Origin of the sequence: Flavobacterium sp. WC2416, from assembly GCF_041200095.1 — a bacterium.
In the GTDB taxonomy this organism is placed as follows: Bacteria; Bacteroidota; Bacteroidia; order Flavobacteriales; family Flavobacteriaceae; genus Flavobacterium.
Genome location: NZ_CP165626.1, coordinates 1,211,102 through 1,268,772, shown reverse-complemented (window position 1 = coordinate 1,268,772; position 57,671 = coordinate 1,211,102). Strand labels below are relative to the sequence as shown.

At 32.4% G+C, this 57,671-nt stretch carries 50 protein-coding genes and 2 tRNA genes (1 of these 52 cut by a window edge); 21 read left to right on the top strand and 31 right to left on the bottom strand.

What is annotated here, in order from left to right; genetic code table 11:
* The 12 genes from ftsA to AB3G39_RS05230 form a co-directional block, all read right to left on the bottom strand.
* On the bottom strand, window positions 1–1,304 hold the 5' portion of the coding sequence (gene ftsA, locus AB3G39_RS05285; protein ID WP_367755049.1) for a cell division protein FtsA. Its footprint begins 76 nt before the window's first position; only the first 1,304 of its 1,380 coding nucleotides appear in the window; it begins with the start codon at window positions 1,302–1,304; the stop codon falls past the left edge of the window.
* Between the two features lie 7 nt (window positions 1,305–1,311).
* Entirely contained in the window at window positions 1,312–2,034 is a 723-nt protein-coding gene (locus AB3G39_RS05280) for a cell division protein FtsQ/DivIB (protein WP_369766178.1), read from the bottom strand.
* The gene (gene murC / locus AB3G39_RS05275; protein ID WP_369766177.1) at window positions 2,021–3,370 is read right to left on the bottom strand and encodes a UDP-N-acetylmuramate--L-alanine ligase; all 1,350 of its coding nucleotides are present in this window, start codon (window positions 3,368–3,370) and stop codon (window positions 2,021–2,023) included. The genes AB3G39_RS05280 and murC overlap by 14 nt, the downstream gene beginning before the upstream one ends.
* Window positions 3,371–3,409: 39 nt before the next feature.
* On the bottom strand, window positions 3,410–4,501 hold the full coding sequence (gene murG, locus AB3G39_RS05270) for an undecaprenyldiphospho-muramoylpentapeptide beta-N-acetylglucosaminyltransferase (RefSeq protein WP_369766176.1): 1,092 nt from the start codon (window positions 4,499–4,501) through the stop codon (window positions 3,410–3,412).
* 40 nt (window positions 4,502–4,541) lie between these two features.
* Window positions 4,542–5,831, bottom strand: a complete 1,290-nt coding sequence (locus AB3G39_RS05265; RefSeq protein WP_367771940.1) for an FtsW/RodA/SpoVE family cell cycle protein — start codon at window positions 5,829–5,831, stop codon at window positions 4,542–4,544.
* A gap of 76 nt (window positions 5,832–5,907) precedes the next feature.
* Complete coding sequence (murD, locus tag AB3G39_RS05260) at window positions 5,908–7,239, bottom strand: UDP-N-acetylmuramoyl-L-alanine--D-glutamate ligase (protein ID WP_367771942.1); 1,332 nt, start codon at window positions 7,237–7,239, stop codon at window positions 5,908–5,910.
* Window position 7,240: 1 nt separating this feature from the next.
* Window positions 7,241–8,470, bottom strand: a complete 1,230-nt coding sequence (gene mraY, locus AB3G39_RS05255) for a phospho-N-acetylmuramoyl-pentapeptide-transferase (RefSeq protein WP_367755060.1) — start codon at window positions 8,468–8,470, stop codon at window positions 7,241–7,243.
* Window positions 8,471–8,476: 6 nt separating this feature from the next.
* Window positions 8,477–9,940 carry a UDP-N-acetylmuramoyl-L-alanyl-D-glutamate--2,6-diaminopimelate ligase gene (locus AB3G39_RS05250; RefSeq protein ID WP_367771944.1) on the bottom strand — a complete coding sequence of 488 codons (1,464 nt, stop codon included), beginning with the start codon at window positions 9,938–9,940 and terminating at the stop codon, window positions 8,477–8,479.
* Window positions 9,937–11,940 carry a penicillin-binding protein gene (locus AB3G39_RS05245; protein ID WP_367771946.1) on the bottom strand — a complete coding sequence of 668 codons (2,004 nt, stop codon included), beginning with the start codon at window positions 11,938–11,940 and terminating at the stop codon, window positions 9,937–9,939. The genes AB3G39_RS05250 and AB3G39_RS05245 overlap by 4 nt, the downstream gene beginning before the upstream one ends.
* On the bottom strand, window positions 11,931–12,278 hold the full coding sequence (locus AB3G39_RS05240; RefSeq protein WP_367771948.1) for an FtsL-like putative cell division protein: 348 nt from the start codon (window positions 12,276–12,278) through the stop codon (window positions 11,931–11,933). The genes AB3G39_RS05245 and AB3G39_RS05240 overlap by 10 nt, the downstream gene beginning before the upstream one ends.
* A 9-nt stretch (window positions 12,279–12,287) precedes the next feature.
* Window positions 12,288–13,196, bottom strand: coding sequence for a 16S rRNA (cytosine(1402)-N(4))-methyltransferase RsmH (rsmH, locus tag AB3G39_RS05235; protein ID WP_369752517.1), 909 nt, complete (start codon window positions 13,194–13,196; stop codon window positions 12,288–12,290).
* Entirely contained in the window at window positions 13,171–13,644 is a 474-nt protein-coding gene (locus tag AB3G39_RS05230) for a division/cell wall cluster transcriptional repressor MraZ (protein WP_369752518.1), read from the bottom strand. The genes rsmH and AB3G39_RS05230 overlap by 26 nt, the downstream gene beginning before the upstream one ends.
* A gap of 387 nt (window positions 13,645–14,031) precedes the next feature.
* Here AB3G39_RS05230 and AB3G39_RS05225 point away from each other — a divergent pair, with 387 nt between their 5' ends.
* Window positions 14,032–14,805 (top strand): alpha/beta fold hydrolase, encoded by a 774-nt coding sequence (locus tag AB3G39_RS05225; protein ID WP_367755072.1) that lies wholly within the window; start codon window positions 14,032–14,034, stop codon window positions 14,803–14,805.
* Window positions 14,806–14,836: 31 nt separating this feature from the next.
* The gene (gene yihA / locus AB3G39_RS05220; protein ID WP_367755074.1) at window positions 14,837–15,457 is read left to right on the top strand and encodes a ribosome biogenesis GTP-binding protein YihA/YsxC; all 621 of its coding nucleotides are present in this window, start codon (window positions 14,837–14,839) and stop codon (window positions 15,455–15,457) included.
* A gap of 97 nt (window positions 15,458–15,554) precedes the next feature.
* On the opposite strand, the gene AB3G39_RS05215 is transcribed toward yihA, so the two are convergent.
* The 3 genes from AB3G39_RS05215 to gldB form a co-directional block, all read right to left on the bottom strand.
* Entirely contained in the window at window positions 15,555–16,244 is a 690-nt protein-coding gene (locus AB3G39_RS05215; RefSeq protein WP_369752519.1) for a hypothetical protein, read from the bottom strand.
* A 199-nt stretch (window positions 16,245–16,443) separates the two neighbouring features.
* On the bottom strand, window positions 16,444–16,779 hold the full coding sequence (gene gldC / locus AB3G39_RS05210) for a gliding motility protein GldC (protein WP_367755078.1): 336 nt from the start codon (window positions 16,777–16,779) through the stop codon (window positions 16,444–16,446).
* Complete coding sequence (gene gldB, locus AB3G39_RS05205; RefSeq protein WP_369766173.1) at window positions 16,779–17,735, bottom strand: gliding motility lipoprotein GldB; 957 nt, start codon at window positions 17,733–17,735, stop codon at window positions 16,779–16,781. Before gldB ends, gldC begins: the two co-directional genes overlap by 1 nt.
* Before the next feature lie 98 nt (window positions 17,736–17,833).
* On the opposite strand from gldB, the gene nadE reads away from it, so the two are divergent.
* The gene (gene nadE, locus AB3G39_RS05200) at window positions 17,834–18,634 is read left to right on the top strand and encodes an NAD(+) synthase (protein ID WP_367771956.1); all 801 of its coding nucleotides are present in this window, start codon (window positions 17,834–17,836) and stop codon (window positions 18,632–18,634) included.
* A gap of 92 nt (window positions 18,635–18,726) precedes the next feature.
* Entirely contained in the window at window positions 18,727–19,356 is a 630-nt protein-coding gene (locus tag AB3G39_RS05195) for a LuxR C-terminal-related transcriptional regulator (RefSeq protein WP_367755084.1), read from the top strand.
* Here AB3G39_RS05195 and dnaG read toward each other — a convergent pair.
* The 5 genes from dnaG to AB3G39_RS05170 all read right to left on the bottom strand — a co-directional run bounded on the left by dnaG (window position 19,353) and on the right by AB3G39_RS05170 (window position 24,881).
* Window positions 19,353–21,329 (bottom strand): DNA primase, encoded by a 1,977-nt coding sequence (gene dnaG, locus AB3G39_RS05190; RefSeq protein ID WP_369766171.1) that lies wholly within the window; start codon window positions 21,327–21,329, stop codon window positions 19,353–19,355. The genes AB3G39_RS05195 and dnaG overlap by 4 nt on opposite strands.
* Window positions 21,330–21,439: 110 nt before the next feature.
* Window positions 21,440–22,504: a hypothetical protein gene (locus tag AB3G39_RS05185; RefSeq protein WP_367755088.1), complete on the bottom strand. Its 1,065-nt coding sequence runs from the start codon at window positions 22,502–22,504 to the stop codon at window positions 21,440–21,442.
* Between the two features lie 34 nt (window positions 22,505–22,538).
* On the bottom strand, window positions 22,539–23,231 hold the full coding sequence (locus AB3G39_RS05180) for a hypothetical protein (protein WP_369766170.1): 693 nt from the start codon (window positions 23,229–23,231) through the stop codon (window positions 22,539–22,541).
* Window positions 23,218–23,778: an RNA polymerase sigma factor gene (locus AB3G39_RS05175; RefSeq protein WP_367771964.1), complete on the bottom strand. Its 561-nt coding sequence runs from the start codon at window positions 23,776–23,778 to the stop codon at window positions 23,218–23,220. The genes AB3G39_RS05180 and AB3G39_RS05175 overlap by 14 nt, the downstream gene beginning before the upstream one ends.
* A gap of 125 nt (window positions 23,779–23,903) precedes the next feature.
* The gene (locus AB3G39_RS05170; protein ID WP_367771966.1) at window positions 23,904–24,881 is read right to left on the bottom strand and encodes a polyprenyl synthetase family protein; all 978 of its coding nucleotides are present in this window, start codon (window positions 24,879–24,881) and stop codon (window positions 23,904–23,906) included.
* Between the two features lie 196 nt (window positions 24,882–25,077).
* Between AB3G39_RS05170 and AB3G39_RS05165 the strand changes: the two genes are divergently transcribed.
* From AB3G39_RS05165 to AB3G39_RS05155, 3 genes are read left to right on the top strand one after another with little or no spacing between them, the layout of a single operon-like run.
* Window positions 25,078–28,167 (top strand): SusC/RagA family TonB-linked outer membrane protein, encoded by a 3,090-nt coding sequence (locus AB3G39_RS05165; RefSeq protein ID WP_369769731.1) that lies wholly within the window; start codon window positions 25,078–25,080, stop codon window positions 28,165–28,167.
* 10 nt (window positions 28,168–28,177) lie between these two features.
* Window positions 28,178–29,584 carry a SusD/RagB family nutrient-binding outer membrane lipoprotein gene (locus AB3G39_RS05160; RefSeq protein ID WP_369769730.1) on the top strand — a complete coding sequence of 469 codons (1,407 nt, stop codon included), beginning with the start codon at window positions 28,178–28,180 and terminating at the stop codon, window positions 29,582–29,584.
* Between the two features lie 18 nt (window positions 29,585–29,602).
* The gene (locus tag AB3G39_RS05155; RefSeq protein ID WP_369769729.1) at window positions 29,603–30,685 is read left to right on the top strand and encodes an alkaline phosphatase family protein; all 1,083 of its coding nucleotides are present in this window, start codon (window positions 29,603–29,605) and stop codon (window positions 30,683–30,685) included.
* A gap of 87 nt (window positions 30,686–30,772) precedes the next feature.
* Here the strand turns inward: AB3G39_RS05155 and rlmN are convergent, their stop codons facing one another.
* Window positions 30,773–31,816, bottom strand: coding sequence for a 23S rRNA (adenine(2503)-C(2))-methyltransferase RlmN (rlmN, locus tag AB3G39_RS05150; protein ID WP_369769728.1), 1,044 nt, complete (start codon window positions 31,814–31,816; stop codon window positions 30,773–30,775).
* A 265-nt stretch (window positions 31,817–32,081) separates the two neighbouring features.
* Between rlmN and AB3G39_RS05145 the strand changes: the two genes are divergently transcribed.
* The 4 genes from AB3G39_RS05145 (at window position 32,082) to AB3G39_RS05130 (ending at window position 35,307) form a co-directional block, all read left to right on the top strand.
* Window positions 32,082–32,648, top strand: coding sequence for a YceI family protein (locus tag AB3G39_RS05145; RefSeq protein WP_369769727.1), 567 nt, complete (start codon window positions 32,082–32,084; stop codon window positions 32,646–32,648).
* A 7-nt stretch (window positions 32,649–32,655) separates the two neighbouring features.
* Window positions 32,656–34,014, top strand: coding sequence for a hypothetical protein (locus AB3G39_RS05140; RefSeq protein WP_369766166.1), 1,359 nt, complete (start codon window positions 32,656–32,658; stop codon window positions 34,012–34,014).
* 4 nt (window positions 34,015–34,018) lie between these two features.
* The gene (locus tag AB3G39_RS05135; protein WP_369752532.1) at window positions 34,019–34,570 is read left to right on the top strand and encodes a YceI family protein; all 552 of its coding nucleotides are present in this window, start codon (window positions 34,019–34,021) and stop codon (window positions 34,568–34,570) included.
* Between the two features lie 95 nt (window positions 34,571–34,665).
* Window positions 34,666–35,307 (top strand): O-methyltransferase, encoded by a 642-nt coding sequence (locus AB3G39_RS05130; protein ID WP_369769726.1) that lies wholly within the window; start codon window positions 34,666–34,668, stop codon window positions 35,305–35,307.
* Window positions 35,308–35,481: 174 nt separating this feature from the next.
* On the opposite strand, the gene AB3G39_RS05125 is transcribed toward AB3G39_RS05130, so the two are convergent.
* The 7 genes from AB3G39_RS05125 to AB3G39_RS05095 all read right to left on the bottom strand — a co-directional run bounded on the left by AB3G39_RS05125 (window position 35,482) and on the right by AB3G39_RS05095 (window position 41,531).
* A complete protein-coding gene (locus AB3G39_RS05125) occupies window positions 35,482–36,045 on the bottom strand; it encodes a phosphatase PAP2 family protein (protein WP_369769725.1) in 564 nt (187 codons plus the stop codon).
* Window positions 36,045–36,416: a twin-arginine translocase TatA/TatE family subunit gene (locus AB3G39_RS05120; protein ID WP_367771984.1), complete on the bottom strand. Its 372-nt coding sequence runs from the start codon at window positions 36,414–36,416 to the stop codon at window positions 36,045–36,047. The genes AB3G39_RS05125 and AB3G39_RS05120 overlap by 1 nt, the downstream gene beginning before the upstream one ends.
* A gap of 112 nt (window positions 36,417–36,528) precedes the next feature.
* Window positions 36,529–38,769 (bottom strand): M1 family metallopeptidase, encoded by a 2,241-nt coding sequence (locus AB3G39_RS05115; protein ID WP_369769724.1) that lies wholly within the window; start codon window positions 38,767–38,769, stop codon window positions 36,529–36,531.
* Window positions 38,770–38,833: 64 nt separating this feature from the next.
* Window positions 38,834–39,340 carry a DUF6702 family protein gene (locus AB3G39_RS05110; protein ID WP_369752535.1) on the bottom strand — a complete coding sequence of 169 codons (507 nt, stop codon included), beginning with the start codon at window positions 39,338–39,340 and terminating at the stop codon, window positions 38,834–38,836.
* Window positions 39,337–40,092 (bottom strand): hypothetical protein, encoded by a 756-nt coding sequence (locus AB3G39_RS05105; RefSeq protein WP_369752536.1) that lies wholly within the window; start codon window positions 40,090–40,092, stop codon window positions 39,337–39,339. Before AB3G39_RS05105 ends, AB3G39_RS05110 begins: the two co-directional genes overlap by 4 nt.
* The gene (locus AB3G39_RS05100) at window positions 40,082–40,807 is read right to left on the bottom strand and encodes a hypothetical protein (RefSeq protein ID WP_369769723.1); all 726 of its coding nucleotides are present in this window, start codon (window positions 40,805–40,807) and stop codon (window positions 40,082–40,084) included. Before AB3G39_RS05100 ends, AB3G39_RS05105 begins: the two co-directional genes overlap by 11 nt.
* Complete coding sequence (locus AB3G39_RS05095) at window positions 40,794–41,531, bottom strand: hypothetical protein (RefSeq protein WP_369769722.1); 738 nt, start codon at window positions 41,529–41,531, stop codon at window positions 40,794–40,796. The genes AB3G39_RS05100 and AB3G39_RS05095 overlap by 14 nt, the downstream gene beginning before the upstream one ends.
* A gap of 155 nt (window positions 41,532–41,686) precedes the next feature.
* Between AB3G39_RS05095 and pepE the strand changes: the two genes are divergently transcribed.
* Window positions 41,687–42,394, top strand: coding sequence for a dipeptidase PepE (pepE, locus tag AB3G39_RS05090; RefSeq protein ID WP_367771996.1), 708 nt, complete (start codon window positions 41,687–41,689; stop codon window positions 42,392–42,394).
* Between the two features lie 34 nt (window positions 42,395–42,428).
* Here pepE and AB3G39_RS05085 read toward each other — a convergent pair.
* The 3 genes from AB3G39_RS05085 to AB3G39_RS05075 all read right to left on the bottom strand — a co-directional run bounded on the left by AB3G39_RS05085 (window position 42,429) and on the right by AB3G39_RS05075 (window position 43,809).
* A tRNA-Gly gene (locus AB3G39_RS05085) sits at window positions 42,429–42,501 on the bottom strand.
* A 150-nt stretch (window positions 42,502–42,651) separates the two neighbouring features.
* Window positions 42,652–42,724 (bottom strand) — tRNA-Gly (locus AB3G39_RS05080).
* Window positions 42,725–43,086: 362 nt separating this feature from the next.
* Complete coding sequence (locus AB3G39_RS05075) at window positions 43,087–43,809, bottom strand: murein L,D-transpeptidase catalytic domain family protein (protein ID WP_369769721.1); 723 nt, start codon at window positions 43,807–43,809, stop codon at window positions 43,087–43,089.
* Window positions 43,810–43,988: 179 nt separating this feature from the next.
* Between AB3G39_RS05075 and AB3G39_RS05070 the strand changes: the two genes are divergently transcribed.
* From AB3G39_RS05070 to AB3G39_RS05030, 9 genes are all read left to right on the top strand, one after another.
* Window positions 43,989–46,385, top strand: coding sequence for a DUF5916 domain-containing protein (locus AB3G39_RS05070; protein ID WP_369769720.1), 2,397 nt, complete (start codon window positions 43,989–43,991; stop codon window positions 46,383–46,385).
* A gap of 126 nt (window positions 46,386–46,511) precedes the next feature.
* Entirely contained in the window at window positions 46,512–48,932 is a 2,421-nt protein-coding gene (locus AB3G39_RS05065; RefSeq protein ID WP_369769719.1) for a DUF5916 domain-containing protein, read from the top strand.
* A 143-nt stretch (window positions 48,933–49,075) separates the two neighbouring features.
* Window positions 49,076–50,593 (top strand): 2,3-bisphosphoglycerate-independent phosphoglycerate mutase, encoded by a 1,518-nt coding sequence (gene gpmI, locus AB3G39_RS05060; protein WP_367755136.1) that lies wholly within the window; start codon window positions 49,076–49,078, stop codon window positions 50,591–50,593.
* Window positions 50,594–50,708: 115 nt separating this feature from the next.
* A complete protein-coding gene (locus tag AB3G39_RS05055; RefSeq protein ID WP_367772003.1) occupies window positions 50,709–51,383 on the top strand; it encodes a TetR/AcrR family transcriptional regulator in 675 nt (224 codons plus the stop codon).
* Between the two features lie 7 nt (window positions 51,384–51,390).
* On the top strand, window positions 51,391–53,055 hold the full coding sequence (locus AB3G39_RS05050; protein WP_367772005.1) for a peptidase domain-containing ABC transporter: 1,665 nt from the start codon (window positions 51,391–51,393) through the stop codon (window positions 53,053–53,055).
* Window positions 53,056–53,058: 3 nt separating this feature from the next.
* Entirely contained in the window at window positions 53,059–54,408 is a 1,350-nt protein-coding gene (locus tag AB3G39_RS05045; protein ID WP_367755142.1) for an HlyD family secretion protein, read from the top strand.
* Complete coding sequence (locus AB3G39_RS05040) at window positions 54,408–55,805, top strand: TolC family protein (protein ID WP_369766157.1); 1,398 nt, start codon at window positions 54,408–54,410, stop codon at window positions 55,803–55,805. The genes AB3G39_RS05045 and AB3G39_RS05040 overlap by 1 nt, the downstream gene beginning before the upstream one ends.
* Before the next feature lie 43 nt (window positions 55,806–55,848).
* Window positions 55,849–56,667 (top strand): type I methionyl aminopeptidase, encoded by an 819-nt coding sequence (map, locus tag AB3G39_RS05035; protein WP_367755146.1) that lies wholly within the window; start codon window positions 55,849–55,851, stop codon window positions 56,665–56,667.
* A 137-nt stretch (window positions 56,668–56,804) separates the two neighbouring features.
* A complete protein-coding gene (locus tag AB3G39_RS05030; RefSeq protein ID WP_367772008.1) occupies window positions 56,805–57,638 on the top strand; it encodes a class I SAM-dependent methyltransferase in 834 nt (277 codons plus the stop codon).
* Window positions 57,639–57,671 lie beyond the last annotated feature (33 nt).

Here is a 57,671-nt window from a genome sequence, read left to right as displayed (position 1 = left end):
GTAGACTCTTCCTTCTTGGCATGATTAATCCTTTTTTCTTCTTCATTTTCTTCAGGAATATCTTGATAACTTTCGGCAATTGGAGCGCGATAAACTGGAGCTTTTGGTTGTGGCACCTCTTCCTTTCTAATAGCGCTTTGCGTTTTATTTTCAATGCTATTCATTACTAATCCTACAGCCGTAGCATATAATGGGCTTGAAAACTCTTCATCAGAATCACCTGCTAAATGCTCATTAGGATATCCAATTCTAGTATCCATTCCAGTAATATATTCCACTAACTGCTTAATATGCTTTAATTGTGCTCCACCACCAGTAAGTACTATTCCTGCAATTAGTTTTTTACGAGGATCTTCATGACCATACGCTTTAATTTCAGTAAAAACTTGCTCCACAATTTCAACAACGCGTGCGTGGATTATTTTTGACAAATTCTTTAAAGAAATTTCTTTAGGTTCTCTCCCTCTTAATCCAGGTATAGAAACAATTTCATTGTCTTTATTTTCACCTGGCCAAGCTGAACCAAACTTTACTTTTAATAATTCTGCTTGTTTTTCAATAATAGAACACCCTTCTTTTATATCATCAGAAATTACATTTCCACCAAAAGGAATTACTGCTGTATGACGAATAATCCCGTCTTTAAAAATAGCTAAATCTGTTGTTCCTCCACCTATATCAATCAAAGCTACACCCGCTTCTTTTTCTTCTTGACTTAGGACTGCATCTGAAGATGCTAATGGTTCTAATGTCAATCCAGATAATTCAATCCCCGAACTCTGAATACAACGACCCACATTTCTTATAGAGGACGCTTGACCAACAACAACATGAAAACTAGATTCTAGTCTGCCACCATACATCCCTATTGGCTCTTTAATTTCAGACTGCCCATCAATTTTAAATTCTTGTGGTAAAACATGGATTATTTCTTCTCCAGGTAACATGGCCAACTTATTTACTTGATCAATTAGCAATTGAATATCATCACCACCTATCACTTCTTCTGGATTACTTCTGCTGATATAATCAGTATGCTGAATACTTCGGATGTGCTGTCCAGCAATTCCTACAACTACATCTTTTATTTTATACCCTGAATTATTTTCTGCTTCATGTATTGCTTGCTGAATGGACTGAATTGTTTGAGTAATATTATTTACAACACCTCTTGCAACACCCAAACTTTTAGATTTACCTACGCCTAAAATTTCAAGTTTACCATATTCGTTTTTTTTGCCAATCATGGCAACAATCTTGGTAGTCCCAATATCTAGACCCACTGCAATATTCTCTTTTTCCATTATCTATTTATTTTGTACAAACTACTTGTTTAGTAAATCTCAGGTCAATCTTTTTATATTTATATAAAGAACTATCTAAAACTGCTTTTTGAAAAAAGGCCTTGTAATCTTTGAATTTTTGTTCCACATTTACCAATCTTCCAAAATCAATTTGATAATTAAAATTTCTATTGAACATTTTTAAGCTACCATTAGGCATAATTTGAATCGCAATGATGTTTTTTTTCAAAAAATCATCGTCATAAATTACATGAAATAATTGAGCTAAATCTTCGCTATTTTTTTTATTTATCTCCCCCGAAACAAGTAGAACTCTAGCTGTAAAATTATCTGATAATGGCATCCTACCCCCTTCATAGTCAACATAAAACGAGTGTTCACCTTCGAAAACCCTTGCTATAGGAGTCTTTTGTTTTACTACTGCTTTTAGAACACCATCAATACTTACAAACACATCTGATTTCTCAATCATAGCATTTGAATCCAGTATCCTTTCCAGCTTATTCAAATCTAATTTATCTTTTTCAATGCTTGAAGCATTCTCTTTATTTTCTATTAACAATTTATTAACCGTTTCTCTTTTCACAAAAAGAGCGTTATCTCCTACAAAAACAACTACGGATTTCTTTAATTTTCTATGTTCATTTCGATTTGACGTAAATGAAAACAGGAAAATTACTAATCCTAACATAAGAAATAATCTAATATTTGTCCAGTTAAATATTCTCATTTAGCGCTTGTTTTATTGACACTACCATTTCCCCAATATCACCTGCTCCAATAGTAACAATTATTTGAGCATTACTTTCCAAAATAGTCTTTATTAATTCTTCTTTTTGAACTAATTTTTTATGCTGATTATCAATTTTAGACAACAACCAATCCGAAGTAATTCCCTCAATTGGCAATTCACGGGCCGGATAAATATCCATTAAAATAACTTCGTCAAAATTAGACAAACTTTTGGCAAAATCATCAGCAAAATCCCTTGTTCTACTAAATAAATGAGGCTGAAATACAGCCAAAACTTTTTTATCAGGATACAATTCTCTTACTGCCTGATGCACAGCATCAATCTCAGTAGGGTGATGCGCATAGTCATCAATGTAAACTAAGTTTTTTGTTTTAATTTGATACGAAAACCTTCTCTTAACTCCTTTAAATGATGCTAAGGCTACTGCAATGGCCTCGGTTGGGGTGCCGAATATTTCAGCCATTGCAATAGCCATTAAAGCATTCATCAAATTGTGTCTTCCTGGTAAACCAAAACGAAAATCTTTTAAAATCCCTTTTGGAGTATTTATATCAAAAACATAACTCCCATTTTCAATTCGCACATTAAAGACATTGTAAACAGCATCTTCATTTACCGCAACTGTCACCCCTTTTAAAGGCAAATCTTTAGTGATAAATAATTTATTTTTATCCTCAATTTTATTTGCAAATTCTACAAACGATTCTTCTATAGCATCACTTGTCCCATAAATATCTAAATGATCTGCATCCATAGATGTGATACAAGCAATATTAGGATGCAAATGCAAAAAAGAACGATCGAATTCATCCGCTTCAACTACCGTAACTGTTTTACCACTACCTATTAAATTTGAATTATAATTTTCTACAATTCCTCCAATAAAAGCTGTTACATCAACCCCACTTTCATATAAAATGTGCCCTAGAATACTTGATGTTGTTGTTTTTCCATGTGTACCTGCCACAGCAAAGCAAAAAGTGTCTTTTGTTATTATACCTAAAACTTCCGCTCTCTTTTTTACTTGATATTCTCTTTCCAAAAAATAATTCCATTCAGAATGCATTTTTGGTACAGCTGGCGTAATAATCACCAAAGTATTTTCTACATAAAAATTTTTCGGAATTAAATCAATATTATCTTCAAAATGAATTTCAATTCCACTTTCAATCAATTCTCTCGTCAGCATCGTTGGCGTTTTATCATAACCCGAAACTTGCTTCCCGATATTCTTAAAATACCGTGCCAAGGCACTCATTCCGATGCCACCAATTCCGATGAAATAGACGTTATGTATTTGATTTAAATTCATTGTTTTTAATATCTTAAAGTCCGTTGAACTTACTGTTTGTTATTTTTTAATTAATTTCACAATTTCATCAGCAATTTGCTTTGTTGCTTCTGGCATTGCTAGTTGTTTTATATTTTCGCTTAGCTGCTTTTGCTTTCCTTCATCTTTTAAAAGGGCCTCAAAAACAAGACTGAATTGAGAATCCAAATCTGATTCTTTTAAAAGCAATGCTCCTTTTTTGTCAACAATTGCTTTTGCATTTTTTGTCTGATGGTCTTCTGCCACATTCGGTGATGGAATAAACAGCACCGGTTTTCCAACAATACATAATTCTGATACGGATGAAGCACCAGCACGTGAAATAATAATATCTGCTGCTGCATAAACAAAATCCATTCTTTCGATAAAAGAAACAACCTGAACATTCTCCGTATTGTATTTTTTATAATCTTCGTAATATAATTTTCCGCATTGCCAGATAATCTGAACATTTTGAGAAACAATCTTATCTAATTCTTTTTCAATTAATTGATTCATTCTTCTAGCACCCAGACTTCCTCCAAGAACAAGCAACGTCTTTTTATTAGGATCTAAATTAAAATATTCAATTGCGTCCCCTCTCTTACTTTCGATATCAATCAAATCCTGACGAACTGGGTTACCCGTAAAAACCATTTTTTCTTTTGGAAAAAAACGCTCTAAATTTTCATAGGCAACACAAATAGCACTTGCTTTTTTGCTCAATAACTTATTTGTAATTCCAGGATAAGAATTTTGTTCTTGAATTACAGTAGGTATGCCCATTGTATTAGCTACTTGTAATAATGGTCCACTAGCAAAACCGCCTGTACCAATAACTACATCTGGTTTAAAATCCTTAAGTATCATTCCGGATTTCCATAAACTATCAACTAATTTAAAGGGAAACATCGCGTTTTTTAAATTAATCTGACGTTGTAAACCAGCAATCCACAATCCTTTTATATTGTAACCCGCTTGAGGAACTTTTTGCATTTCCATTTTATCTTTGGCTCCTACAAAAAGGAATTCAGCATTAGGGAAACGCATTTTTAATTCATTAGCAATAGCAATTGCAGGATATATATGTCCTCCCGTTCCTCCACCACTTAATATGAATTTATATTGTTTCATTTAATTTAAAATTACTGTTATGAAATACTTCAATTAAATATTATTTATTCATCACCGCATCCATAGGATTTCCAGCTTTATCTTCAATAGAATAATCCGAATTAATTTCTTCTTCAGAAGCTAGCTCAGCATCAATTAATTTTTGAAGCGCTTCTTCTCTTTTAGCTGCTACTTTTAATTCTTCCTCTATTTCTTCGTCTTTTTTAGTCACGCTTATAATGATACCGAGTGCAAAGCACGTCATCCAAATGGAACTTCCTCCGCTACTGATCAAGGGTAACGTTTGCCCTGTAACCGGCAGTAACTCTACAGCTACGGCCATATTTATCATGGCTTGAAATATCATTGGAAAACCGAGCCCTATGACGACTAATTTTCCAAATAAGGTATTTGCTTTATGCGAAGCAATGACAAAACGGAATAAAAGCAGAAGGTATAAGGTAAGAACACCAAGCCCTCCAATTAAACCGTATTCTTCGACTATGATAGCATAAATAAAATCAGAAGAAGATTGTGGTAAAAAATTCTTCTGAACACTTTTCCCCGGTCCTAATCCATAAATTTTACCTGAAGCAATAGCAATTTTGGCTTTCTCAATTTGGTAATCATCTTCGTCTGGTTTGTCGGTTGTAAAATTTTCAATTCGACTACTCCACGTACTTACCCTACTAAAAAATCTAGAATCAGGAAACGCTTTGGAAACAAGCACAAAAAAGGCAAGAAAAACAATACCTGAACCAATTATAAAACCAATATATTTTATTGGGTATTTACCAATAAAAACAAGCATAATTACCATTGAAAATATCAAGGCTGTTGTAGAAAAATTGGCAGGTAAAATAAACATTAAAGTTATAAATACGGGAATCCAAAGTTCTTTTAAAGATTCTTTAAAATCAATTGGTTCTTCTCGAGTTTTAGATAAATACCTAGCAACATAAATGAACAACACTAAGGATGCTAATGTTGATGTTTGAAATGTAATGCCCACAAACGGAATTTGAATCCATCGACTTGCATTAGCACCTGCAATTACCGTTCCTTTGATTAAGGTATAAGCCAATAATATCCAAACAACAGGTAATCCCACTTTAGAGATGGCTCTAAAATAATGATATGGCACTTTATGAACAAAATAAATAATAGTAAATCCAATACAAATATGAGCTAAATGTTTTACCAAATAACCCAATGTATTACCCGTCCCATGTCCTAAATAGGCTAAATTACTACTGGCACTAAAAACAGGCATAAACGAAAACAGCGCTAATAAAGCCACGAATGACCATATTACTTTATCTCCTTTTAAATTACCTATTAATTGCTTCATTTCAAAATTTGTTTAAAGTTTCACTTGTTTAAAGTTTAAAAATGTTCAACCTTACTCTTTATAATTTACCTTCTTTCTATAAGTTTTGTACCGCTTGTTTAAATTGTTTTCCTCTATCCTCATAGTTTTCAAACAAATCAAAACTTGCACATGCAGGCGATAACAATACAGTATCCCCTTTTTCGGTCAAACGTTGCGCCATTCTTACGGCATCATTCATATTGGTAACTTCAACCATAATATCAACTACATTACCAAATGCATCAATTATTTTTTTATTATCGACTCCTAAACAAATTATTGCTTTTACTTTTTCACGAACTAATGACATCAATTCATTATAATCATTCCCTTTATCGACACCACCTACAATCCACACTGTTGGTGTGTTCATACTGTCTAAAGCAAAGAAAGTAGCATTTACATTTGTCGCTTTTGAATCATTGATATATTGAACATTTTGAATTTTCAATACTTTCTCCAAACGGTGCTCTACTCCTTGGAAATTAGATAAACTTTCACGAATTGTTGCTTTTCTAATTTGCATCAATTTAGCCACAGAGGTTGCTGCCATTGCATTTTTCATATTATGTTTTCCTTCCAAAGCAATTGACTCCGTGTCCATTTTAAATTCCTCTTGATTAATTGATACTTCCATTATGTTGTTTTTGATAAATGCTCCTTCACTAAAAGTTTTTGTTAATGAAAAAGGGATTAGTTTTGCTTTTGTTTTATTTTTATTTAGCCATTCATTAATAGCCTCGTCATCTGCGTCATATATGAGGTAATCATCCTCTGTTTGATTCATTGTTATTCTAAATTTTGAATCAATATAATTTTCGTATTTGTAATCGTATCGATCTAAATGATCCGGACTAATATTGGTAATAATTGCTATATGAGGTTTGTAATCTTTAATGCCATCCAATTGAAAACTACTTAATTCTAACACATAGGAATCAAATGTGTCATCAGCTACTTGCCAGGCAAAACTCTTTCCAATATTACCCCCCAAACCGACATTCAATCCAGCCGATTTTAACAAATGATAGGCTAACATTGTTGTCGTAGTCTTCCCATTACTTCCAGTTATCCCAATAGTTATTGCTTTTGTAAAAGGAGCCGCAAATTCTATTTCTGATATCACAGGGATCCCTTTTTCGATTAGTTTTTTAACAATTGGAGCTTTTTCTGGAATACCAGGGCTTTTCATAACCACGTCAGCATTCAAAATCAAATCCTCAGTATGTTGTTCGTCTTCGAAATCAATACCATTACTTACAAGAACTTCTTTATAGTTTTCTTTTATCTTTCCAAAATCAGACACAAAAACATCATATCCTTTTTTCTTACCTAGGATTGCTGTTCCTACTCCGCTTTCTCCGCCGCCTAATACAACTAGTCTCATGTTATCTTAATTTTAAAGTAACAATTGAAAGTATCGCTAACATGATAGCTACAATCCAAAAACGAGTTACAATTTTACTTTCATGATAGCCCTTCTTTTGATAGTGATGATGTAAAGGAGCCATTAGAAATATTCTTCGTCCTTCACCAAAACGTTTCTTGGTATATTTAAAATAGGTCACTTGCAATACCACCGAAAAATTCTCAACTAAAAACACTCCGCAAAATAATGGAATCAACATTTCTTTTCGAACTGCAATCGCTAAGACGGCAATAATCCCACCGATCGTCAAACTTCCAGTATCTCCCATAAATACAGATGCTGGATACGAATTATACCATAGAAATCCAATTAGTGCCCCTGTAAAAGAGGCGATAAAAACCGTCATCTCGCCCGAATTAGGGATGTACATAATATTCAAGTAATTGGAGAAAATAATATTTCCTGAAACGAAAGTAAAAATACCTAATGCCAGTACGGATATTGCCGAAGTTCCCGCGGCGAGTCCATCTATACCGTCAGTTAAATTAGCCCCATTAGAAACTGCTGTTATAATAAAAATCACAATAGGAATAAAGATTACCCAAGCCCATTTTTCATATCCTTCTCCAGTCCAAGCTAATAATTCAGCATAATCAAATTCATTGTTTTTGAAAAATGGAATTGTAGTCGCTGTCGACTTTTCTTCCAAAGGAGCTTCATAAATAACATTCTCAGTGGTCATCTTAAAAACATCACTTTTACCCGTATCAGTACGTACTGTTACACTTGGATTAAAATATAGAACTGTCCCAACAATTAAACCTAACCCCACTTGTCCAAAAACTTTAAAAATCCCTTTTAGTCCTTGCTTGTCTTTTTTGAAAATTTTTATATAGTCATCTACAAAACCAATTGTTCCCATCCATAAAGTCGTAACAATCAACAAGACAATATAAATATTATGCAATTTTGCGAATAACATAACTGGTAACAATGTGGCAAATATGATGATTAACCCCCCCATTGTAGGAGTACCTGCTTTTTCGTTTTGCCCAGCCAAACCTAGTTCTCTAACTGTTTCACCTACTTGCTGATTGCGTAAAAAATTGATAATTCTTTTACCATAAACAGTAGATAATAATAGTGATAATAAGAAAGCCAATGCCGATCTAAAAGTGATGTATTGAAAAACACCAGTTCCAGAAACATTCATCGTTTTATCTAAATATTCAAATAAGTAATACAGCATATTTTACTATTTATGAAGTTGTTCTAATATTTCTTTTACAATTTTCATATCATCAAAATCATGGCGAATTCCCATAATTTCTTGATATGTTTCGTGTCCTTTTCCTGCTATTAAAATAATATCATTGGGTTGAGCCAATTGACAAGCTGTTTTTATAGCTTGTTTTCTATCAGTAATTGTCAAGATCTTTTTATAGTTTTGAGGAGCAACACCCGTTTCCATCTCAGTTAGAATAGTATCTGGATCTTCATTTCTAGGGTTATCGGATGTAAGAATTGCTTTGTCACTCAAATCAGAAGCAATCCCAGCCATAATAGGACGTTTTGTTTTATCTCTATTACCTCCACAACCTACAACTGTAATCAATTGTTCGTTTTTGGTTCGAATATCATTGATCGTTTTCAAAACATTTTCTAATGCATCCGGAGTATGTGCATAATCCACAATAGCAGTAATATTTGACTCAGAAACGATATATTGAAATCTTCCTGAAACACTTTCCAATTCAGATAACAATCTTAAAGTTTCTAAACTATCTAAACCTAATTCAATAGCGGTTCCGTAAATAGCCAAAACATTATAAGCATTAAAAGTTCCAATTAATTTTACCCATACTTCATTTCCATCAATTTTCAATAACAATCCTGACAATTGATTTTCTAGGATTTGGGTTTTATAATCAGCATACGATTTTAATGCATAGGTGCGCTTTTTGGCCGCTGTGTTTTGCAACATAATTGCCCCATTTTTATCATCAGTATTTGATAATGCAAATGCCGTTTTTGGAAGATGATCAAAAAAAGATTTTTTCACATCTCTATATTCAGCAAAAGTGGGATGGTAATCCAAGTGATCGTGTGATAAATTGGTAAAAACTCCACCCGCAAAAAATAATGCCTCCGTTCTTTTCTGATGAATTCCATGTGAACTCACTTCCATAAAACAATAATCAACATTGGCTGCTTTCATTTCTGCCAAGTAATAGTTGATTGTTATAGAATCTGGTGTTGTATGAGTTGCTTTATATTCAACATCATCAACCATTATTTTAACGGTAGACAATAACCCAACTTTAAACCCTGCTTTTTTAAACAATTGATACAATAAAGAAGCAATTGTAGTTTTTCCATTGGTTCCTGTAATCCCTACTAATTTTAAACTTTCCGAAGGATTTCCAAAATAATTAGCCGCCATATAAGCCAAAGCCTTGTTTGTATCCAATACTTGTACATACGTAACTCCTTTTACTAAAACTTTAGGAAAGGCATCGCAAACAATTGCTTTAGCACCTAAATTAATTGCTTTTTGAATAAAATCATGACCGTCCGAAATAGCCCCACGAATAGCTATAAAAATATCATTTTGCTCTATTTTCCTAGAATCAAAATCTATTTTGTTAATAGCAATATCCGTTGAACCGTTTATAGACTCAATAGCTACTTTATATAATATGTCTTTTAGTATAATCACAATAATTCTAATGTTATAGTTGTGTTTTTTATTATATTCTGACCCGCTTGAAGCGATTGCGTTTTTACTTTCCCCATTCCTACCGCTTTTACCTTAATGCCTAGATTTTCTAATAAAGCAACTGCATCCATTCCCGGCATCCCTTTAACATCAGGAACCAGTTCTTGTTGTTTTTGTACTTTAGCAAAGTAATTGTTATAGCTATCTTCTTGTTTTGGGACTTTCTTATTTAATTTTTTAATTTCATTAGTCGAAGGCACATCTGTAAATATTTTTTGTGCAATTCGCTTAAAAACTGGTCCAGCAACATCGGCACCATAATAATTATTGTTCACTGTACTCGGCTTATGCACGACTACAATACACGAATATTTAGGATGATCTGCAGGGAAGTACCCTACAAATGAAGAGGCATAGTATTTTCCTGCTCCTCCATCTTTGGCATAATTAACGGCAGCAGTTCCCGTTTTTCCAGCCATTGAAAATTCTTTGGAAAACAATTTAGAAGCCGTTCCTTTTTTAACCACATTAGCCAAGACTGCTTTTACTTTCAATAGAGTTTCCTTAGAACATATCTTAGGATTAATTACTTCTTTTTCGACCTTTACAATCGTTTTATTCCATTCTTTAATTTCAGAAACAAATTGTGGTTTCACCATTTCACCATTATTTGCTACAGCATTATAAAAGGCCAACGTTTGCATTGGCGTAACCGAAACACCATACCCAAAAGCCATCCAAGGAAGTGAAATATTAGACCAATTCTTGTCAGAAGGTTGCGGTATAAACGGCCTACCTTCTCCTTCAAAATCCATATTCAATTTTTTATTCAATCCATACGAATTAACGTGGTTTACAAACTTGGTAGGATTATTTTTATAATTATCATAAACCGCTTGAACCATTACCGTATTTGAAGACAACTCAAAACCTCTAGCCAATGAGATCTTACCATATCCTCCTGTATGAGAATCCCTTACCGATTTTCCGGAATATTTAACTACCCCACCATGTGTATCATAAACAGTACTTGTATCCGCCACTTTATCTTCAAGAATAGCCATTAAATCAGCCAATTTGAACGTTGATCCCGGCTCATGCGATTCAGCTACAGCATAATTTGTAGTTTCATAATAAGTACCATCGTTAGCTCTTCCTAAATTAGCTATCGCTTTTACCTTACCAGTTTGAGTTTCCATCACGACAACACAACCATGATCCGCTTGGTAATCTTCCAATTGCTTCAATAAAGCATGATGTGCAATATCTTGAATATAAACGTCAATAGTCGAAATTACATCGTAACCATCCTGAGGATCTACTTCATTTATATCACGTATGGGTTTCCATTGCCCTTTCGCAATTTTTTGTTTTAAGATTTTACCGTCTTTACCGTTAAGATATTTTCTATATGCCCATTCAATTCCTTTACCATCAGAAGTTCCATTGGAATTTCGACGCTCATAGCCAATCGTTCTTTCGGCAATTTTACCTATCGGATGCTCCCTAACGGTCTTTTGCTCAACAATAATTCCTCCTTTGTAAGCTCCTAATTTGAATAAGGGAAATCCTTTTATTTTAATATAATCGGTATAACTTAAATCACGAGAAATCAAATAATATCTATTATTATTTGCTCTAGCTCTTCTTAATTCATTTTGATAAAAACTACTCGGTTTATCTAGAACTGTAGCTAAAGAATCTGATAATGCTTGAACATTTTTTTCGAATACTTCTGCTTTTGGTGCCAAAGCATCAAAACGTATTTCATAATTAGGAATCGAAGTAGCCAATAAACTCCCATCAGATGAATAAATATTTCCTTTATTAGAAGGAATTACAAAATTCTTAACCGTTCTTTCTTTGGCTAATTTTCTATAATAATCCCCTTCAACCCATTGAATATTTGTCAATTTCACGGCAATCGCAATCGCTATCAAAAAAATAGCAAATGCAACCAGATAGATTCGGTACGATATGTATTTATCTTCTACTGCCATAATTTTTTAAGAAAACTTTTCTCTTCTTCTTTTTTTACTTTTATCTTAATTGGAGGAACTGTTGATGGAAAAATTTCTTTCTCAATCATTTTTTCAGAAACTGTCGACTCCATTTTTAACTTCATTAACTGTGAACGTCTGTCCACAAATTCGGATCGCAATTCTTTGACCTCAGTTGTTAACTGAGCTATTTGAAAAACTTTTTGTTCAAAACGTTGTGTATTTGCAATCATAACTATAGCCAGTAATATTAAAAAAACTATAAAACGCCAATTTTTTACCGCGTCATCATCGATAAGAAACTTAGCTTTCAATATACCGTAAATGCCTTTTTTCATTACCTTAAATTATTTCTTTTCGGCTATCCTTAGTTTTGCACTTCTCGCTCTATTATTAACTTTAATTTCCTCATTTCCAGGAATAATTAATTTACCTATCGTTTTAAAAGGAACAGAAAAATTACCAAAAAAATCACGCTCAGGCTCTCCATCAAACATTCCGTTTTTCATGAATCGCTTCACTAATCTATCTTCTAAAGAATGATATGAAATAACACTCAACCTTCCACCTGGATTTAAAATTTCTAATGATTGCTCCAAAAATTCCTTTAAAACATCCATCTCTTGATTCACTTCAATTCGAATAGCTTGGTAGATTTGAGCTAAAATTTTATTCCTAACTCTTTCCGGTAAATATTTTGCCAAAACTTCTTTTAGCGCATCGGTTGTTTTTATTGGATGCACTTCTCTTGCTTCCACAATTGTTCTTGCCAAAACAGGCGCGTTTTTCAACTCACCATAATCTAAAAAAACTCTTTTCAAATCTGCTTCGTCATACTCATTCACCACTCTGTATGCATTCAAATCGTTTTTTTGACTCATCCTCATATCCAATTCCGCATCAAATCGAGTTGAAAACCCTCTCTCCGCAACATCAAATTGATGTGAAGAAACGCCTAAATCACCCAAAATTCCATCTACACTTTTCACTCCGTAAAAACGTAAAAACCGCTTAATAAATCTGAAATTTTCATTAATCAACACAAAACGATCATCATGCAAGGTATTCTCTAAAGCATCTTCATCTTGATCAAATGCAAAAAGCTTTCCTTCAGGCCCTAACCTACTCAAAATCTCCTTAGAATGCCCTCCTCCACCGAAGGTCACATCTACATATATACCGTCAGGCTTTATATTTAAACCATCTACAGATTCCTTTAGTAAAACCGGATTATGATATTCCATTGTCGTCGTCATTTATATTTCCCATTACATCTTCTGCCAAATCAGCAAAATCAACATCTTCTCCGCTTATTGATTTTTCATATAAATCTTTATCCCAGATTTCAACAATATTTACTGCTGATGAAAAAACAACATCTTTTGTAATATTTGCAAAAACAACCAAATCTTTAGGAACTAATAATCTTCCCAAAGAATCAATCTCAACAATTTTAACTCCCGCAGTGAACCTGCGTATAAAATCATTGTTCTTTTTAACAAATCGATTTAACTTATTAATTTTCAACATCATCAAATCCCATTCTTCCATGGGATACAGCTCAAGACACGGTTGAAAAACAGAACGCTTCAAAACAAAACCGTTTTGAAGAGATGGCGCCAATTGCTTTTTCAAAGGAGCTGGTAACAGCACCCTTCCTTTAGCATCGACCTTACATTCATATGTTCCAACAATTGTATTCAAACAAATAGCTTTTAAATGATATAGAGCAAAAATATGAAAAATATTACCACTATTTACCACTATATCCCACTTTGTTGATAAGTTTACCCGCTTTTAGAGAAAACACCTTAATTTTTGGACTGTCAGACTGTTAGCATCTTAATAATTTAAGTGTAAGAATATTCAGGCTATCGAAAAAGTGAGCAAATTATAATCAATAATTTAACGTTAAGACGATACTATTTATATTACAAAAAGTCTTGCGAAAATTGAAATCCAAAGGATTTAGAAGCAATCCATCTATTAAAAAATAAATGATTAATTATATACTCAAAAATCGCATTCAAAAATTCTTTTTAATTTATTAAATCATATATTTGTGAAAATTGAAAAATCGCATTCATAAACATGGAAAAAAACTATAAGAAAGAAGGCAGATACAGTTATTATGAAGCTGGAGAAGGAACGCCTATCGTAATTTTACACGGGCTAATGGGTGGACTAAGCAATTTTGATGCAGTTGCTGAACACTTTTCTGATAAAGGATATAAAATAGTTATTCCAGACTTACCATTATATACTCAAAATATTTTAAAAACTAATGTTAAAAATTTCGCTAAATACGTTAAAGACTTTATTACTTTCAAAGGTTTTGACAGAGTAATTCTTTTAGGAAACTCATTAGGGGGACATATCGCATTGTACCATACAAAAATGTATCCCGAAAAAGTAGCGGGACTTGTAATTACAGGAAGTTCTGGGCTTTACGAAAGTGCAATGGGAGACAGCTACCCAAAAAGAGGTGATTATGAATACATTAAGAAAAAAGCCGAAGATGTATTTTACGATCCTAAAGTAGCAACCCCTGAACTTATTGACGAAGTATATGCCTCCGTTAATGACCGAATAAAATTAATAAAAACGCTAACGATAGCTAAAAGTGCGATTAGACACAATATGGCAAAAGATTTACCTAAGATGCATGTACAAACGTGTATTATCTGGGGTAAGAATGACAAAGTAACCCCTCCTGATGTTGCAGAAGAGTTTAACAAATTGTTACCTAACTCAACTCTATATTGGATTGACAAATGTGGCCACGCAGCAATGATGGAACAACCGGAAGAGTTCAATCGTTTGCTAGAAGACTGGTTAACACATACCCATTTATCAGTTCATTAAATTTATAAAGGAGAATTTATACCTAAAAAAAATGAAAATTAATACAGCCGAATTTGTAATTAGCAATTCAGATGTCTCAAAATGTCCTAAGGACTTTTTACCTGAATATGCTTTTATTGGCCGATCAAACGTAGGAAAGTCATCATTGATAAACATGTTGACCAACCAAAAAAAACTAGCTAAGACTTCTGGGCGACCTGGAAAAACACAACTGATAAACCACTTTTTAATAAACAACAATTGGTTCTTAGTTGATTTACCAGGATATGGATATGCTAAAGTTTCTAAAAAAACAAAATCAGTTTTTCAGCAATTTATTACGGATTATTTTGAAACAAGAGAGCAATTAGTTTGCGCCTTTGTTTTAATTGACATCCGACATGAAGCTCAAGCCATAGATGTTGAATTTATGTCTTATATGGGTGAAAGTGAAATTCCTTTTTGTATTGTTTTTACAAAAGCAGACAAAATTAGCAAAGTAAAAATTGACTCTCATATCGCAGCGTATAAAAAGAATATGTTTGCCAATAACTGGGCAGAAATGCCTCATTATTTCGTAACATCAGCTACTGAAAATATTGGAAAAGAAGAACTACTTTCCTATATAGACGAAGTAAATCAGGAAGTTTTCAAAAACAATGGACAGTTTTAAATTACTGTTCATTATCCACTTCAAAAAGAAGATTTTTATACCAAAAAAAGTACAGCTAGCGCTGTACTTTTTTTTTACTTTATATTTTAAAAAGAAACTATTTTGATTCCAACAAATGAATATTCTTTTTTGTACTTTCATCAATATCATCTTTTATTTCAAGATTTAGGACTTTCCATTCTTTATATATTAAATACTGATATAAAATATAGAACAAGGAATTAAAAAACCAAAAATCCAATAAGAATGGCTTAGTGAAAATCACTGAATCACTATTTCCACTTAAAAAGATACTAGCACTACTAGCCAAATAAAGTATTAAGCCGTTACAAAAATAAAAATAATCGCTTTTATCCTTTTTAATATTAAACACTAAAAACAAAATTCCATAACTAATTAACAATAGTGATGTAATACCAATTTCAAGCATATTAAATTGCCAATAAATAGATGGATCTATTGAATATTGAATTCCTAAAAAAAGAAGAACTGCTATTAATAAAAATGCAACAATTTTTTTTAAAAATCCAATTGAGAATATATTATAAAAAAACAGACTCATTGCAACAAATTGAAAAACAAAATAATAATGAGACAAATAAAAATTTTCTCCTGGCCTTAAAAAACCTATTAGATTGCAACAAAATTCAATAATAAACAACAAAATTAAATAAACAGTAATTATACGATACAAAACATCCTTGTTTTTTCTTGCCAAGTAAAATCGTATCCCGTTAATAAGTAAAAAAAACAAACCTACTAAACTAACAATAAATGGAAATAACATATCATCAAGATTTAATTGCAGACTAATTTAAAAATCAAATTTCCAATTGCACAACATCCCATTATACAATGTACTACATAACAAATATAACTAACTCATAAAAAAAACTAGCGCTAAAAATAAAATTTTCTGTTTTTTGACATAAAAAAAGGATAGTTTAAAAAAACTACCCTTAAAATATTTCACTGTTTTATTGCCACTACTTTGTCAACTCTAATTTTTCTGCAAAATAATCACAAAAATCTTTCATTGTATCGGCCATTTTTTCATCACCTGTAGCACGATGAAAAGTATCTGACATAGCAACTAAGGTTTGATGAAAGAAAATTTTCATCTCATCGACTGGCATTTCTTTTGTCCATAAGTCAATACGCATACTTTCTTTAGTTTTACTGTCCCACACAGACAACATAATCGCTTTCGCTTCCTCTAATTCCACCCCACCATCTTTGGCAGACCAAAGTAATTTTTCTGGAACACGGTTTTCATCTAATTCTACTAGAAATTTAATTTCTGATCTATTTATATCTGACATTACTTCTTTGGTTTATATTTTGATTTTTCAAATATTTCTTTAGCATTTGCTTTTAATAATCCTTGCAAAGATACTTCATTGTTATTCATATATGAACGAACAATTTGCCATCCAATCCAAGAACCAACTCTTCCCGGAGACTCATTATCAATTTCCAAATAAAATTTAGAAAATGGTGCTAGGTTTATAAATCGAGGAATCAGTTTTTGATCATCACTATATAGCATTTCTTTTTCTATAAAATAACGCCATATATAACTTTCATTTTCCTCACACCATTTAATTTGCTCAGGCGTATATCCCATTTTATCCGCATCGCTATAATCAGGCAAAAACATATCTTTTAAATACAATTCTTTCCCAGCATAAACCATATCAGACAATAAACTCTTTTCTTGATTAGGTGCCGTTATATATTTAAAAAAACCAGAAACTACATCAGGCATAATTTGTTCTTGTTCAAAATTTTGCTTGATATAATTAGGAAACTGATAAAACTTATGTTCTTTACCTAAATACATCTCAAGAGAAATGACTACGAGACTATCCGCATAAATTGCTTTGTTATTGTAATCCATTTCAGATATAACGGTAATTATTTTTGGAGTTTTCGTTTTAGGAAAATAATACTTTATATGTTGAAAAAGCGAAGTTAATTCTAATTTTGTTGGTTCAAAATCAGCATATTTTTTTTGCACTTCACTATATAATTCACGCCACTGAGGGTTTTGCATTTTTTCCACCCAAACTTCGTCATCATTACCTAATGGAAAGAAAAAAGGAAACTCTTTTTTAAGTTTATTTAAATCTTTGGGTTGTGATTCAAAAAAAAGCTTGTCAAAACGAACTACTTTTAATTCAACAGGAACTTCAGCTACTGCTTTTTCAATTTTATTTTTTTGACCACAGGATAAAAAAAACAGAGATAGAACAAAAGGAATTATATATATTTTCATTTTTTTAATTAAATTTGCATACGAAAAATAAGGCAAAAGTACATACTGCCAAATGACTTTGCAAATATACATTCCTCCTACCTAAAAGTTAAACTATTATGACAAAAAAAAATACTATTCAAGTTGAAAAAGTCAATACTCATATTGTAAACTGGTTAAAAACATATGCCGAAAATTCAAAAGTAAACGGGTTTGTTATTGGAATTTCTGGTGGGGTGGACTCTGCTGTTACCTCCACTTTATGTGCCCAAACCGGATTACAGGTATTATGTGTCGAAATGCCAATTCATCAACACGAAAGCCATGTAAGTCGTGGACGAGAGCATATTAAACAACTAAAGGAAAGATTCCCAAATGTTTCTAATGTTGAAACAGATTTAACCTTGCTTTTTGAAACTTTCAAAAAAACGATGCCTACAAATGTCGAAGATTGTAAACTCCCTATCACACTAGCTAACACTAGAGCACGTTTACGAATGACAACTTTATATTATTTCGCAGGAATTCACGGTTTGTTAGTTGCTGGGACAGGGAATAAAGTAGAAGATTTTGGCGTTGGTTTTTATACAAAATATGGTGACGGAGGAGTTGATCTCAGTCCAATTGCAGATTTAATGAAATCAGACGTTTTTGCGTTGGCAGCATATTTAAAGGTACCCAATTCCATTTTAGAAGCCACACCATCAGACGGCCTATTTGGAGACGAAAAAACGGATGAAGAACAACTAGGTGCAAGTTATGACGAATTAGAATGGGCAATGCTTGTAGACGAACAAGATAAATCTCAAGAAAATTTTACCGAAAGAGAAAAAATAGTTTACGAAATTTACAAAAGGTTAAACAAAATCAATCAGCATAAAATGAATCCTATACCAGTTTGTTTACTTAATCGGGATTAATAGCATTTTATCAGAAATAAATAGTGATTATCTATTTTTTTAACTAACTTTAATGACATCGTTCAGTAAAAAACTCTTAAAAAAACAATATTATGATAAAAGTTTGTTTAGCAGATAACTATCCGGTAGTGCATTTTGGAGTAAAGTCTTACTTCAAAGACCATAGTGAAATTTCAATTACCGCAAATGTGGGAAGTTTTTTAATGATTAGAGATATTCTACTCACTAAGGATATTGATGTTTTAATTTTAGACTTAGAATTGGAAGGCCTTTCAAGTATTTTTGAAGTAAAATCAATTTTGAAAAATTTTCCAAAAACAAAAATTATAATCTTCAGTGGACTATCTGAACAAATATATGCGCCAAATGCAATTAAGGCGGGTGTATCTGGATTTGTTCATAAAAAAGAAAAATTAGAAACACTTGGTCTATCCATTATAAAAGTCTACCAAGGTAAGATTATAATGAATGAGACCGTTAAGAAAAACCTTGCTTTAATTGCCAAACAAAGTAAAAGTGAACGACTGTATAGAAAACTATCCAATCGCGAAGTAGAAGTGCTACGTTATTTAAGTGGCGGGAAAAAGAACCATGAAATTGCAGAAATCCTAAATCTTAACGAAAAAACAATCAGTACCTATAAATTACGATTGTTAACCAAATTAAACGTAACCAATCTAGTAGATTTAGTTGATAAAGCAAAAAAGCTAGAAATCGTTTAATTAAATCTTGACATAACTCGTCCTAATTTTTTTGAAAAAGCATGAGTTAAGCCATTATAATCTTGAATCATTGTCATAGGTTCTGTATTATCTGCATCAGCTGATATTGAACCTTTTAATTCCTCAATAATCCTGCCTACTAGATACCAACGCAATGTCAAAATAGTTTCAGAAACATTTTGAGCAATGGTGTCATTTTTTGATTTGGGAAAAATATTTTGCCCCTCCCAATTGTGCATAACAAGCCTTTCCTCTTCCATCAAGATGTCTGTAACTTCTTGTGCAAATTCTGGCTGCAAATGCATTAAATATTGTTCTAAACTAAAAGAATCATTTTGGAGGTAATAATTTGTCAAGTCATTAAATATTTCTCTAAATAAAGGATTTGCTAATTGCACCTCATCTTCTTGTAGACTCAAATAAATTCTTTGAAAAACTTTAAATTCTCTTTTTTCAACAACCATGACAATCTCTCCTTCTTCATTAGTTTTCATGAATGTATCCTCAAACTCTTCTGTCTTATTGCCATACAAAAGTAATATTTCGATTATTTTTCGCTCCAAACGATAGAGAATATCGACTTTTTCAGCTTCAACTGGATTCTCATTTTTTATTACTTCAAAGGATTTTTTTCCTTGCTCCTGTTTTTGTTTTTTCCCAACCTCAACAACATCTTTTTGAACTAATTGAGCCAAAGTACTCACTAATACTTGTTCAGAAATATCCATTATTCTAGAACATTCCTGAATATAAATTTCTCTTTGAATTCTATCTGGTATTTTTGAAATACTCAATACCATATCCCGAATTAAATCGGCTTTCTTTATAGGGTCGTTCTTCGCTTCATTCATCAACATTGAAGCTTTGAATTGTATAAAATCCTTCGCATTGTTTTCTAAATAAGCTACTAAATCATCATAAGAAGTTTTTTTGGCAAAACTATCTGGATCTTCTCCATCAGGAAAAGCACATACTTTTACATTCATCCCTTCTTCAAGAATCAAATCAATTCCACGAATAGCAGCACGAAGTCCAGCTGCATCACCATCAAAAAGTACTGTTATATTTTTTGTCAATCGATTCACCAAACGAATTTGATCTGGGGTCAATGCTGTACCAGATGAGGAAACAACATTTTCAATACCTGCTTGATTGAATTGAATCACATCTGTATATCCTTCTACTAAATAACAGTTGTTCAATTTAGCTATGGATTGTTTGGCTTGAAAAATACCATACAAAACTTTACTCTTATGGTAAATGTCGCTTTCAGGCGAATTTAAGTATTTTGCCGCTTTTTTATCATTGGTCAAAATACGTCCTCCAAAACCTAAAATCCGACCAGACATGCTTTCTATAGGGAACATTACTCTCCCTTTGAAGCGATCAAAAGGCCTGTCTTCTCTAGCAATAGTTAAACCTGTACTTTCTAAAAATTCTAATTTATACCCTTTACCTAATGCTTCTTTAGTAAATGCATCCCAACTTTCAGGAGAATAACCTAGACTAAATTTCTTAATAGTTTCATTTGTAAACCCTCTTTCTTTAAAATACGAATAGCCAATAGCTTTACCTTCCTCAGAGTTTAAAAGGGTCTTATGAAAATAGTCTTTGGCAAATTCAGAAACTAGATACATGCTCTCTCGAACATCAGTAATGGCTTTTTCCTCATCTGTTTGCTCAGTTTCTTCAATTTCGATATTGTATTTATTAGCCAAATATCGAATCGCTTCTGGATAAGTAAAATGAGAGTGCTCCATCAGGAAAGCAACAGAGTTTCCTCCTTTTCCCGAACTAAAATCCTTCCAAATACCTTTGGCAGGCGACACCATAAAGGAAGGGGAACGCTCGTCAGAAAAAGGACTCAATCCTTTAAAATTACTTCCTGCTCTTTTTAACTGAACAAAATCGCCAATAACCTCCTCTACTCGAGCAGTTTCGAAAACAGTATCTATAGTCGCTTTTGAAATCAATTTAATTTGGGGTCAAAGTTATAAAAGGTCAAAGTTACAAAGTTTTTAAATAGTAAAACCCTTTCGAGATTCAATATCTGAAAGGGTTTATTAACTAACTCAAAACTATTCTAATTGAAATCAAAACGTAATCCTAGAGAAACATTATTTTGTTTTAGTACGTTTTCTTTAAATATGGGATTTAAATCATATTTAAGATACAAACTAGTTGCCTTGTACCCCACATATGTACTCAAACCGTAAATAAAATCATTGGTGTTAAAACCTCCTTTTAATTTATCAGTGACATCGTGATTATCGACTTGGTATTTTAAAATTTGTTTTGTTTTTAATCTTGTTCCTATATATCCTCCTAAACCAATTCTCCAAGATTGATGTGTTCTAAAATACGTTTGATCCTCTTTTGTCTTTTTTTCTGAAAAATCAAATTCGAAATGCAAAGGCAATACTAAATAAACATTTTTGAAACGAGCTTCCTCTATTTTTATACTATTACCCGCTGGATCATTAGAATTTGCCTGCAAAACAGTTTGTTTACCGTTAACTTCAAAAAAACGATTATCAGTAGGTCGTAAATTGTTATACATCACTGAAAATCCATATTTTAAGTGCAACAGATTATTTTCTTTAAAAAGTCTTGTATTAGAGGTAAAACCCCATTCGTAAAAGTGAGATGCTAGATATCTAAAATCAGAATCTTTAACTTCACCTTCAGTTGCAACATTATTTAATCCCAATGCAAAAACAAATTGAGAAGTAGTTCTTTTTTCATTTCTATTATTATTCTCATACCCTTTATCTCCTTTTTCCCATTTCAATATTAATTTATACGGTTTTTTTAATGTATCTGATTCTGATATTTGGCCGTCTACTTTTTCTTGAACCAAATTTTTCAAAGCTTCTTGTTCTAGTGCTACTCTATTTTCGATATTAGTTGCCCTTACTTCTGCCAGCTTTCTCTTTCTTAGCTCTGCTTCTTCTTTCGTAATGTTTCCATTAATTAATTCATCATTGACCAAATCTACTTCTAATTTCAAAGCTGATTTCTCTTCATTGGTAATCATTTCGATCGTATTGGCAATTGATTTTGCCCTTTTTTCGAATGAATCTTGTGCCATCATTTTACTTGCTAAAAGGCATGTCAGAAGTACTAAGTAAATTGTAAAATTTCTCATGATAATTTGATTTTAATAATGATTGATGATTTGTTTATTCTAAATTTCTATTCGCCAACGCTACTTTTACAGTTTGGTAATTTTTGTTAATTTTTACAATTACTTTTTCTCTAAAAGAAGGCTCTAGTTCGTTATCTACTTGTGAAAGTAAGTTATTCGCATTAACAGAAACTGATTGTTTTTGCCCTATTTGGTTCTCTTTAACCATTTTTGACTCAATAGATCCTAAAAGAGTATTGATTGTATTATTACTCGCTTTCTCAGCAACTAAAGGAACAGGGACATTATTTTGATTGTTTTCTGATTTGTTTTGATTGATGACTGAAACCTCCTTGTTTTTATTCAATAATTGCGTTGGCTTTCTGTTTAGATTATTATTCTCGGCCACCACTTCTTTCCTCCTAATCAAACTTTTAGTACTTATAGAAGTTGTAGTATCTTTACTATTTACTTTTTGTTCTTCAGTAGTATTCCGATCTAATTTTTGTTCCAATACAACTGGAGTAGTAGTACTTATTTTTTTAGCTCCAAAACCATTAAAAAAAATAGTCCCAACAATTAGGAAACCTATAAAGCTAGCTGCAATATACATCCAAGTAAAAGACCTTTTCGGTTTCTCAGTAGCAGTCAACATCGCATCCAATCGATCCCATGCTTGAGCAGAAGGCTGAATTTTTCTTGCCTCCAATTTCTCCTTTATTATGCTATCCAATTTATTCGGTTCCATAATCGTATTTTTTTGTTGCGTTAATTTGCTTCTGCAAAATTTTTCTTGCATGTGACAATTGTGACTTAGATGTTCCTTCATTGATCCCAAGCATAATGGCTATTTCCTTATGTTTAAAACCTTCAATAGCATATAAATTGAAAACCATTTTATAGCCATCAGGTAAATTATCTATCATACACTGAATGTCATCTGTTGAAAATTCGCATTCTTCAGCTTCGTCACTTTCCTCTACATGAACTACATCTTCAATAAAGCTTACTTTCTTATGCACTCGCAAAAAAGAGATACATTCATTAACCATGATTCGCCTAATCCAACCTTCAAAACTCCCGTTGTGTTGAAAATTTTTAAGACCAGTAAATACTTTCATGAAGGAAGTAATCATCACATCTTCGGCTTGTTGTACGTCTTTTACATAAAGCCGGCAGATACTTAACATTTTTGGTGAAAACCGAGAATAAATTTGCTGCTGTGCCTGACGATTATTCTCGACAGCTAGCTGGATCATTTCTTTTTCCTCTTGATGTAAGTTGATTACTTTCAAAGTCTTTATAAAGGGTTTCTATTAATATAGACGATTGACAATGCAAAAAGGTTGCATAGCAGTTAAAAAAAAATGGGTTTAAAAAATAAAACAATAACTGCCAGCGAGTTATAATTTTAAAAAAACTATTTCTTTCTTTCAATAACGTAATTAACCATTAAGATTAAAGCATCTTTAAAGGCCGAGTTGGGATAATTATCCAATAGCAAAAGTGCTTCTTGTTGAAATTCGACCATTTTGTTTTCGGCGTACCCTAAACCATTATTATCTTTTACAAACTCAATCACTTCTTTTACCCTTTTTTTGTCTTTGTTGTGGTTTTTTATGGAATTGATTAACCATGATTTCTCTTTTGAAGTACAGGTATTCAAAACATGAATTAAAGGAAGAGTCATTTTTTGTTCCTTAATATCAATACCTGTTGGTTTCCCAATAGCATCATCAGTATAATCAAATAAATCATCTTTGATTTGGAAAGCCATTCCAATAAGCTCACCAAATTTTCGCATATTCTCAACTTGTACCTCATCATCAATAACTGATTTTGCGCCAAGAGCACAACAAGCTGCTATAAGTGTAGCAGTCTTTTTACGGATAATTTCGTAATAAATATCTTCGGTAATATCGAGTCTTCGCGCTTTTTCTATTTGAAGTAATTCTCCTTCACTCATTTCGCGAACAGCGACAGAAATAATTTTAAGTAAATCAAAATCACCATTATCAATTGAAAGCAGCAATCCTTTTGAGAGCAAATAATCTCCCACAAGTACAGCGATTTTATTTTTCCACAATGCATTAATGGAGAAAAAACCCCTGCGACGATTACTATCATCCACCACATCATCATGCACTAATGTTGCAGTATGAATCAATTCAATCACACAAGCCCCGCGGTAGGTTCTTTCGTTTATTGTTCCTCCAGAAACCATCTTAGCAGTTAGGAAAACGAACATCGGTCGCATTTGTTTCCCTTTTCTATTTACGATATAATAAGTGATTCTATTGAGTAATGCCACTTGTGAAGTCATCGATTCATAGAACTTTTTTTCAAAAAGTTCCATTTCTTTAAAGATGGGCTGTTTTATTTGAGAAGTGACATTCATTTAGCATTCAAAGTTACATCTTTTGATAAATATATTCAGCCTTAAATTCAATTTTAGTCATTCATTTAAAAAAAACCTTCTCCTTAACATTGCTAACCCATTCTTAATTTCATATGTCTTTTTGTTAAAGTTGTCTTAATCTGATGTAGAAATCCTACCTATAAGTTTGCACAACGAAAACAAACAACAAAAAAAAATGAAAATTTCAAGAAAAAATCTACTATTTCTTTTACTTGTGTTTTGTGTGCATTTAGTGAATGCACAAACAAAATCAATCTCTGGAAAAGTCACCGATTCGTCTGGTTTCCCACTTACCGGAACAACAGTTTTAGTTAAAGGATCTAAAAATGTAACTATTGCTGATAGCAATGGAAACTATACTATTAATGTCGAAAAAGGAAAAACAATAGTATTTACTTTTATGGGATTCACAACCAAAGAAGTTTTAATTAGTAATCAAGAAAATCAAAATGTAATACTACAAGATGATTCCATATCACTGGGCGAAGTGGTTGTTACTGCATTAGGAATTAAAAGAGACAAACGTGCACTAGGATATGCTTCACAAGAATTAAAATCGGATGATATTAACAAAGTAAACTCATCTAATTTTGTTTCGAACTTAACAGGGAAAATATCTGGGGTACAAATCACTGGTTCTGGTAACGGAATTACAAGTTCTTCAAGAATAACAATCCGTGGTGATAAATCTTTGAATATTAATAATAACGGGCCTTTATTTATTGTAGATGGTATACCTATCAATAATAATGTATATGGCGTGGGTGGATCTGCAACGACCCAAACTGATTTACCAACTGATTATGGAAATGGTGCTTCGGAAATTAATCAAGAAAATATTGAGAGTGTAAACGTATTAAAAGGAGCAGCTGCATCGGCACTTTATGGTTCCAGAGCCGCAAATGGAGTTATTGTTATCACAACTAAATCCGGTAAGAAAGGAAAAGGACTTGGAGTTTCCATCTCTTCTTCTTTTATGACAAGTGAAGCCTTAAGACTACCTGAAATTCAAGGTGTTTATGGCGCTGGTTCAAAACAAACATATGATCCAGGTGCTGATACTAACTTAGGTCCTCGATTTGACTCTGGTATTTCTCTATTACAAAACGGAAGTCCTGGCTATTCAATAGGACAAGGGCAAGTATTACCGTTTGAATTTAGATACAACCTAAACGACTTTTTTAGAAAAGGAAGTTCTATTTCGAATACTGTATCTATTTCTGGTTCAGATGAAAAAACAAATTTCAGACTGAGCTATGGTAAAACAAATAGCGAAGATATTGTTCCTAATTCTAATTTGAAAAGAGAAAATATAAGCTTAAACCTTAATTATTCTATTTCGGACAAATGGAAATTAAGTACGGTAGCCACTTATACAAAAAGTTCAAGTGATAACACGCCTGTTACGGGTTACGGAAGCCAAGGTATTATGTATAATTTACTTTGGAATCATACTAATGTTGACTTAGACTGGCTTAAAGACTATTGGATTACAAAGGATGTGAAACAAAATAGCATGTTTGGTTGGGGAGATAACCCATTCAAGATTGCTTACGAGAACATCAATGCTTTCAAAAAAGGACGCCTTTTTGGTAATATTTCTTCTACTTATGAAATCAACAATGACTTTTCATTCATGGCTCGTATTGGGATGGATAATTCAAATGATTTTAGATGGTCCAGAAGACCTATTGGTTCTTCAAGATATACTAACGGAATGTATCGCGAACAAACCATTGGGTTTACAGAGTATAATGCCGATATGTTATTGAGTTACGAGCATAGTTTTGGTGATTTTTCCGTTAAAATATCTTACGGTGCGAATAGCATGAATCAATACACATCCGAAAGTAAGATTGAAGGGCAAGGGATCAGTATTCCAGGTATCTACAATTTACAGAACATCAATGTGATGCCGATTCAATCGAGAAACATTTACAAAAAGCGTATTAATAGTATGTATAGTTTGGCCAATATTGCATATAAAGATTATCTGTATTTAGACCTTACCGCAAGAAATGACTGGTCATCTACATTACCTGCAAACAACAACTCGTATTTCTATCCATCGGCATCATTGAGTTTTATTCCAACCTCATTATTTGAAATGAATGAAAATATTGATTTCTTAAAACTAAGAGTGAACGCTGCATCTGTAGGAAATGATACTGATCCTTATCGATTAGTAAAAACCTATGACAATGGAGCTTTGGCTGGGACTTTAACCAATCCTAATTCTATTTTAAACAGTAATTTAAAACCCGAAATTGCAACTTCTTATGAGGTGGGTGTTGAAGCTCAGTTTTTCAAAAAAAGAATTACACTTGATGCGAGTTATTATATTACCAACTCTAAGAATCAAATTGTAGGTTTGGATATTTCACAATCAACTGGTTTTAATTCGAATGTAATTAATGCGGGTAAAATTCAAAATAAAGGAATTGAATTAGGTCTAGGAATTACACCTGTTAGAACAAAGGTTTTTGAATGGTCGCTTAACGCCAATTTTACTCAAAATCGAGGTACCGTAAAAGAATTGACAGATGGAATTAACAATTATATCATTGCTCAAGGTCCTAATGGTGGTACCATTGAAGCACGTGTAGGTGAACGAATGGGAGATTTATACGGTCGTGGTTATTTAAGAAGTCCTGACAACCAAATTGTATATGACAATACTGGTTCTCCAATTTTAGATACTAAAATTAAAAAAATAGGAAACTACAATCCAGATTGGATGTTGGGTCTAACTACTAATTTAAAATACAAAAACATCAGTCTTAATGCTTTATTTGATGTAAGACATGGTGGAAAAATCTATTCGATGACCAATGCTATAGGAATGGAAAGTGGCATACTAGCGGTTTCATTACCTGGTAGAGAAACTGGAATCGTTGGAAAAGGAGTGGTACAAAACACAGATGGAACTTACAGCCCAAATACTACTTCAATAAGTGCCGAAAACTGGTATTACTCTAATGCCTTTCGTAGAGATAATATTGAAGCCAATTCATTTGATGCGTCTTATGTAAAACTAAGAGAAGTAAGTTTAAATTATAGATTTTCTGACAAATGGATTAAAGCGGTAAAAATGCAAAACTTAAGCATTGGTTTAGTTGGAAATAATTTAGCACTTTGGACAAAAGTTCCAAACATCGATCCAGAAACTCAAGCGATAAGCGGCGGTACATTATTACCAGGATTTGAAGTTCTACAACTGCCTTCTTCTAGAAACTATGGAATCAAATTAAATGCTTCATTCTAAAAAAATTATCATGAAAAAAATCATATTATTTATACTATTACTAAGTGTCAGTATTTCTTGTAACGATGGATTTGAAGAAATCAACACTAATAAAAACCAACCAACTGTCTCACAACCGAAGCAATTACTTCCCAACGTTATTTTCAATTTAGCAAATAATAATGTTTCAAACTCATTCAACTTTGGAGATATCGTGGCTCAATATGGCGGTAACTACGAGTACAATGAATTAGACATTTACAACTGGGGTGCCGACAACCGTTTTTGGGGAATGTACAAATGGCTTAATGACATCTACGACATTAAAAAGCAAGCAATTCTATTAAACAACAAAAACTATGAAGCGATAAGTCTGGTTCTTGAAACCTACACGATGAGTCTTATTACGGATTCTTATGGTTATGCCCCTTACTCTGAAGCCTCAAAAGGAGAAGAAGGAATTTTAAAACCTAAGTACGATTCTCAAGAAGAAATTTACACCCAATTACTTTTAAACTTAGATAAGGCAAATACTTTAATAGATACAAAAACAAAAGTAGAAGGTGACTTATTGTATGGTGGAGACATGTTGAAATGGAAAAAATTCTGTAATTCATTACACGTAAGGCTTTTGATGCGTATTTCTAATAAAATAAATGTAAGCGTCAAATTAAATGATATTGTTTCAAAACCTGCGGAGTTTCCTTTATTTCAATCCAATGCAGATAATGCTAACTATGTTTACTCGGGAAGTTTTCCTAATATTTCTCCTATGAGTGATGGTATCAATAGACTGTATGGATATAATATTGTGATTCCATCTACTAATTTAGTAAACACGTTAATTACAAATAACGATCCCCGACTAGAAGAATGGATTGATCCAATTGTGGGAACTACTAATCAGTTAGGACTTCAACCTGGTCTTACATTAGATCAAATTGGAGAACCTACAAAATATTCTAGAAGAGCGGAAGATTATTTTTATAACAAAACAAAAATATCTTCAATATTCATGACGTATAGTGAATTAAACTTTTTATTAGCCGAAGCAAATCAACGCAATCTCATCACATCTGGATCTGCCAAAACGTATTACGATACTGCTGTAGAAGCTTCTTTCAAACAATGGAATGTAATAATGCCCACAGATTACTTGACTACAACTGCACCATATAGTGCTACTTCTGAAGTTTTATATACTCAAAAATGGTTAGCTTTATACCATACAGGAGTGGAAGCCTGGCTAGACTGGAAAAGGACGGGTAAACCAAGTTTTATTAAAGCAGGTCCTGGTTCAAAAAATAATGGCAAAGTGCCTAGAAGAATCATGTATCCTAGTTTAGAGCAATCAGTAAATGCCGAAAACAATAGTGAGGCATTACAAAAAATGGGAAGCGATGATATCAATGTAAAAGTATGGTGGGATAATTTTTAATTTATAAAACAGACAAACATGAAAAAAATATTTTTAATACTCATTCTTTTAAGTGCTGTAATTACTCATGCGCAAAAAGCTGAAAATATCATTGTCATCACTACAGATGGTTTTAGATGGCAAGAAGCTTTTAAAGGAATGGACGAAACCTTAGCAAAAGACAAAAAATTTAACCAAGCAGATAGCGCCTATATTTATAAAAAATATTGGGCTGACAACATCAATGAACGCAGAGAAAAGCTAATGCCTTTTATGTGGTCAGTACTTGCCAAAAAAGGACAAATTTATGGTAATAGAACATTTGGCAATAAAGTAAACAATGCCAACCCATACTGGTTTAGTTATCCTGGTTATAACGAAATCATGACGGGATATGCTGATACTTTGATTAACTCTAATCACTACCCTGCAAATCCTAATATTACTATTTTAGAATATTTAAACAAGCAACCCAAAATAAAAGGGAGAGTTGCTGCTTTTGGTGCTTGGGATGCTTTTGATAATATTCTGAACGAAAAAAGAGCTGGTTTTCCTGTAATATCTGCATTTGACAAAGTGGGTGGTAAAAATCCAACGGAGAAACAAAAACTGATTAATGCTATGTTGGCAGACTCTTTTAAGCCTTTTCATGAAGAAGAATGTTTAGATGTATTTACACATTATGGCGCATTGGAAGAATTAAAAACAAACAAGCCACGTGTCTTATATATTTCTTATGGAGAAACTGATGAGTGGGCACATGCCGGTTTTTACCGTTCTTATTTAGATGCAGCTCATCAAGTAGATGCTTGGATAAAAGAGATTTGGGACTTTGTTCAAAATGATCCGCAGTACAAAGATAAAACTGCTTTGTTTTTCACTACTGATCATGGTCGTGGTGATATCACTAAATCAGAATGGACAAGTCATGGTCCAAAAATTAAAGACGCTTCTGAAATATGGTTTGCCACTATGGGACCGCAAATTGAAGCAAAAGGGGAAATGAAAAATGAAAACCAATTGTACCAAAACCAATTTGCACAAACAATGGCAAAAATTATGGGCTATACGTTTGAAGCCAACCATCCAATCGCAAAAGAAATACCTGGAGTAGTAAAATAATCACTTCTTAATATTGACAAAAAAAGGGTTTGACATAAGTCAAACCCTTTTTCAATTTCTAAAATATTTATTTATATTTAAATAAAACTACACTTCTTTATTGGCAAGTTGCCCACAAGCAGCATCTATATCTTTACCTCTACTTCTACGAACTTTAACTACAATCCCACTTGCTTCTAATGCTTTTATGTAAGCATTAGTCGCTTCTTCTGAGGCTTGTTGAAATTCTCCGTCATCAATCGGGTTGTATTCGATCAAGTTTACTTTACAAGGTACGTATTTACAAAATTTAACTAAAGCATCTATTGATTCCTTATTATCATTGATATCCTTCCAAACGACATATTCGTAAGAAATCTTTGATTTGGTTTTTCGATACCAATATTCTAATGATTCACGCAAATCTGCCAAAGGAAAATTAGCACTAAAAGGCATTATTCGAGCACGAATTTCATCAATAGCTGAATGCAGGGAAACGGCCAATTTAAATTTCACATCATCATCAGCTAATTTTTTTATCATTTTAGGAACTCCTGATGTGGAAACCATAATTCGCTTGGGTGACATTCCTAATCCCTCCTCGGATGTGATCATTTCAATAGCTTTCAATACATTATTGTAATTCATTAATGGTTCTCCCATTCCCATGAAAACAATATTAGAAAGAGGATGATTATGATACAAACGACTTTCTCTATCTATGGCCAAAACCTGATCATATATTTCAGCAGGTTCTAAGTTTCGCATCCTTTTTAATCGCGCTGTAGCGCAAAAATTACAATCTAAACTACAACCTACTTGGCTAGAAACACAAGCTGTTGTTCTGGTATTGGTAGGAATTAAAACAGATTCTACTACTAAACCATCATGTAAACGGACGGCATTTTTTACCGTGCCGTCTTCAGAACGTTGCATTGTATCTACCTTTATGTGATTGATTACAAAGTAGCTTTCTAACATCGCACGCGTTTCTTTAGAGATATTAGTCATATCCTCAAAACTGTGCGCCCCTTTACTCCACAACCACTCATATACTTGATTACCACGAAAAGCTTTGTCGCCACTGGTTACAAAAAAATCTCGTAATTCTTCTTTGGATACTGCCCGTATGTCTTTTTTCTCAATTTGCATGCTGCAAATTTAATGACTATTTATTGTATTAAATAATTATCCACACAAATTCAGCTTTTCAAGCTGTTTCGATTGCTGTTTTTAAAATAAAATTATTTCAAAAAAACATCAAAAATATCGATATAGTACTACCGTTTTTTAATAAACCCTTAACCACTGATATTTATCATGTATTGCTCTTCTCCTTCGGTATAAATTTGTCTCATAATTAATACAAAAAATGGAATTTACAAACTAGCATGAAATTAACTTAATAAATAACAGCATGAAATCAACAACACTTAAATCGGCTTTTTTAGCAATCACTTTATTGGGAATAATATGGTCTTCAAATGCGCAAAAAAACTATGAGTTAAATAAAAAACAAACTTTTTCTGTACTGGGAACTTCAACTTTACATGACTGGGAAATGGAATCAAGCACAGCTACTGGTACTGCAAATATTACTATTACCAATTCTAAATTAGAAGCCATTAATGGAATAACAATAAATCTAAAATCGGAAAGTATAAAAAGTGGCAAAGGCGCTATGGACAAAATAGCATACAAAACCTTAAACACAAATAAATTCAAAACCATTAAATATGTTTTAAAAACTGCTGAAAAGGTAAATGAAACAACTTGGGATTTACTTGGAACATTTAGTATTGCTGGCGTTAGCAAAGAATTCAAAACACAAGTACAAACAACAATAAGTAACGGTTCCGTTACTATACAGGGATCGAACAAAATTACATTTGATGAATTTGGCATGACCCCACCAACTGCATTATTTGGAACTATTAAAACCGGAAAAGAACTTACACTAAAATTCAATATTAACTTTAATTAAAGCAATCATGAAAATAATTTATCTTTTAGCTGCTGTCGTATTAAGTTTGACAACAGTAACTGCACAAAATAGTTTTGGACAAATTCAAAATACGATTCCACGTGATCAAAATGGAATAAATCAATTTGACGTAAAAAAAGACAGCGTAGCATATAAAGGAATTAGCGTTGATCTTGGAGCTGCATTTGCTTTGCAATTTCAAGGAGTAAAATCCTTTAATGACCAATCCAATTTACCTGCTCCTATTACCGGTTACAGATTAAATAATCTAGGAAATAATTTTAATTTACCTACAGCGAATATGATTATTGGAGCGCAATTATACGATGGTGTGCGAGTAAATTTAGAACTCTATTTGGCCGCGAGACACCACAATGAGACATGGGTAAAAGGAGGTTATTTACAAATTGATAAATTAGATTTTATCAAAAAAGACTTCTTAGCTGATTTTATGAAATATGCAACCATCAAAATCGGGCAAATGGAAAACAACTATGGTGATGCCCATTTTAGAAGATCTGACAATGGAAATACATTGGCCAACCCTTTTATTGGAAATAACATTATGGATGCTTTCACTACAGAAATGGGTGCTGAATTTTATTACAACAGAAACGGTTTTGTAAGTATGATCGGTGTTACCAACTCAAAACTAAATCAAAATGTAAAAGAAATAGTTGCAAGTTCACCTACTCAAAACACAACTATTAGCCCCACTATTTTAGCAAAAATAGGATTTGACAAACAAATTGATTCTGATTTAAGAGTACGATTAACTGGGTCTTTATATCATGTTTCAAATATAAGTGGAAACTTATATGGATCTGATAGAGCAGGTAGCCGCTTTTATGGTGTTATGTCTCATGCGGCATACACAGGAGTTTCTGGAGAAGTAGCTGACAACTTTGATCCTGCAGCAAACAAAGATACTGGCAGATTCAATCCTGGATATGGCAACTGGGCAACTTCATACATGATAAACCCTTTTATAAAATACAAAGGCCTTGAATTCTTTGGAACATTAGAATTCTCTTCTGGAGGAGATGCAAAAGGAAATGACGATAAAAGAACTGTTAACCAATATGTAGGTGATGTATTGTACCGATTTGGAAAAAACGAAAACCTTTATGTTGGAGCCAAATATAATTTAGTTACAGGAAAACTAAAAAATGCCGATGCAAATGCCGTTACAGTAAATAGATTAGAAACTGGACTAGGTTGGTTTATGACTAAAAACATATTGACTAAAGTAGTTTATGTAGATCAAAATTATAAAGATTTTAGTCAATTTACAGCAGGAAATCCTAATGATTTATATGGAGGAAACTTTAATGGAGTCCTATTTGAAGCCGTAATTACATTTTAATATAATGAAAAAAAGAATTGCAATAGGTATAATGGGTTTAGCACTTTTCACACTCTTGGGAGGTGCTAAGTCCACTGTTGCACTAAAAAATGCAACACTGATAATAAATAGAATTGAAATAAAAATTAGCGGAACTTCAAACGTGGGAAAATACCATTGTACCAATACTTTTTATATAAATGACACTATCAATTTGAACTTAAACAAGAAAAACTCTATAAATGCAGATATCCCAATGCTAAACTTTGATTGTGGTAATAAAATCATGACTAAAGATTTACGAAGCACTGTAAAATGCAAAGAATTCCCAAACAGCCATGTTACAATAACAGACATCAAAGCTTATAAGTCCGATTACAAATGCAACCTTACTTTTTTAATAACAGATAAAAAACTAAAATACAAAGACTTTATACTATATAAAGAAGATGACAAAATCCATGGCACTATCAATATCAATTTTTCAGATATTGACCTTGATCCGCCAGTAAAAATGGCTGGTCTTGTAAAAGTAAGAGACCAGGTTGTTATTGATTTTAGTTTATACAATAATTGATTTCTAACACAAAAAGCTTCCTTTAAATTTACTTTTAAACTTCTTTTATTCCCATTTTTTGATTTGTAACTTTGCATCAATTAAAAAAGTCAAAAATGCATTTCATCTCACAAGAATTAGAAGATTATATTGAACAACATTCTGAAAAAGAACCTGCTTTACTAGCCGCTTTAAATAAAGAAACGTATCAAAAAATTCTTTTACCACGCATGTTAAGCGGTCATTTTCAAGGACGTGTTTTGAGTATGTTAGCCAAATTGATTCGTCCTGTGAATATCCTTGAGATTGGTACCTATACTGGTTATTCGGCTCTATGTTTGTGCGAAGGGATTCAAGAAAATGGTGTTCTTCATACCATTGACATTAAGGAAGAACTGATCGATTTTCAGCGAAAACATTTTGACAAATCACCTTGGGGAAAACAAATTGTACAACATTTAGGTGAAGCTACTGCTATCATACCAAATCTTGACGTAAAATTTGATTTGGTTTTTATTGACGCAGACAAAGAGAACTACATTAACTATTTTGAGCTGATTGTTCCAAAAATGAATAAAGGCGGTATTATTTTATCGGATAATGTATTATGGAGCGGAAAAGTCTTGGAACCCTTAAACCCAAAAGACATTAGCACCAAAGTACTTTTGGAGTATAATGCCTTATTAAAAAATGACCCTAGAGTAGAAACTGTTTTGCTACCCATACGTGATGGACTGACTGTAAGTAGAGTACTTTAATTATTTTATCGTTTACTCAGATTTTCTAGCCCAGATGGAAATGAAAATCCTTATGGTATAAAAATGAAATTTTTCTAAACAAAAAAGAGCGCCCAACGGAAGCTCCTTTATTGTTATTGAAAAATCATTTTTACCAGAAGATTGAAATGTACCGCTGGAAATAGCTCCTAAAAATTAAACGGGAAAATATTTTTTTTGTGCTTTCTTATAAAGAATAGAACATAGAAATCCTGAAAATATCCCGAATACATACCCACAAAAAATATCTAGCGGATAATGCAGTCCTAAATAAATGCGACTGTAGGCAAAAATTAATGGCCACAAAAACAATAGAATAAAATAGAAAGAATATTTACGTAATGTGAAGTATAAAAATGAGGCTACTGCCATACTATTAGCGGCATGACCTGAAAAGAAACTATAGGAATTACTTTTCTTAACGACTCTTATTATAGTGTTTATTTCTGGATTATTACACGGCCGAAGTCTTTGAAACCCATTTTTAAATAAGTTAGTCACTTGGTCCGTAAACGTTAATAAAAGAGCAATAAACAACAGTAAATACAGGGTTTGTTTTGTTCCATTTTTTTTAAAAATTACATACAATAATAATAAAAATAATGGCAACCAGTTGAGCTGATTTGTTATAATCAACCAAAGTCCGTCATATTGCGTAGAACCCAAGCTATTTAAATAAATAAGTAAATCGGTATCTAAAGAAAGTATTTTTTCCAACATTATTTTTGACGTTTTACTGGTCCTGTAATGTCTTCAATATCTTCTTTTACCTTATTTGCTTGTACTACTGAATCTCCTAAAAGATCTGTTTTCACCTTATTTGCCTGAGCGACACTATCACCCATAAGATCTTCTTTTACTTTATTAATATGAGAGTTTATATCTCCTGTCAATTCAGACAATGATTTTGTATCCAAACCATTGGCCTCAACCCCTTTTTGAATTTCACTTTTGATATCATTTGTCGCATTTTTTAATTGCGCCATTGCTTTACCCATAGTACGAGCCATTTCTGGAACTTTATCTGATCCAAAAAGCATTAGTACTATAAACATAATAAAAACTAACTCTCCTCCTCCTATACCAAACATATTTTTTCTATTTTAATATTGCAAATATACCAAATTTTGATTCCGCCTCTTTTAAATTTTTCATAAAAAAAAAGACTCAAAATTGAGTCTTTTTTTTATATGAAAGTTGAACTTAATCAAATTTAGATTTTATCTCTTCTTTTGGCCAAGTGTTATTAGTCACATCAATATCTGCTGTTTCTAATTTTGGGTCAATTTGAATTTTTTTGATTGCTTTTTCAGTAGCATATACTTTCTTAGCGGTATCATTGTTCTTTCTCCAAATTTGAGCTGGATACTTATAATTATCTACCGTTCCATCTTCATAAGTAATTTCAACAAGAATCGGCATTATTAATCCTCCTGGCTTATTGAACTCTACTTCGTAAAAATACTTTGGAGATTTTAAAGTTCCTTTCTCTTCTGCTGTAAGCGTGCTCACATAATCAGAAAGTAATTTTACATCTTCTACTTTTAATGCTTTCTTTTGGTTTGATTTTAATGCTACATTGTTTTCTTCAATTAAATAAACAAATGGACCAGCATCTACACCAAAACGTCCTTTTCTTACTTTAGCATTTTTAAGTTCAGCCGAAGGTGTCTCCGATACATAATATTGCTTTACTTCATTGATACCTATATCTACAAAATCAGTGGAGTAAAACCACCCTCTAAAAAACCAGTCTAAATCGACTGCAGATGCGTCTTCCATTGTTCTAAAGAAATCTTCTGGAGTAGGATGTTTGAATTTCCAACGGTTTGCGTATACTTTGAAAGCATAATCAAACAATTCTCTACCCATAATTGTTTCTCTAAGAATATTTAATGCAGTTGCCGGTTTTCCGTAAGCGTTATTTCCAAATTGAATAATGCTTTCTGAATTTGACATAATAGGCTCTAAAAACTTTTGATCTCCACTCATATATGGAATAATATTTTTAGCAGGACCTCTTCTTGATGGGAAATTTGTTTCTAATTCTTGTTCAGCCATGAATTCCATAAATGAATTTAAACCTTCATCCATCCAAGTCCATTGGCGCTCATCAGAATTTACAATCATTGGGAAAAAGTTATGTCCCACTTCATGAATTACTACACCCATCATTCCGTTCTTTGTTTGCTCGCTGGTTACCCCTTTTTCATCAGGACGACCAAAATTCCAACAAATCATTGGGTATTCCATTCCTTGATCTTCTGCTGAAACAGATACCGCTTTTGGATAAGGATAATCAAAAGTGTGTGAAGAATAACTTTTTAAAGTATGAGCTACTGTTATTGTTGACGTTTCTCCCCAAAGTGGATTAGCCTCTTTAGGGTAGATTGAAACTGCCATCGCTGTTTTAGTACTCAATTGTACCGCCATTGCGTCAAGAATAAATTTTCTTGAAGTTGCTATACCAAAATCTCTAACATTTTTTGCGCTAAATTTCCATGTTTTTTTCTTAGTTGAAAACCCTTTTTCGGCTGCTTCTGCTTCCGCTTGAGTTACGATAACAACTGGTTTATCAAATGTTTTTTGTGCCAATTCCCATCTTTTTACTTGAGCTGGAGTAAACACTTCACTTCTATTTGTCAATTCTCCTGTTGCTTCCATAACATGATCAGCAGGAACTGTAATATTTACATCAAAATTTCCAAATGGCAAAGCAAATTCTCCGCTTCCCCAAAATTGCATATTTTGCCATCCTTCAACATCATTATACACTGCCATTCTAGGGTAGAATTGTGCTATTACATATAATCTATTGCCTTCTTTTTCGAATAATTCATATCCTGAACGACCCCCTTCTTTTTGATAATTATTGATGTTATACCACCATTTTACTGAAAAAGAAATTGACGTACCCGGTTTCATTGGTGAAGCCAAATCAATTCTCATCATGGTATGATTAATATTGTACGTCATTGAATTCCCTTTGGAATCCTTAACATATTCAATATTAAATCCACGTTCTAAATCTTTTTTCAAAAATTTATCAGCAAAATTTGAAGCAGGAAAAGTTTGTGTTATTTTTTCACTCTCAGCCAATGGAGATTCAGAATCTTTAGCAGCTTGATTTTGATCTAATTGTACCCATAAATAATCTAAATTATCAGGAGAATTATTAAAGTAAGTAATGGTTTCAGAACCCATTAACTTAGCATTTTTATCATCTAATTCTATGTCAATTTTATAATCAGCTTGTTGCTGATAATACGATGGACCAGGAGCACCAGCTGCATTTCTAAACATATTGGGCGTTGCCAATAAGTCATACATTTGACTAAATTTGTTGGTGTCGTATTTGCCTGTTTGTTTAGGAGTTACGGTTGTCGTTTTTTCTTGTGCAAAAATAAGAGCTGGAAGAAAAAGGAGTAAAGAAATTTTTTTCATAAATAAAACGCTAGTAGTTTCAGTTCGTGAAAATAATAATTTTTAACAAAAAACCGTCCTTTAATCAGTATTTTAACATTCCATTCCTTGAAGATTCTGTAAAAAGAATGCTATTTTTGGTTCCAAGCACCGTAATATGTGTAATGTTTTGCTGTTCAGAGCTCCAATCCATCAAAACAGAATTATAAATTTCAAGTGTACTGATTTTTGAAATTCCTTTGATATTAGAATAACAAATTAACACATCGTCTTCCACTTCTTTACTTAAAAAATTCATTGGTTTAGATTGCCCATTGACTTTAACCGAGAAATTCTCCCCAAGGTATTTTTTAAACAACTCTAGTTCTTCAGACGTCTCTTGATTAGTCCCAATATGGAAGTGTTGCTTTTTGTATTTTTTCTCCAATGTCTTATTTAAATCATCAAGAAAAATACGAGAAGTAATTTGTAACATTTTCTTTTCGGGTGCATAATTAATCTGATAGATACCCATATAAAATTTATGAGCAGCAAAAGACGACAAAGTCAATATTAAAAATCCAACAAAAAGGTATAAAGTTCTTTTTTTCATTTTCCAAAAGTAGCAATTCTTTTAAACTCTTTGTTTTTAGTAATCAAAAAATCCATTAACATGAATCTGTCTTCCGGTTTCAAATACTTCTTCGAAGCAGCATCATTCGAACAATAAAGCAAGAACAATTCCACCTCATCCTCTTTTAAACTTAAATCTTTAGAGAAAAAAGAGGGACTGAAATTAATTTTTACATATTCTGAGAAAGCAACATCTGAAATAAAATCTTCTTTAACTTCCTCTTTTTTTCTTAGGATTTTTTTAAAATCTTTAAAAATACGAACAAAATCCATTCCATTCTCTATAGTCCCATCTGCTGGCATTAATCGGTTTTTAGGCGATGATTTCTCATCATCAAAAAACTTTTTGTCTACAAATCGCTGTGACCCGCCACCTAAACTATTTACTTTTAACCCATTAGAAACAACTACTTCTTTCAATTCATTATTTACTAAATCCATTTGCACTAAGAAGAGTCGTTCTTGACAGTTTTTTTCAGTCAATACAATTTTTTTAGATTGAAAGGCTAAGCTTGAGAATAACAAAGTATCTTTTGGCTTTGCCAAAATATCAAACAAACCATTAGCATTAATAAAAGTCCGTGTTTGTGAGTTAATGTTTAACACATACCCACTTTCTAAAGTTAACGAGTCGTTTACTACCTGTCCATGTAACGGTTTTCTAGTTTCATTTTGCGCAAAGCAAACCTGAAAAAATAATACTGAAAAGATTAACCCTATTTTAGTTTTCATCGGTTATAATTTTATTATATTTTTCTGCTAAAGTAATAATCAAAAACATAGATAATGTTTTATTTTTAGACTTCAGTGCCGCTGCAAAATCGGTGTTTTCAACACAATAATATTGAAATCCTTTAATGTATTCTTCAGGAATTTTTAAAGTCTCTATATAATATTTATCTTCAAATAGATACTCTAGTTTATTCATGAGTTGCTCCTTATATTCTACTGCAACTTCTTTTTTTAACATTGCAGTTCTTCCAGACATCCAGTTTAAAGGCCTATCTAACAATCCCGATCTTGAGGTGTATAATTTTCTTTCGGCAGGGGTATATTTTTTTTGCCCTTCAGGAATTATTCCAAGATTTTCGGCATTGATTTGTGAGTTTTCATTTACCACAACCTCTTTTAACGGAATACTATTGGCTAGCATTTTAACACTTACATTTTCTTTTAAAATGTCCTCTTTAGATATCCTTCTACGTAAAGTTACGAGATTTACAGCAGAAAAAGCTAAAAGATCCCCATCTTTTACAAAAAGATGAAACACACCATCTTTATTAGAAGAGGTCGCTTTATCCGTTGTTAGATTGACAATATTTATCCCTTCAACCGAAGTCGAATCTGCAGTAATTAGGCCGTGAATTTTTTTTTCATTGGAAACTTGACCAAAAATAATTTGAGTAAACAAACAGATAAAAAATAAGAAAGTATTATTCGTTCTCACAGGCAATTATTTCTTTATACTTTGATGCTAGTTCTCCTAATAAAAATTCAATGGTTGTTTTATTTTTTTGATCTAGAATTTTGGTGAATTTATCGTTGTCAACTGCATAATATTGAAAGCCTTTTACATAATCTGAAGGAATTTTATATTTCCCAACATATTGATCTTCATCAAACATCTCGTCCAACATTACTAAATACATTTCTTTCTTTTCAATTTGAATTTCTTTCTTTAGCATAGCAGTTCGGCCCGAAATAAAATTAAGTATGGGATCAAATCCCATCGGGTTCAATTTTCCTGAACTTGCTGTTGCTAATTTACGTTCTGCTTCTGTATACGATCTTTGATTTTCAGGAATAATACCCAAGGACCTCGAATTGATATTATTGTATCTTTTAATCACAACTTCGTTTAATTGATTCATAACTGGAACCATCTTAACAAAGAAAAGTCTTTTATTAAAATCATCTTTAGTTAAAGCAATTTTCAATCCTTTATACTGAATCGAAGAAAACATTAAAGTATCTCCTACAATCGCTTTAATGGAAAAATAACCTTGTTGATCCGTAATTACAGCTTTTTCTATTTTTAAATTTATAACATAAATCCCTTCCAAATTAGACATATCTGCATTTACCTTTCCTTTCAATTCCGTACAAATAGATTCTTGAGCAAATCCAGCTGTTGCAAATAAAACAAAAAAGATACATCCTAATTTATTCATTGTATTTGTAATAACCATAATTATTGATAAGTTGTAAAAGTATCTTAATGTGTTCCAAATTAATTACTAAGGACATGGTAAAAAAATGTTAATAAAAATTAAGTCCAATTCGAAGTCTGATTTTATACCTTTAGCATATAAAATTCAATAAAAAAATGAAAAATATAATAATCGCAAGTACATCAACACTTCACGGGGGAGACTATTTAGAATATTTATTACCTGAATTGAGCAAACATTTTCAAGATTGCAAAACCATTCTTTTCATTCCCTATGCCAGACCAAGTGGTATTTCTCACGATGAATACACAGCCAAAGCAGCAGCTGCATTCTCTAAAATAAATATAAACGTAAAAGGAATACATGAATTTCAAAATCCAATTTCGGCAATTGAAAATGCAGAAGGGATTTTTACTGGTGGCGGAAGTACTTTTGTATTGGTTAACGAATTATACAAAAACAATATCATGACTGTGCTTAGTCAAGCGGTCAAAAAAGGGATTCCCTATTTAGGCACAAGTGCTGGAAGCGTCATTTGTGGTTTAAGCATGCAAAACACCAATGACATGCCTATTGTATATCCACCAAGCTTTCAAACGACAGGATTAATTCCATTTAATATAAATGCGCATTATTTAGATCCAGATTTACAGTCCAAACATATGGGTGAAACTAGAGAGACTCGAATAAAAGAATTTCATGCTTATAATTCAATTCCTGTTTTAGGATTAAGAGAAGGAAGCTGGCTAGACGTAAAAGGTTCAAAAATCATCCTGAAAGGTAATTTGAAAGGAATTCTTTTTAGACAAAATCAAGCTTCAGAAGAAATAGAAAGCCAAAGCGATATAAGCGATATCAAATAAAAAAGCCGAAACATAAAATGTTTCGGCTTTTAAGAGCGAAAGACGAGGCTCGAACTCGCGACAACCAGCTTGGAAGGCTGGAGCTCTACCAACTGAGCTACTTTCGCATTAACAGGGTGCAAATATATAAATTAATTTACACGAACACAAGTTTTTTTATAAAAAATTTAAACTCGTTTTATTTTAAATTTTTTAGAACAAAAAAATGCTTTTAAGTTCTAATAAAAAAGCCGAAACATAAAGTTTCGGCTTTAAAGAGCGAAAGACGAGGCTCGAACTCGCGACAACCAGCTTGGAAGGCTGGAGCTCTACCAACTGAGCTACTTTCGCATTACTGTGGTGCAAATATAGATAATAAGTTCACTTTGTAGCAAGTTTTTTTAATGATTTTTTTATAAAAAATTCAACCGCAACATAACCAATTTAAAATTAAATTGTTACAGCTTTATAATTCCAAACAAACATACCCTTCAATAAAAAAATAACACTTTTGAATACCAAAACTGACAGATATCAACCAGTTCGAGAATAAAAATCAATAGTCAACTTCTCGGTTTAGATCAAGAAACTTATTAATTAAAGTAAAATTTGGTCTTTTTATAAATCGGAAATCTCTAGGAGTCATTCCCTTTTTATAAAAAAAGCCAATCAAAATAAATTCTGATTGGCTTTATAAGTTATTTTTAAAATATTTACATCACTAATTTAGATGCTATTTTGTATGCTTTTGAAGGATAATAAACAAACAGACATGATTTATCTTTAATTGTTTGAATGATCTCATTTGTTAATTCCAAAGGAATTGCTGGGCAACCTAAGCTTCTTCCTAATCTTTTATTGTTTTGAATAAATGAATTCGAAACATATTGCGCTCCATGAATAACAACAGCTCTTTCTCTAGCATTACTATTAATCCCTTTTTCCAAACCGTCCAATTTTAAAGATTTACCATGTTTGCCATTGTATATCTCCCCTGTTGCGTAAAAACCCAAACTGCTTTTATAGGATTCTGCCGAATTTGAAAAGCTTGTTGCAAATTCATCACCCGTATTACGGCCATGCGCCACAAGCGAATTGTATAGGATTGTATTTGTAGTTAAATCTATAACCCAAAGTCTCTTTGAATTGGAAGACAGGCTGAAGTCGATGAGCGTTAATATATTTTTACTTACTAATCCTTTCTCTTTTAAAAGATAAAAACCTTTTAAAGCTTCAACAAAACTTTCTAGTTTAGGCAAAGAAAAATGGTTGGAATTCAAATTATTATAAACGAGCTCTTCACTAGTTTCAGAATTTGTTTTGATAGATTTAACCGCTTCCGTTCTTTTAATATTATGAGTTTCATTAAAGAACTCATTAGTTGAAATTAATGATAAGACAACAAGAAGCACAGTAGGAAATATTTTATAAATCATTGATTTTAATTATGTTATGTAATTTATTTGGGATTGCGAATATACTCAAAATTTGTTGAAAAAAAAATTAAGTAGAAAATTTAATATATTATTTGTAAACAAAAGATTACATTTAAAATCACATTGTATTTGCTTTTTGTGTTAAAAATGTTATTTTTGCTTAACCATATTCTTAATTTATGCATAAATCATACCCTTTAACACTACTCACTATAGTTTTCTTTAGTTTAAACGCTTATTGTCAGAAAAAAGTACTTAATGCAAAAGCAATTTTAGAAGACATTACTATTGATGGAAAAATAGATGAAGAAGCTTGGGCAAAGGATGAAGATATTGCAACAGATTTCGTAATGTTTGAGCCTGATAATGGGAAACCAATCAGCGATAATAAAAGAACCGAAGTAAAAGTAGTATACGATAATAATGCCATCTACGTCTCGGCGGTTTTATACGATAATGAACCTGACAAAATACAAAGGGAGATAACCAATAGAGATGTTTTTGGAGTTTCAGACCATTTTTCAGTATCTATAAATGGTTTTAATGATGGTCAACAAGACTTTCGCTTTTATGTAAGTGCAGCCGGAGTACAAATGGACTGTCTTGCAACCGAAGGTAATGAAGATTTTTCTTGGGATGCTATATGGGATAGCGAGGTCAAAATAACTGATTTTGGATGGGTAGTAGAAATGAAAATTCCTTACGCTGCATTGCGGTTCTCTGGAGCCAAAAAACAAGTTTGGGGTTTAAATTTTATGCGCGAAATTAAACGAGATGCCCAAAAATACACTTGGAATCATGTTGATACTAAAATTGGAGCCGTGATTACGCAAGCCGGAGTTTTGAAAGGTATTGAAAACATTAAAACACCAACACGTCTTTTCTTTATTCCCTACACTTCGGCGTATTACCAACAAGACAACTACACCTCTGACAGAACAGTGAAAGCTGGATTAGACATAAAATACGGAATTAACGACGCCTTTACTTTAGATGCTATTTTAGTCCCCGATTTTGGTCAGACAAAATTCGATAATGCCATTTTAAATTTAGAACCTTTTGAACAAAAATTAGATGAAAATCGTCCTTTTTTTACTGAAGGTACTAACTTATTTAATATTGGAAATATATTTTATTCTCGAAGAATTGGTGGAGCGCCAAGCACTTATCCATCAACAACTGATGCAGAAGAAGTCACAAACTATCCAAATTCTGTCAACTTAATCAATGCCGTAAAAATTTCTGGTAGAACCGAAAAAGGTTTAGGAATAGGTTTTTTAAATGCATTAACCGAAAAAACTTTTGCTACAATTCAAAACACTGATACCCAAGAAACAAGAAAAGAAGTTATTGAGCCATTAACAAACTACAATATCCTCGTTCTGGATCAACGTTTCAATCAAAACTCATCAGTTTCATTTGTTAACACAAACACGACGCGTAATGGAAGCTTTAGAGACGCCAATGTTTCTGCTTTAGTATTTGATTTAAGCACAAAAGCAAATACATATAATTTATATGGAGACTATAAATACAGTACCATAAACGATGTAGTTGATTATAATGGATACAAAACCTCTTTGAATTTTGCGAAAACGAGTGGGAAATACAGGTATTTACTCTCAGGAAAATACATATCAGAAAATTATGATGTGAATGATCTTGGAATCGTCTTTTACACTAACTATCATAATGCTTACGCCAATGGAAGTTATAGAATTTTAAATCCTACAAAATATTTTAATACCTTTAAAGTTGAACAAGAATTGAATTTAGAAATTCAAAATACTACAGGAAAACTGCAAGAAGCCTGGTATAAAACGGTCTTTAAAGCGACTACAAAAAAGAACGATTATCTTGAGTTTGCCATTGTAGCAACTCCTGTTGAGACATTCGATTTCTACGAACCCAGAGTTGGAGGAAGATATGTACAAATACCTAAAAGAGTCACCTCTTATTTTGGAGTTGAATTTAATAAAAATAACGCTTTTACTTTTGACTTTACTCCAAGTATCGCTGTATACGATCAAAATAAAAGAATCACTTATGGAATAGCTGTAGGACCAAACTATAGATTCAATGATAAATTATCTCTTTCTTGCATTTTAGATTATACTAATAAAAAAAATGACCGCGGCTGGGTGGGGTTTGATAATAACGACATTATTTTTGGACAACGAGACAGAGAGATTTTGCAAAATGACATTTCAGGGAAGTATGCAATTAACAACAAAATGACCGTTAATCTAACCGCTCGCTATTATTGGTCCTACTCTGAAAATCACAAATTTTTAACTTTACAAGATAATGGCTATCTAACGCCTAATAATACTTATTCTCTAAATAAAAATAGAAATTTCAACTCTTGGAATTTTGACCTTGCCTACTCTTGGTGGTTTGCTCCAGGTAGCGAATTATCCATTTTGTATCGTAATTATTCTCAAGAAAGCGCAAGTATTGTCGAAAAAAGCCTTACCACCAATTTGAAAAATGTTTTTAATAGCAACATGACTAACATTTTATCAATAAGTCTGCGTTATTTCATTGATTACAATAGAGTTAAAAATAAATTTTAATATTTTTTTAATATAAACTGTAACAATAGACCCTTACTTTAGTCTACTATACAAACCTAATTAAAGTACTATTTACTATAGTTTTAAAATTGGTTTTATCTTTTTGTTTCAACATTAAACAATTTCATGAAAAATCAACTTTTGATATTTTTTTTAATGGCTTCTATTTTTGGCTTCAGCCAAAAAAAAGTCTTAAAAACGACATTTATTACTTCAAATAACATTATTATTGACGGTAAACTCAATGAAAGCATCTGGGAGACAACTCCCGTAGCTGATAATTTCGTTATGTTTGAACCAGACAATGGAAAACCAATTCCTGAGAACAAAAAAACTATAGTCAAAGTAATTTATGATAATGATGCTGTTTACATAGCCGCTACATTATATGATGACGAGCCCAATAAAATATTAAAAGAAATATCCAAAAGAGACGAATTTGGAACATCAGATTTATTTGGTGTTTTTATAAATGGCTTTAATGACGGACAACAAGATTTTCAATTTTATGTATGCGCTTCTGATGGTCAAGCTGATTGCATTACCACAGATGCAAATGGAGAAGACTATTCTTGGGACGCGATTTGGAAAAGCAAAGCTTTAATTACTGATTTTGGTTGGGTAGTTGAAATGCGCATCCCTTACGCTGCATTGCGCTTCTCAGGAGAAAACAAACAGACATGGGGCCTTAATTTTTTTAGAGAAATTAAGCGAGACCGTCAAAAGTACACTTGGAATTATATTGACTCTAAAGAAGGCACCTTTACACAACAATCTGGAGTTCTTGAGGGAATTGAAAATATAAAACCTCCTACTCGTTTATTCCTTTTACCGTACTCTTCTTTTTATGTCAATGCAAATGCACAACAAAAAACAATTGGTACACTCAAAGGTGGACTAGATATTAAATACGGGATTAATGATGCTTTTACCCTCGATGCCATCTTAGTTCCTGATTTTGGACAAACAAAATATGACGACAAGATTTTAAATCTAGGTCCATTTGAACAGCAGTTCAACGAGAACAGGTCTTTTTTCACAGAAGGCACTGACCTATTTAGTAAAGGTGACTTGCTTTATTCTAGAAGAATTGGCGGAAGACCTACAGTTTACCCAACCACTACTGAAAATGAAGTAATTAAAGACAACCCTTCAAGCGTAAACTTAATCAACGCTTTAAAAGTTTCTGGAAGAACAAAAAACGGACTAGGAATTGGATTTTTAAATGCAGTTACCGAAAAAACGTATGCTACTATTGAGAACACAGTAAACAATGAAACTCGCAGAATCGAAGTGGAACCGTTAACAAATTACAATGTACTCGTATTAGACCAGCGCTTTAGAAAAAATTCGTCAGTTTCTTTTATTAATACTAACGTGACTCGAAACGGAAATTTTCGCGATGCAAATGTATCGGCATTGGTTTGGGATTTAAACACTAAGAAAAACACCTATAACCTTTCTGGAAATTTTAAAAGTAGTTTTGTAAATAATCTTGAGGATAAAAAAGGAATCGCTACTACTTTAAATTTTGCTGAGACAAGCGGCAAATATAGATATAGTTTTGGTGCAGATTTAGTAACAAAAGACTACGATAATAATGACTTAGGCATTAATTTTGAAACTAATTATTATTCGATTTACGGAAATGCTAACTATAGAATTTTAAACCCTACTAAACACTTCAACAGCTTTAGAATCAACTACAATATGTACACTCAGTTTCATAAAGAAACGGGTAAAATTCAAGGCAACAACATTAATTTAAACCTAAATCTGAATAACAAGAAAAATCATTATCTTGGTTTTGGAACTAATATAAGTCCTCTTGAATCTTATGATTTCTATGAAGCTAGGACGGAAAACAGATATGTAATTCTTCCACAAAGGTATAATGCTTGGTTGTACATATCCTCAAATTACAATAACAAATTCGCATTTGATTTTAATCCTTATTATGCCATTTTTAATGAAACAAAAAGAAACACTTTTGAAGTTTCTTTAGGACCTAGATATCGTTTTAATGATAAATTTTCCATGAGTTATAACTTTTATTTCCAAAGAAAAAACAATAATAAAGGATTCGTAGACAGCATTGATGATGATTTAAACAGTAGAACACCCGAAACCATTATTTTTGCAAATAGAAACGTAGTCACGTACTCTAACACTGTTTCTGGAAAATACTCCATTAGTAGCAAAATGAATTTCGATTTAGCTGTTCGCCAATACTGGTCTTATGCTGAAAATAATAACTTTTTGTCATTAGAACAAAACGGAAGACTAGTTGACTATACTAATTACACTACCAATAAGAACTCTAGTTTTTATTCTTGGAATTTTGACTTATCGTACTCTTGGTGGTTTGCACCTGGTAGTCAAGTTTCTGTTTTATATCGAAATAATGCTGCTAATTTTGAAGATACTATCAATAAAAACTTCGAAAAGAACATTACGAATTTATTGAATAATGACGCATTAAGCCATACTTTTTCAATTAGTGTAAAATACTTTATTGATTACAATAGCTTAAAACGCAAATCATAAAACACATCAAGCGTAAGAAACAGACTTTGTTCTACAACAAAATCAACTTTATTTGTTAATGTTCCGTAAGGAATGTATAATAGTCTTTTAGATTAGTCCGAACATTTTTAGAAATACTTTATCTTTGTTTAAAATAAATCGAAATGAACAAAAAAGTTATACTAATGATTTTGGACGGTTGGGGAAAATCTCCTGACCCAAAAGTATCTGCAATCGACAATGCTAATGTACCCTTTATAAACAGTCTTTACAAAAATTACCCAAGCGCCCAACTTAGAACTGATGGCCTTCATGTTGGTCTTCCAGAAGGACAAATGGGAAATAGCGAAGTAGGTCATATGAACCTCGGTGCCGGAAGAATTGTATACCAAGATTTAGCTAAGATTAATTTGGCTGTAGCCAATAAAACATTAGCAAAAGAACAAGTACTCAAAGATGCTTTTCAATACGCAAAAGACAACCACAAAAAAGTACACTTTTTAGGATTAGTTTCTGATGGTGGTGTTCACTCTCATACCTCTCACCTACGCGGATTGATTGATGCCACACAAGATTACGGTTTACAAGAAGTATTTGTTCACGCATTTACTGATGGGCGTGATGTTGATCCTAAATCAGGAAAAAAATACATTCAAGATTTAGAAAACTATATTGCCAACACCACTGTAAAATTAGCTTCAGTTATTGGACGCTATTATGCGATGGACAGAGACAAGCGTTGGGAACGAGTAAAATTAGCTTATGATTTATTAGTTAATGGAAAAGGAACACCCTCAAAAAATGCTATAGTAAGTATTGAAAAAAGCTACCAAGATGAAGTAACGGATGAATTTATTCACCCAATTGTCATGGTTGATGATAATGACAAACCACTAGCAACTATTCAAGAAGACGACGTTGTTATTTTCTTCAACTTTAGAACAGATAGAGGTCGCGAATTGACCGAAGCACTTTCTCAACAAGATTTCCATGAAGAAAACATGCATAAATTAAATTTGTACTATGTAACTCTTACAAATTATGACGAAACCTACAAAAATGTAAAAGTAGTCTACAATAAAGACAACATTACCGAAACACTTGGTGAAGTTTTAGAAAAAAACAATAAAACTCAAATTAGAATTGCTGAAACAGAAAAGTATCCTCACGTTACTTTTTTCTTTTCAGGAGGAAGAGAAATTCCTTTTAGAGGAGAACACAGAATTTTACGAAACTCCCCAAAGGTAGCAACGTATGATTTGCAACCTGAAATGAGTGCTTTTGAATTAACTGATGCCTTGATTCCAGAGTTAGAAAAAGGAGATGTAGATTTTGTATGTCTTAATTTTGCCAATGGCGACATGGTAGGTCATACAGGAATTATGGAAGCGGCTATCAAAGCATGTGAAGCAGTTGATAAATGTGTCGAAAAAGTAATCACGACCGCTTTAGCTCACGATTATACTATTTTAGTAATTGCAGATCACGGGAATTGCGAAACAATGATTAATCCTGATGGAAGTCCAAATACAGCTCACACTACTAACCCAGTTCCTTTTATTTTAGTTGATAAGGAATTAAAAGAAGTTCACGATGGTGTTTTAGGTGACATTGCTCCAACAATTCTAGAATTAATGGGGATTCAAAAACCAGCAGTTATGACTCAACATTCATTGTTGTAAAAAAGCATATTAAATTTAAATATTAAAGGCTATTCTATTTGGATAGCCTTTTTTTATGTGAAAAATATTGTTTTTGATAGTATTACTATTATATTTGCACTAAATAATATTAGTTATGAAGGATTTGATCGCGTCTATTAAAATACAAGTGAACGAAAACATCTATGTAAAAGATCCAGAAACATCAAAATTGGGTAAAAAAATTATTCAAGAAAGTATCCTTTTGATAGACGCGATTGGTTTTGACAATTTCACTTTTAAAAAATTAGGAGAAAAAATTGGCTCGAATGAAAGCTCTATTTACCGCTATTTTGAAAACAAACACAAATTACTGGTTTATCTTTCTTCATGGTACTGGAGTTGGATGGAATATAAATTGTTTTTTGCCACAAATAATATTGAAGATCCATTTGAAAAACTCAAAAAAGCGATCACAGTTGTAACTGAAAAAATTGAGGATGATGAAAAAACAGAACACATCAATGAATTAATTTTAAATAAAATAATCATTTCTGAATTCACAAAAACACTTCATACTAAAGAAGTAGATGAAGAGAACAAAGTAGGGTTCTTTTTAATTTACAAAAGAGTAATTAATAGAATTGTTAATTTAATCATTGAAGTAAATCCTGATTATCCATTTGCAAAAAGCCTAGCTTCAAATATAATAGAAGGTGCACTCCATCAGCATTTTTTAAAAGATCACTTGACAACAATTACAAACTGTAATGAAAAAATAAGCCCAACTGACTTTTACATTCATCTTATCACAACTATTTTAAAAAAATAAAAAGGCCATGACTCCACTAAAACGCTTTTACAACTTATTAGCACTTGACAAAAAAGACATTACCCAACTATTTTTTTATGCCATTTTTGCTGGACTAATCAGTTTATCACTTCCCTTAGGCATTCAGGCTATTATTAATTTTATACAATCGGGTCGCGTAAGTGTCTCTTGGATTGTATTGATATTTCTAGTCGTAATGGGTGTAGCACTAGTTGGAATTCTATCTTTAATGCAATTGCGAATTACAGAAAACTTACAACAAAAAATATTTGTTCGTTCTTCATTTGAATTTGCCGTTCGATTACCTAAAATTAAATTTGAAGAACTGTACAATACCTATCCCCCAGAATTAGCCAATCGTTTTTTTGATACAATGACCATTCAAAAAGGTACATCAAAATTACTAATTGACTTTTCGGCGGCTTTACTACAAATTGCTTTTGGTGTTATTCTTCTATCGTTATACCATCCTTATTTTATAGTATTTGGAATAATGTTAATTATTTTGCTTTACTTCATCTTTAAACTTTCCTATAAATCAGGTTTAGAAACCAGTTTAAAAGAATCAAAAAATAAATATAAAGTAGCAGGATGGCTACAAGAAATGGCTCGAAATAATTATAGTTTTAGAAACCAACTCAACTTTGATTATGGTCTTCAAAAAAACGATCAGTTAGTAAGTGAATATTTAAACTATCGTGAAAAACATTTTAATGTTATCAAAAGACAATTTACTCAATTAATTATTTTCAAAATTATAATCACAGCGAGTTTACTTTCTATAGGCGGGTTTCTAGTAGTATCGCAACAAATGAATATAGGGCAATTCGTTGCCGCCGAAATTATCATATTATTAGTAATAAACTCAGTAGAAAAAATCATTCTTGGTCTTGAAACATTTTATGATGTACTAACCTCGGTTGAGAAAATAGGTCAAGTAGCTGACTTGAGTTTAGAAGAAGAGTTTGATACCGAAAATACTAATTTCTGCTATGCAGATATCACTTTAGAAACTGAAAAAGTAAAATTCAAATTTCCGGATTCTAAAAATACAATTCTGAATGACATTTCTTTGAAAATTGAACAGGGTGAACGCATTGTAATCAACGGAGAAAACGGCTCAGGTAAATCAACATTAATCCGAATTTTATCGGGACTAATAAAACCTACAACTGGAAGTTTTTACATCAACGATGATACATTCAAAAAAATCGATTTGAAACAATACCGTTCTCAAATAGGAAGTGTTATTTATGGCGAAACTCCATTTGAAGGAACGATCCATGAAAACATCACTTTTAACGATGACTCAATCAGTCAAGAAGATTTAAAGTGGGCAATTGACGGGCTACAATTAACATCCTACATTAAATCACTACCAGAAAGTTTAGAAACAAAAATTTTCCCGGAAGGAAGACAACTTTCATCATCGAATGCTCAAAAAATACTGTTGGCCAGAAGCATCATTCATAAACCGAGAATTTTATTTTATGAGGATCCAACCGACACTATGGATGAAAAAGTAGCCAATGAAACTATTGATTTTATTACTGCCAAAGAAAACCAATGGACCATTATTGTATCCTCTAAAAACCCTTATTGGAAAACTAAATGCAATCGAGAAATCATCATGCAAAACGGACGTATTCAACACGACTCAAAAACACTATAGGTTATGCTAAACATATCTGACAATAACAAAACGAATTCACCGAGTTTAAAAAAATTCAATACAATTAAAAACCTGAACTTGAATTCGAATTCAAAGATTTTAAACAAAATCATCGTCTTGTTTTTTATTTTGGGAATATTAATTCTATTCCTTCCTTGGACGCAAAACATCTCAGGTTCTGGGGCTGTGACTACTTTAAAGCCCAACCAAAGACCGCAATCAATACAAAGTGTTATCTCAGGTCGAATAGAAAACTGGTACGTGCAAGAAGGCGATTTTGTCAATAAAGGGGATACTATCCTTTTCATATCTGAAATTAAAGAGGATTATATGGACCCAAATTTAGTGGCTAATACTCAAAAACAAGTTAATGCTAAGAAATTGTCTCTGGAGTCATATGGTTCTAAAGTAAAAACCATGACAGGTCAAATTCAGAATATTGAAAGTGAAAAAAAACTAAAATTAGAACAAGCACAAAACAAAATCAAACAGTCGCTTTTAAAAATAAAAAGTGATAGTATGGATTTAGTAGCGGTAAAAACCCAACTTAAGATTGCAAATACGCAGTTTGATCGTGCCGTACAGTTGAATAAAGAAGGTCTTAAACCACTGACTGATGTCGAGGATAAAAAATTGAAACTTCAAGAAGTAGAAGCTAAAATTATTACTCAGGAAAATAAATTCCTAACTAGTAAAAATGAATATATCAATTCCAAAGTAGAAACCAACCGTATTACTGCTGAATACGCGGAGAAAGTATCCAAAGCACAAAGCGATCAATACACGGCTATGAGCAATCAATTTGATACCGAAGCACAAGTAAATAAATTAGAAAATCAATATGCAAATTATAGTATTAGAAACGGAATGTACTATATCAAAGCACCACAAAGTGGTTATGTAAACAGAGTGTTACAAGCAGGAATAGGCCAAACAGTAAAAGAAGGAACGCCTATTGTGAGCATTATGCCAGCACAGTACGACATTGCCGTTGAAACGTATGTTGACCCAATAGATTTGCCCTTAATTAATAGAGGGGAAAAAGTGAGAGTCTGGTTTGATGGATGGCCAACAATCGTTTTCTCAGGTTGGCCTGATGTTTCTTATGGAACTTTTGGCGGCAAAATTGTTGCTATCGAAAACTTCATTAGTGACAATGGAAAATACCGAATTCTAATTGCTCCAGACAAAGAAGAAGCTCCTTGGCCTAAAAAAATAAGTATTGGTTCAGGTGCCGAAACTATTGCCTTACTAGACACCGTGCCTATCTGGTTTGAAGTATGGAGAATTTTAAATGGGTTTCCACCAAATTATTATAAAACAGACGTAAAAACAGTTAAAGAAAAAAAATAATGAAACAACTTCTTATCCTTTTTCTATTCTTTGGATGTGTTGCTTTTGGACAATCCCCAAACGATAACTCTTACAAAGAGTTTACTTATAATGAGTTTTTGGGCTATGTCAAGAAATACCATCCACTAGTAAAAACAGCCAACTTAGAAATCAATAAAGCACAAGCTAATTTGATGATGGCACGCGGTGGATTTGACCCGAAAATTGAAGTTGATTTTAAAGAAAAACAATTTAAAGACAAAGAATATTATTCAATACTAAACAGCAGTTTTAAAATCCCTACTTGGTACGGAATCGAAATAAAAGCGGGTTTTGACAACAATGACGGAATTTACTTAAATCCTGAAAACACAGTGCCTAACCAAGGTTTAACCTCTTTAGGAATCACGGTGCCACTAGGACAAGGTTTGTTTATCAATCAAAGAATGGCCGATGTACGCAAGGCAAAAATTCAGTTGAAACTGAGCCAAGCTGAACGAAAATTACAAGCAATCGCTGTTTTGTATGATGCCTCTATCGCCTATTTTAACTGGAAGAAAACCTATAATGAAGTTAAACTATACGAAACCTACAGCAGCAATGCACAAATTCGTTTCAACGGTATAAAAGCATTGATAAAAGCAGGTGATAAACGTGCTATAGACAGTATCGAGGCTGGAATTAGCGTAAAAAACAGACTGCTTAATCTGGAGGACTCTAAATTAAAATTGAACAAAGCCAAGCTAGAGTTATCTAACTTTCTTTGGTTAGAAAATTCGATTCCGCTAGAATTAGCTGATAGTCTTATTCCAGAAACAGCTGTGGATGCTAGTATTCAAAAAACATTAAAAACAAATGATTTAGTGAATTCTGATTTCACATTGGACAATCACCCGAAAATTAATGCGCTTGAAAACAAAATCGAAATTTTGACTGTGGAAAAAAAGCTAAAAGCGAATATGCTACTGCCAAAAATTGACGTGGGTTATTCTTATATCGCTGAACCCAGTTATATTGACAACTATCAATTTGAAAATTATAAAATTGGTTTGAACTTTTATTTTCCTTTGTTTTTACGAAAAGAACGCGGGAGTTTGAAACTAGCACAATACAAAATTCAGGAATCGGAGTTTACTTTGAATCTAGAACGCGTGCAACTTTCGAATAAAATAAGTGCTCAAAAAATAGAAATTCAGTCTCTGGAAAAACAAAATAAAATTATTAAAACACTGGCCGAAGATTATACTGTGATGCTAAAATCAGAGGAACGCTTGTTTACTTTTGGCGAAAGCTCACTGTTTTTAATAAACAGTAGAGAGAACAGTTTGATCAGTGCTCAGCTGGCTTCAATAGCTTTAGAAAACAGATATTTTAACTCAAATGCTGAACTTTTTAAAATTATGGCCAATCCTGATTAAATAATTTAAAAATCGTACTTTTGCCAACTGAAAATTAGAAAATATGATTATAGTTAAATCCCGTGAAGAAATTGAGTTAATGCGCGAAAGTGCCTTAATCGTATCGAAAACATTAGGAATGATTGCTTCTGAAATCAAAGAAGGAGTAACTACATTACATTTAGATAAATTAGCCGAAGAATTCATTCGTGATCATGGTGCTGTGCCTAGTTTCCTTGGTTTATATGGTTTTCCAAACTCATTATGTATGAGTCCGAACGCACAAGTGGTACACGGAATTCCAAATAATACGCCTTTAGAAAGTGGTGACGTTATCTCTGTTGATTGTGGTGCATTTAAAAATGGATACCACGGAGACCACGCTTATTCTTTTGAAATAGGTGAAGTTTCTCCTGAAACAAAAAAATTATTACAAGTTACCAAAGAATCTTTGTACGTAGGTATCCGCGAATTTAAAGCTGGGAATCGTGTGGAAGATGTTGGAAATGCTATCCAAAAATATACAGAATCTCATGGTTATGGTGTGGTTCGCGAATTAGTAGGACACGGTTTAGGGCAAAAAATGCATGAAGATCCTGAGATGCCTAATTACGGAAAACGCGGTCGCGGAAAACTGTTTGTCGAAGGAATGGTTGTTGCTATTGAACCTATGATTAATTTAGGAACTAGAAATATCAAACAATTAAAAGACGGTTGGACAATCTTAACTGCTGATGGGAAACCAAGTGCTCATTTTGAACATGATGTGGCTTTAATTGATGGCAAACCAGAGATCCTTTCTACGTTTGCTTATGTATATCAAGCATTAGGCATTGTGAGTAATGAAGAAGATGAATTTAGAAAAGTGCCATTAGTTTTATAAAATATAAATCCGAATTTATTAAAAACTTATATGGCCTTAAATGTCTTATATGGTTTGTAAATAACTTACCATTTAAGACATTTAAGGTCATTGAAGTAAAACTTAAACTTTTTTACAAAGATTCTTGCGAAATAAATATGAAAAAACTATTCAAACTCGTACTCAATACCATCCCTCGTCCTATTCTTATTCGTTTAAGTTATGTAGCGAGACCTGTTTTGGCTTTGGCCTTAAAAGGAACTGCTTTTACTGATCCTATTGACGGAAAAAGTTTTAAAACTTTCTTGCCGTATGGGTATGGAACGCAACGAAATAATGTTCTTTCGCCAAGTACGCTTTCTTTAGAAAGACACCGTTTATTATGGTTGTACTTAAATGAAAAGACTGATTTTTTTAAACCTGAACTCGTTTCAGGTTCCTCTGTTACAAATACAAACAGAATTAAATTACGAGATACTGAAATGAATTCAGCATTAAAAGTCTTGCATTTTGCTCCTGAACAAGCATTTTATAAATTGTTTAGAAACCAAAAAAATCTAGATTACACCACAACCGATTTATTTTCACCTTTGGCAGATGTAAAAGCAGATATTTGTGATTTGCCTTTTGAGGACAATCAGTACGATGTTATTTTATGTAATCATGTTCTAGAACACATTCCGGATGACACAAAGGCCATGCAAGAATTGTATCGCGTACTAAAACCAGGCGGAATGGCTATTTTGCAAATCCCACAAGATTTGAAACGCGCGGTAACTTTTGCTGACGATACAATTACAGATCAAAAAAAACGTGCTGAAATTTTCGGGCAATACGATCATGTACGTATTTACGGTCGGGATTATTTTGATAAGTTAAGAAGCATTGGTTTTAAAGTAATCGAAGAAGATTACACCAATACAATTGCACTAGAATTAGTAGAAAAATACTGTTTAGCTAAAGGAGAAATCATCCCAGTTTGCTTCAAATAAGTAAAAAGGGGAAACTATTTATAGTTTAGCATG

What these genes read in the sequence shown, in the direction of transcription:
- AB3G39_RS05135 (WP_369752532.1), top strand. Translation starts at nt 34,019, where the DNA reads ATGAAAAAAAGAATTGCAATAGGTATAATGGGTTTAGCACTTTTCACA.
- AB3G39_RS05185 (WP_367755088.1), bottom strand. Translation starts at nt 22,504, where the DNA reads ATGAGAAATTTTACAATTTACTTAGTACTTCTGACATGCCTTTTAGCA.
- mraY (WP_367755060.1), bottom strand. Translation starts at nt 8,470, where the DNA reads ATGCTGTATTACTTATTTGAATATTTAGATAAAACGATGAATGTTTCT.
- nadE (WP_367771956.1), top strand. Translation starts at nt 17,834, where the DNA reads ATGACAAAAAAAAATACTATTCAAGTTGAAAAAGTCAATACTCATATT.
- AB3G39_RS05195 (WP_367755084.1), top strand. Translation starts at nt 18,727, where the DNA reads ATGATAAAAGTTTGTTTAGCAGATAACTATCCGGTAGTGCATTTTGGA.
- AB3G39_RS05225 (WP_367755072.1), top strand. Translation starts at nt 14,032, where the DNA reads ATGGAAAAAAACTATAAGAAAGAAGGCAGATACAGTTATTATGAAGCT.
- murG (WP_369766176.1), bottom strand. Translation starts at nt 4,501, where the DNA reads ATGAAACAATATAAATTCATATTAAGTGGTGGAGGAACGGGAGGACAT.
- AB3G39_RS05160 (WP_369769730.1), top strand. Translation starts at nt 28,178, where the DNA reads ATGAAAAAAATCATATTATTTATACTATTACTAAGTGTCAGTATTTCT.
- AB3G39_RS05055 (WP_367772003.1), top strand. Translation starts at nt 50,709, where the DNA reads ATGAAGGATTTGATCGCGTCTATTAAAATACAAGTGAACGAAAACATC.
- AB3G39_RS05240 (WP_367771948.1), bottom strand. Translation starts at nt 12,278, where the DNA reads ATGAAAAAAGGCATTTACGGTATATTGAAAGCTAAGTTTCTTATCGAT.
- AB3G39_RS05215 (WP_369752519.1), bottom strand. Translation starts at nt 16,244, where the DNA reads ATGTTATTTCCATTTATTGTTAGTTTAGTAGGTTTGTTTTTTTTACTT.
- map (WP_367755146.1), top strand. Translation starts at nt 55,849, where the DNA reads ATGATTATAGTTAAATCCCGTGAAGAAATTGAGTTAATGCGCGAAAGT.
- yihA (WP_367755074.1), top strand. Translation starts at nt 14,837, where the DNA reads ATGAAAATTAATACAGCCGAATTTGTAATTAGCAATTCAGATGTCTCA.
- murC (WP_369766177.1), bottom strand. Translation starts at nt 3,370, where the DNA reads ATGAATTTAAATCAAATACATAACGTCTATTTCATCGGAATTGGTGGC.
- rsmH (WP_369752517.1), bottom strand. Translation starts at nt 13,196, where the DNA reads ATGACGACGACAATGGAATATCATAATCCGGTTTTACTAAAGGAATCT.
- AB3G39_RS05165 (WP_369769731.1), top strand. Translation starts at nt 25,078, where the DNA reads ATGAAAATTTCAAGAAAAAATCTACTATTTCTTTTACTTGTGTTTTGT.
- AB3G39_RS05120 (WP_367771984.1), bottom strand. Translation starts at nt 36,416, where the DNA reads ATGTTTGGTATAGGAGGAGGAGAGTTAGTTTTTATTATGTTTATAGTA.
- AB3G39_RS05245 (WP_367771946.1), bottom strand. Translation starts at nt 11,940, where the DNA reads ATGGCAGTAGAAGATAAATACATATCGTACCGAATCTATCTGGTTGCA.
- AB3G39_RS05070 (WP_369769720.1), top strand. Translation starts at nt 43,989, where the DNA reads ATGCATAAATCATACCCTTTAACACTACTCACTATAGTTTTCTTTAGT.
- AB3G39_RS05115 (WP_369769724.1), bottom strand. Translation starts at nt 38,769, where the DNA reads ATGAAAAAAATTTCTTTACTCCTTTTTCTTCCAGCTCTTATTTTTGCA.
- AB3G39_RS05065 (WP_369769719.1), top strand. Translation starts at nt 46,512, where the DNA reads ATGAAAAATCAACTTTTGATATTTTTTTTAATGGCTTCTATTTTTGGC.
- AB3G39_RS05170 (WP_367771966.1), bottom strand. Translation starts at nt 24,881, where the DNA reads ATGAATGTCACTTCTCAAATAAAACAGCCCATCTTTAAAGAAATGGAA.
- AB3G39_RS05045 (WP_367755142.1), top strand. Translation starts at nt 53,059, where the DNA reads ATGCTAAACATATCTGACAATAACAAAACGAATTCACCGAGTTTAAAA.
- pepE (WP_367771996.1), top strand. Translation starts at nt 41,687, where the DNA reads ATGAAAAATATAATAATCGCAAGTACATCAACACTTCACGGGGGAGAC.
- AB3G39_RS05130 (WP_369769726.1), top strand. Translation starts at nt 34,666, where the DNA reads ATGCATTTCATCTCACAAGAATTAGAAGATTATATTGAACAACATTCT.
- AB3G39_RS05180 (WP_369766170.1), bottom strand. Translation starts at nt 23,231, where the DNA reads ATGGAACCGAATAAATTGGATAGCATAATAAAGGAGAAATTGGAGGCA.
- AB3G39_RS05030 (WP_367772008.1), top strand. Translation starts at nt 56,805, where the DNA reads ATGAAAAAACTATTCAAACTCGTACTCAATACCATCCCTCGTCCTATT.
- AB3G39_RS05145 (WP_369769727.1), top strand. Translation starts at nt 32,082, where the DNA reads ATGAAATCAACAACACTTAAATCGGCTTTTTTAGCAATCACTTTATTG.
- AB3G39_RS05050 (WP_367772005.1), top strand. Translation starts at nt 51,391, where the DNA reads ATGACTCCACTAAAACGCTTTTACAACTTATTAGCACTTGACAAAAAA.
- gldB (WP_369766173.1), bottom strand. Translation starts at nt 17,735, where the DNA reads ATGAAAATATATATAATTCCTTTTGTTCTATCTCTGTTTTTTTTATCC.
- AB3G39_RS05105 (WP_369752536.1), bottom strand. Translation starts at nt 40,092, where the DNA reads ATGAAAACTAAAATAGGGTTAATCTTTTCAGTATTATTTTTTCAGGTT.
- murD (WP_367771942.1), bottom strand. Translation starts at nt 7,239, where the DNA reads ATGAGACTAGTTGTATTAGGCGGCGGAGAAAGCGGAGTAGGAACAGCA.
- AB3G39_RS05265 (WP_367771940.1), bottom strand. Translation starts at nt 5,831, where the DNA reads ATGAAGCAATTAATAGGTAATTTAAAAGGAGATAAAGTAATATGGTCA.
- AB3G39_RS05040 (WP_369766157.1), top strand. Translation starts at nt 54,408, where the DNA reads ATGAAACAACTTCTTATCCTTTTTCTATTCTTTGGATGTGTTGCTTTT.
- AB3G39_RS05075 (WP_369769721.1), bottom strand. Translation starts at nt 43,809, where the DNA reads ATGATTTATAAAATATTTCCTACTGTGCTTCTTGTTGTCTTATCATTA.
- AB3G39_RS05280 (WP_369766178.1), bottom strand. Translation starts at nt 2,034, where the DNA reads ATGAGAATATTTAACTGGACAAATATTAGATTATTTCTTATGTTAGGA.
- AB3G39_RS05125 (WP_369769725.1), bottom strand. Translation starts at nt 36,045, where the DNA reads ATGTTGGAAAAAATACTTTCTTTAGATACCGATTTACTTATTTATTTA.
- rlmN (WP_369769728.1), bottom strand. Translation starts at nt 31,816, where the DNA reads ATGCAAATTGAGAAAAAAGACATACGGGCAGTATCCAAAGAAGAATTA.
- AB3G39_RS05155 (WP_369769729.1), top strand. Translation starts at nt 29,603, where the DNA reads ATGAAAAAAATATTTTTAATACTCATTCTTTTAAGTGCTGTAATTACT.
- AB3G39_RS05140 (WP_369766166.1), top strand. Translation starts at nt 32,656, where the DNA reads ATGAAAATAATTTATCTTTTAGCTGCTGTCGTATTAAGTTTGACAACA.
- AB3G39_RS05095 (WP_369769722.1), bottom strand. Translation starts at nt 41,531, where the DNA reads ATGAATAAATTAGGATGTATCTTTTTTGTTTTATTTGCAACAGCTGGA.
- gpmI (WP_367755136.1), top strand. Translation starts at nt 49,076, where the DNA reads ATGAACAAAAAAGTTATACTAATGATTTTGGACGGTTGGGGAAAATCT.
- AB3G39_RS05110 (WP_369752535.1), bottom strand. Translation starts at nt 39,340, where the DNA reads ATGAAAAAAAGAACTTTATACCTTTTTGTTGGATTTTTAATATTGACT.
- gldC (WP_367755078.1), bottom strand. Translation starts at nt 16,779, where the DNA reads ATGTCAGATATAAATAGATCAGAAATTAAATTTCTAGTAGAATTAGAT.